Source organism: Zoogloea sp., assembly GCF_041914405.1.
Taxonomy (GTDB): Bacteria; Pseudomonadota; Gammaproteobacteria; order Burkholderiales; family Rhodocyclaceae; genus Zoogloea.
Genome location: NZ_JAYSDK010000006.1, coordinates 115,344 through 173,014, shown reverse-complemented (window position 1 = coordinate 173,014; position 57,671 = coordinate 115,344). Strand labels below are relative to the sequence as shown.

Below are 57,671 nucleotides of genomic sequence, written 5' to 3'. Positions count from 1 at the left end.
AACCGAATACCGGATGGCCGTCGGTGGGGTTGGCGCCGATCACCATCACCACGTCGGCCTTCAGCACTGACGCGAAGTCCTGGGTGCCGGCGGATTCGCCCAAGGTCTGCTTGAGGCCGTAGCCGGTCGGTGAATGGCAGACGCGGGCGCAGGTGTCCACGTTGTTGTTGCCGAAGGCGGTACGCACCAGCTTCTGGACCAAGTAGGTCTCTTCATTGGTACAGCGGCTGGACGTGATGCCGCCCACCGCGCCGCGGCCGTATTTGGCCTGGATGCGCTTGAATTCGCCGGCGGCGTAGGCCAGCGCCTCGTCCCAGCTGACCTTCTGCCACGGCGCGTCGATGCTGGGCCGGATCATCGGCGTGGTGATGCGGTCGGCGTGGGTCGCGTAACCCCAGGCGAAGCGGCCCTTCACGCAGGCGTGGCCTTGGTTGGCGCCGCCGTCCTTGGCCGGCACCATGCGCACCACCTGATTGCCCTTGACCTCGGCCTTGAAGGAGCAGCCGACGCCGCAGTAGGCGCAGGTGGTGGTGACGCTGCGCTCGGCCTGGCCGAGTTCGATCACCGATTTCTCCATCAGCGTGGCGGTCGGGCAAGCATTCACGCAGGCGCCGCAGGACACGCATTCCGAGTCCATGAAGGCCTGGTCCTGGCCCGGCGACACGCGGGAGTCGAAGCCGCGGCCGGAGATGGTCAGCGCGAAGGTCCCCTGGGTTTCCTCGCAGGCCCGCACGCAGCGGTTGCAGACGATGCACTTGGCCGGGTCGTAGCTGAAGTAGGGGTTGGATTCGTCCTTGCAGGGCTCACTGAAATGGTTCTCGCCCTTGAAGCCGTAGCGCACCTCGCGCAGGCCGACAACGCCGGCCATGTCCTGCAGTTCGCAGTTGCCGTTGGCGGAACAGGTCAGGCAGTCGAGCGGATGGTCGGAGATGTAGAGCTCCATCACGTTGCGGCGCAGCTCGGCCAGCTTGGGCGTCTGGGTGCGGACGACCATGCCGGCTTCCACGGGGGTCGTGCACGAGGCCGGGAAGCCTTTGCGGCCTTCGACTTCGACCAGGCACAGGCGGCAGGAGCCGAAGGGTTCCAGACTGTCGGTGGCGCACAGCTTGGGGATGGAGCAGCCGGACTGGCCGGCTGCGCGCATGATGCTGGTGCCGGCGGGCACGCAGACCGGCTGGCCGTCGATGAGCAGGCTAACCGGGGTGTCGGATTCGCGGGCAGGGGTGCCGAAGTCGGTTTCGCGGGGCAGGGACATGGGGGTGTTCCTTACTCGGCAGTGACCGGCGCGATGCCGAAATCCTGCGGGAAATGGGTGAGGGCGGATTTGACGGGGTAGGGGGCCATGCCACCCAGCGCGCACAGGGAGCCGTTCAGCATGGTGTCGCACAGGCTGTCGAGGAGGGCCAGGTTGGCGTCCCTGTTCTCGTCGGCGATGATGCGGTCGATGACCTCCACGCCGCGCGTCGAGCCGATGCGGCACGGCGTGCATTTGCCGCAGGACTCGGTCGCACAGAATTCCATCGCGTAGCGGGCCAGCCGGGCCATGTCGGCCGTATCGTCGAAGGCGACCAGCCCGCCGTGGCCGATCATCGCCCCCATCGCGGCATAGGCTTCATAGTCGAGGGGAACGTCGAACTGCGATTCCGGCACGTAGGCGCCCAGCGGGCCGCCGACCTGCACGGCACGGATCGGACGGCCGCTGGCCGAGCCGCCGCCGTAGTCGAGCAGCAGCTCGCGCAGCGTGATTCCGAAGGCCTTTTCGACGAGGCCCGGGTGGCGCAGGTTGCCGGCCAGCTGGAAGGGCAGCGTGCCGTGGGAGCGGCCCATACCGTAATCCCGGTAGAAGGCGGCGCCACGGGCGAGGATCAGCGGCACCGCGGCGAGGCTCATCACGTTGTTGATCACCGTCGGCTTGCCGAACAGGCCCTGGATGGCCGGCAGTGGCGGCTTGAAGCGCACAATGCCGCGCTTGCCCTCCAGGCTTTCGAGCATCGCGGTTTCCTCGCCGCACACATAGGCGCCGGCGCCGAGGCGCACCTCCAGCTCGAAACTGCGGCCCGAGCCGGCCACGTCGCTGCCCAGCCAGCCGGCGTTGCGGGCTTTGGCGATGGCTTGCTGCAGGGTACGGAAGGCGTGTGGATATTCGGAGCGCAGGTAGATGTAGCCGTGGCGCGCGCCCACCGCCAGGCCGGCGATGGTCATGCCTTCGATCAGGCAGTAGGGGTCGCCTTCCATCAGCATGCGGTCGGAGAAGGTGCCGGAGTCGCCTTCGTCGGCGTTGCATACCACGTATTTGTCCGGCCCCGCGGCGTGCAGCACGGTGTTCCACTTGATGCCGGTCGGGAAGGCCGCACCGCCGCGCCCGCGCAGACCGGAGTCGGTGACTTCCTTGACGATCGCGGCGCCGTCCAGGCCGACCGCCTTCAGCAGGCCTTCGAAGCCGCCGTGGGCTTCGTAGTCGGCGAGGGACAGCGGATCGGTGATGCCGACGCGGCGAAAGGTCTGGCGCTCCTGGCCAGTGAGGAAGGGAATGTGCTCCGTCAGGCCGTGGCCCAGGCGGTGCATGCCGCCTTCGTGAAAGCCGGCGTCAAATAGGGCCGGCACGTCCTCCGGCGTCACTGGCCCGAAGGCCAGGCGGCCAGCGTGGCTGTCCACTTCGACGAGGGGTTCCAGCCAGTACAGGCCACGGGAGCCGTTGCGGACGACTTCGATATCGAGGCCGCGGGCTGTAGCCTCGGCGACGATGGCCTGGGCCACGTCCTCAGCGCCGACCGATAGCGCGCCGGAATCGATGGGAACGAAGATGCGGATGCTCATGCCGGCACCTCTTCGCGCAGCCCCTCGATGACGCGGTCGAAGCGTGCGCAGCTGACCCGGCCGAGGATCTCGTCGCCGACGCGGATGGCTGGCGAACAGGCGCAGTTGCCGAGGCAATAGACTGGCTCAAGGCTCACCGCGCCGTCTGGCGTGGTCTGGTGCCAGTCGATGCCGAGGCTGCGCTTGGCGTGCTCTTCCAGCGCCACGCCACCCTTCGCCTGGCAGGACTCGGCGCGGCATACCTGGACCACGTGGCGTCCGGGCGGGCTGGCCCGGAAGTGGTGATAGAAGCTGACGACCCCGTGGATCTCGGCGCGGCTCTGGTTCAAGGCGGCGGCGATGATGGGGATGGCTTCAGGTGGTACCCATCCGAGATCGTCCTGTATTGCATGGAGGATCGGCAGCAGGGCACCGGCTTGATCACGGTGGCGCTCTACGACGGCTTGAATGGCGGCCTGATAGGGGGGCGATACGGATGTCCCGGGCATGAGTTTCCTTTGAGTGACGCGGCAGGTGCTGCATCCAATTCCAGCGGAATGTTAGCGGCCGCCATGCGTGACGCAAAACGGGAAAAGTCGAAGAGCCGTTCGGAAGCGCCGAAGGTATGGGGACGCGCCAAGCGGGAGAGGTTTCAATGGCGCATTTTACTTGCATAAATATGCAAAAGAGCTAAACTTTGCAGCGCGACACCTCGACGGTCATTTCGTCCTGGTGTCGTTCTGTAGATGACTCCCAGCTTTTATCCGGCCGCCCCCTGGCCGGTTTTTTTTGCCCGCCACCAATCTCCGCACCGTTTTTCCGCATCTTTGGCGGATCGCACTCAATTTTTTTCATTTTTGTTCGCTAACAGTGGGATATCCACTGGTTAGGCATAAGAACAATGACGAACATCTCATCCCGTTTCGAGAACACCCGGCTTCTGCTCGTTGAGCCTTCGGCGCTGCAGGCCAAGATCATCCAGCGGGAATGCGAGGAAATCGGGCTGACTCACGTACGCACGGTTGGCAGTGCCTCGGAGGCGCTGGAGGCGATGCGCGCGGAACGTCCGAACGTGGTGCTTAGCGCCCTTTATCTGCCAGACTTGCCCGGCACCGAGCTGGTGGCGGCGATGCGCACCGACCCGCGCCTGGAAGACGTGGCCTTCATCCTGATTTCCAGCGAAACCCGCCCGCAAGCCCTGGACCCCGTGCGCCAGGCAGGCTTGTGCGGCATCCTGCCAAAGCCCTTCAACGCATCCCAACTGGCCAAGGCGATCAGCCGTACGATCAATCTGCTCGGCACCCGGCGTGACCTGGAGAACGAGATTGACCTTGAAGAGTTGCGCGTGTTGCTGGTGGATGACAGCCCGAACGCGCGTAAATTCATCCGGCGCATCCTGTCCAACCTGGGCCTGCAGCACTTCATCGAGGCGGACAACGGGCGGGAGGCGATGGTGCAGCTGGCCGACACGATGGTCGACCTGATCGTCACCGACTACAACATGCCGGAGATGGACGGACGGGAATTCGTCGAATACGTGCGGACGCGTAGCTGGCAGCAGGCAGTGCCAATCCTGATGGTGACCAGCGAATCGGACGCCGGTCGCCTGGCCGCCGTGGAGGAGGCCGGCGTATCGGGCATCTGCGACAAGCCGCTGGAGCCCGAGATGCTACTTGATCTACTCACCACCATGCTCCAGCGGGAGCCGGACTGATCGGGTAGCCGATCAGGCCTTCACGGCCTCCAGCAGATCACGGGCGGCCTTGACCCGTGCCTTGATGTCCGGCATCGACAGCTTGCGCAGCAGCTTGTCCGGGCCGGACATGCGGACGCTGCGGTCCTTCTGCATCAGCATGATCACCTTGGTCGGGTCGATCGGTGCGTTGGCGTCGAATTGCACCGACAGCTGGGATTCGGACGCGTCGAGCTTGGCTACACCGAAGGGTTTGACCAGCATGCGCAGGCGGTGGGTTTCGAGTAGTGCGCGGGCCTGCGGCGGCATCTCGCCGAAGCGGTCAATGAGCTCTTCCTGCAGGGCCTGCAGGTCGTCTTCCGTCTCGCAGTTGGCAAGGCGCTTGTAGAGGGTCAGGCGCTCCTGCACGTCGCTACAGTAGTCGTTGGGCAGCAGCGCCGGGGCGTGCAGGTTGATTTCCGACACCACTTCCAGCGGCTGGCTGAGGTCCGGCTCCTTGCCCTGCTGCAGGTCGCGCACCGCACGCTTGAGCATCTCGGTGTACAGGCTGACGCCGACCTGCTGCATCTCGCCGGACTGGTTCTCGCCGAGCACTTCGCCGGCGCCGCGAATCTCCAGATCCTGCATCGCCAGGTAGAAGCCGGAGCCCAGCTCTTCCATCATTGTGATCGCCTCCAGCCGCTTCTGGGCCTGAGCGGTCGGCTTGGCGTGGGCGTCGGTGAGCAGGTAGGCGTAGGCCTGGTGATGCGAACGGCCGACCCGGCCGCGCAGCTGGTGCAACTGAGCAAGGCCGAAGCGGTCGGCCCGGTTGATGATGATGGTGTTGGCGGTCGGGATGTTGATGCCGGTCTCGATGATGGTCGTGCACAGCAGAAGGTTGGCCTTCTGCGTCGTGAAGTCGCGCATCACACGCTCCAGCTCGCGCTCCGGCAACTGGCCGTGGCCGATCACGATGCGTGCCTCGGGCAGCAGCTCCTCGAGGGATTCGCGCATGTTCTCGATGGTCTCGACCTCATTGTGCAGGAAGTACACCTGCCCGCCGCGCTTGAACTCGCGGATCACCGCCTCGCGGACGATGCCCTTGCTGTGGCGCTGTACAAAGGTCTTGATGGCGAGGCGTTTCTGCGGCGCGGTGGCGATCACCGAGAACTCCCGCAGACCCTCCAGCGCGAGGCCCAGCGTGCGCGGGATCGGCGTGGCGGTGAGGGTCAGGATGTCCACCTCGCTGCGCAGAGCTTTCAGGGCTTCCTTCTGGCGCACACCGAAACGGTGCTCTTCGTCGATGATGACGAGGCCCAGGCGCTTGAAGGTGACGTCCTTCTGCAGTAGGCGGTGGGTGCCGATGAGGATGTCCACCTTGCCCTCGCCGAGGAGTTGCAGCGCTTCGGCCTGTTCCTTGGCGCTCTTGAAGCGGGACAGCTCGGCCACCTTGATCGGCCAGTCGGCGAAGCGGTCGGCGAAGGTCTGGTAGTGTTGCTCGGCCAGCAGCGTTGTTGGGCACAGCACAACCACCTGCTTGCCGTCGGCCACCGCGATGAAGGCGGCGCGTAACGCGACTTCAGTCTTGCCGAAGCCCACGTCGCCGCACACGAGGCGATCCATTGGCTTGCCGGACTTCATGTCGGCGATGACGGCCTCGATGGCGGCCAACTGGTCCGGCGTCTCCTCGAAGCCGAAGCCTTCGGCAAAAGCCTCCAGGTCGTGCTGCTTGAAGTCAAACTTGTGGCCCTTGCGAGCGGCCCGCTGGGCATACAGCGCGAGCAGCTCGGCAGCGGTGTCGCGGACCTGCTGGGCTGCCTTCTTCTTGGCCTTTTCCCACTGGCCGGAGCCGAGGGTGTGCAGGCTGACCGCTTCCGGGTCAGCGCCGGCGTAGCGGGTAATCACATGGAGCTGAGACACCGGCACATAGAGCTTGTCGCCGTTGGCGTACTCCAGGTGCAGGAACTCGGTCTGGCCTTCACCGAGGTCCATGTGAATCAACCCCATATAACGGCCGATGCCATGGCTGGAATGGACGACCGGGTCGCCTTCCTTCAGCTCGGACAGGTCGCGCAGCCAGCCTTCGACAGTAGCCGCTTTGCGGCTGTCACGGCGGGTACGGGTGCGGGCGGTGGCGGCGTAGAGCTCCGATTCGGTGACGACCGCCAGCTTCGCTTCCGGCAGGATGAAGCCAGCAGCCAGCGGCCCGGTCCCGAGGGCAAGCCCCGCATCGCCGCCGAGAAAAGCCTCGAAATCCGCTGTTGGCGCCGGCTTCAGGCCGTACTCGGCGAAGAACTCGGCGATGGTCTGCTGGCGACCGGCCGATTCGGCGAGGATCAGCACACGGCCGGGGAAGTCGTCGGTGAATGCCTTGAGGCGATGCAGCGGATCGTTGGCCTTGCGTTCCACGGACACGTCGGGCAACGCTTGAGTCGGCCCGTCGCCGCCGGATTCCGGCAGTGCCAGGCGGGTGCGTTCCTTGAGTGCGAGGAAGAAGGCTTCTTCCGACAGGAATAGCTGCTCCGGCGGCAGGATCGGCCGGGTCTTGTCGCCACCGAGCAGCTGATGGCGGCTGCGGGCGTCCTTCCAGAAAGCCTCGATGGCACCTGGCACGTTGCGGTGGAGCAGTACAGGCGCGTTGCTGGGCAGGTAGTCGAAGAGGGTCGCGGTTTCGTCGAAGAACAGCGGCAGGTAGTACTCGATGCCCGCCGGCGCGATGCCGTGGGAGACATCCTTGTAGATCGGGCTGCGGGACGGGTCCCCCTCGAAGGCTTCGCGGAAGCGGCCGCGGAAGCGGGTGCGGCCGGTCTCGTCCATCGGGAACTCGCGGGCCGGCAGCAGGCGGACTTCCTTCACCGGGAACACCGTGCGCTGGGTGTCCGGGTCGAAGGTCTTGATGCTCTCCACTTCTTCGTCGAACAGGTCGATGCGATAGGGCAGGGCGGCCCCCATCGGGTAGAGATCAACGAGACCGCCGCGCACGCTGTATTCGCCAGGCGACATGACCTGGGTGACGTGAGCGTAGCCGGCCACCGTCATCTGCATGCGCAGGCGCTCCACGTCGAGCTTTTCGCCCTGCTTCAGGAAGAAGGTGTAGGCGGCGAGGAAGGCCGGCGGCGCCAGGCGGTAGAGCGCGGTGGACGCCGGCACCAGCGCGATGTCGGCCTCGCCGCGGCTTATCGCGTAGAGCGTAGACAGGCGCTCGGAGATCAGGTCCTGGTGCGGCGAGAAGCTGTCGTAGGGCAGGGTTTCCCAGTCCGGTAGCAGGTGGGTGCGCAGACCAGGGGCGAGCCAGGCGATCTCGTCGGAGAGGCGCTGGGCATCCAGCGGGTTGGCCGTCACCACCACCAGCATCCGTCCGCCGCCCGCCAAACGGGCGATCGCCAGCGCATCAGAGGAGCCGGTACAGGCCGGCAGGTCCAGGCGCTGGCCGGGCTTGGCCTTGGCGTGAGCGTCGAAAGCGGGCAGGAGATCGCGGAAGGAGGGTGAGGCAGTCATGCGGAATGGTGCTGCAGCGGAAACAAGGGGCGAATTATAGGCGCGGGGCTTAGGCCCGTGCGATCGGGAAGGTCTCGGCGAGCCGGCTGGTTTCGGTGCCTACGTCGTTCCAGGTGATCTCGACGACCTGTACGGCATCGTGACGATCCTGGCGGATCAACGTCGAGCAGCGGGTGCCGTAGCCTGGTGCGCGGATGAAGGCGCTTGACAGCATGCGCTCCCAGGCCAGGCTTACGCCTGTGCGGGGCAGGCTGGCATCGGCGGCGGGGCGGTCATCGCGCAGCAGTTCTTCCAGTGGCGCGATATCAGGCAGCGAGCCCAGAGCCTTGTCGAGACGGGACTTGCCAGCCACGACCTTGGGCCATGGCGTATCGAGAAGATGATTGGAAAGTGCGTACAGTCCGGGCTGCAGGATATGTGCAGCGCCACTCTCGCTCTCGTAGATGCCCAGGGATTCGCCATCGGAAACCAGCAGGTTGAAGGCGTTGTACCGCGGCCCCTCGTGGCACAGCCGTTCGAGGGCTGCCTCTGTGCTCTCCTTGCCGGCGAGAAAGTCGGTGACCAGTTGGCCGCGGGACGGCCGACCGTCCCGCTGGCGCTGGGGATCGCGGAAGTTGGTCAGGCCGGCGAAGCGTCCGTCACGGGAAACGCCGAGCCAGGTGCCGCCGGCTTCGAGATCGCGTCCTGCAAATATGGAGGGCGACGCCGTCCACCAGGCTGCCGGCGCCGCCGGGCGTGTAAAGAATTCATCCCGGTTGGCCGCGACAACCAGCGGATGGTCTGGATGAGCCCGCCAGGCCAGCAGTATCAGGCACATGGAACGAAACGCTCGATGTGACGCTGCCCGTCGTCAGCGATGAAGCGGGCCAGCGCATGGCGTTCGACGGCCTGTTCGAGGCTGCGCTCGAACGCTGCTGCCTCACGGACGTTCTCGTAGATCTCCATCCAAGTCCAGGGATCGTCGGCCTTGCGCAGGAAGCGTCCGGCAATGCCGGTTTCCCGGCAGATATCTGACTGGACCAGATGCAGAACCCGGGCGAGATCGGCTTCGAGGCCGATCTGCACCGGGTAGTAGATGTAGTAATGGGACAGAAGCAAGGAGTGGACTCAGGGCAGCGCGTAGGGCAGTGGAAGGAACTGGACGGTCGGCCCGGCAGGCGAGCCCAGGTGCACTTCGGTGGACTCGGCGCTGGAGGTCTGCAGTACCACCAGTACGTCGTAACCGCTTTCCGGTGCCGGCGCCGCGATGACAACTTTGCCAGCCGACTGCTCACCGAACTCGGGCGAATAGACGTCCGTACCTGCAAGCGGCGCCGTCTCGGTCTCCGCATGCACCCGGAACATGCGCTTCTTGAGCTTGCCCAGGTAATGGGTGCGGGCGACGATTTCCTGGCCCGGGTAGCAGCCTTTGTTGAAACTCACGCCGCCGATCAGCTCGTAGTTAAGCATCTGCGCGACAAATTCCTCCTGGACCGGCTGCGTGACGGTAGGCAGGCCCTCGGCAATATCGATCCACTGCCAGGCGGCTGAACCGGCTGGCACCGCACCGGCGGCAACGAATTTTTCCCATAGCCCGGCCGCCTCCGAAAGCGGTGCCGAAACGATGAAGCGGGCGCCATCCAGACGGACGACGGTGGCGACGCCCGAGGCCGTGGCGCGCGGTGCACCGGGAATGTGCAAGCCGGCGGCTTCGAGGGCAGCGCCAGCCTGCGGCCCGGCCAGCCCGATCAGCACGCTGTCGCCACTGTCGTCCATCAGGCGCACCTTGGAGCGCAGGATGTACATGGACAGCTTCTTCAGTATCGCGGCATGGATGTCCGCCGACAGCGCCAGCAGGTAGTCGTTGCCTTCCCGCCACAGCAGGAGGTTGGCCAGCATGCGGCCCTTCGGGCTGTTGAAGCTGGTGAATTGGGCCTCGTTAGAGCCGAGCTTCTTCACGTCGTTCGAGAAGAGGTTGTGGAGCAGCACGCTGGCGTCTTCGCCACTGGCGCGAATCGCGCCCAGGTGCTGCAGCGGTACCACCACGGTACCTTGGGCGGCCAGCGCGACGTCCCGCCGTTCGTCGTCATGGAACTTGACGGAGAAGTCCGAAAAACTCGCGCCTTTCGCGCCCAGATAGTTTTGCCAAGTTGCGTTCATCAGTCTTGTCCTGTCGCAAAAACGAGTCTCAAAGCGGTTTGCGCTATTATAAGACGCTGCCGCACGGGGGTTGCCAGCGCTATCGAAGCAATAATCAAGCCCTCGTAATCTGCCAGGACATCCTCCTTTCTTCACTCCATTCGTTCGTTCCCGACGCGCCAAGTTCCCTGATGAAGCGCCTGTTTTTTCGCTTGATGACCCTGGTCCTGATGTGCGCTGCCGGTGCCCTCGGGATATTGGCATGGTTCGCACATACGCCGGTGCTTTTGCGCCAAAGCCCCCTCGACTTCACCATCGAACCCGGCTCGCCGATGAAACAGGTCGCCCGTCAGTTGGTCGACGCGGGGATTGATGTCGAACCTTTCACCCTTGTTCTCCTTTCCAGAATGACGCGGCAGGCCAACGGGATCAAGGCCGGCAGTTACGAGGTCGAGACGGGTGTCACGCCGCTGGGACTGCTCGACAAGCTCACCCGTGGTGACGTCACGCAGGCTGAACTACCGCTGATTGAAGGCTGGAGCTTCCGCCAGATCAGGGCGGCCCTGGATCGCCATGCGGATCTGCGCCACGACAGCGCCGGCCTTGACGACGCCGAAATCCTGCGTCGAATCGGCGCGGCGGCGAGCCACCCCGAAGGCCTGTTCTTCCCGGATACCTATCTGTTCGCCAAGCGGAGCAGCGACCTCGACATCCTGCGTCGGGCCTATCGGCATCAGCAAAAGGTCTTGCAGCGGGAGTGGGAGCAACGGGCCGACGGTTTGCCGTACAAAACCCCGTATCAGGCGCTGATTATGGCCTCCCTCGTCGAGAAGGAAACCGGGCAAGCGAAGGACCGGCCCCTGGTCGCGTCGGTGTTCGTCAACCGGTTGCGGGCAGGGATGCTGCTGCAGACTGACCCCACGGTGATCTACGGGCTTGGAACGGAGTTCGACGGCAACCTGCGCAAGCAGCACCTGCAGAATGACACGCCCTACAACACCTATACGCGACCGGGCCTGCCGCCGACGCCGATCGCGATGCCCGGGGTCGCCGCACTGCGCGCGGCACTCCACCCGCCACAGACCGACTACCTGTATTTTGTCGCCCGTGGCGACGGATCAAGCGCCTTCTCGAGAACCCTTGACGAACACAACCGGGCGGTGGCCCAGTACATTCGGAAACGTAACCCGTGAAATCCCGTTTCATTACTTTTGAAGGCATCGACGGTGCCGGTAAGAGCAGCCAGATTGCCGCTGCCGTTGCCCTGATCGAATCCCGTGGCATCGAAGTCGTGCAGACTCGCGAGCCGGGCGGTACGCCGCTCGGCGAAAAACTGCGCGAGATCGTGCTGCATGAGCCGATGCATCTGGAAACGGAGGCATTGCTGATGTTCGCGTCCCGCCGGGAACACCTGGCGCAGCGGATCGAGCCGGCACTGGCGGCTGGCAAATGGGTGGTATCAGACCGCTTCACCGATGCGACCTACGCTTACCAGGTAGGCGGGCGCGGGCTGGATGAAGGCCGTTTCACGGCGCTGGAACAGTGGGTGCATCCCCACCTGCAGCCCGATCTCACGCTCATCTTCGATCTTGACCCGAAGGTGGCTGCCCAACGGCTTGCCGGTACCGGCAATGCGCCCGACCGCTTCGAGCGGGAGCAGGCCGATTTCTTTGCCCGCGTGCGGGACGCTTATCTCAAGCGCGCCGCCGCAGCACCGCGGCGCGTGAAGGTGGTGGATGCCGGCCGCGCCCCGGAAGTCATCCAGGCCGAGGTGGCGGATATCGTCCTGCGGAACTGCTTCCAATGATCTTCGAATGGCAGATGCCCTTATGGCGGCGCGCCGTGGACCGGGCAGAGCGCATGCCCCATGCACTACTGTTTGCCGGCCCGGCCGGCGGCGGCAAGCGCGTTTTCGCGGAGGCGCTGGCGGCCCGCGTGCTCTGCGCCAATCCCGGTTCCGATGGACATGCCTGTGGGCTCTGTGATGATTGCCTATGGCGCTTGGCCGGCAATCACCCCGATCTGCTGCGTGTAGTGCCGGAGGCCGATCAGGAAGAACGTGGCGAAGGCGCTGCCGAAAAGCCTGAAGGCGGCAAGGCGGCCAGCCGCCAAATTGTCATCGAGCAGATCCGAGCGCTGCAGCAGGCCCTGACCACCGGCGGGCACCGGGGCAGTCAGCGGGTGGTTATCGTTGATCCGGCCGAGGCGATGAACGTCTTCACCGCCAATGCGCTGCTCAAGCTGCTGGAAGAGCCGACTACCAACGTACAGTTTCTGCTGATCTCCTCGTCGCCGAAGCGCCTATTGCCAACCATCCGCAGCCGTTGCCAGACGTGGACGTTCGCCCGTCCGCCGGCGGATACGGCCGCCCGCTGGCTGGCCGAACGGCAGGTCGCCGATGCAGATGTTCTGCTGGCATTCGCCGGGGGCATGCCACTGGCGGCCTCTGAACTGGCGGAGGGCGGCGGAGCGGCAGCCTTGCGACGCTTCGTAGCAGATGTGAGCGCCGTACCTGCCAAGGCACCCCTGCGCCTTGCCGGTGAGTGGGACAGCTGGCTGAAAAGCAAGGATGCCCAGTCCACTGGGCTCGACATGGCCACGCTCACCAGCTGGCTGCAGCGCTGGATTGCCGATCTCGTAAGCCTACGCCTGGGCGGACCGGTGCGTTTCTTCCCGACCCGCCTGAGCGCCTTGCAGGCCATTGCGGACAGGCTGTCCGTCGATACGGCCCTCGGCTGTTACAATGAAATCACTCAGTCGCGACGAGTGGCGCAACATCCCCTCAACGCACGACTATTTCTAGAAGACATGCTTCTGCGGTACGCCCGGTGCATCCAGGCGACCGCGACGGTGCGCCGATGAATGATCCTGTGAAGCGGCCAACCCAGGCCCGACCCAGCGTCCTGTCCCTTAACATCAGCTCCAAGTCGGCGCTGTACGCCGCCTACATGCCTTTCATAAAGAACGGCGGGATCTTTGTACCCACGGCGCGCGAATACAAGCTGGGTGACGAGATCTTCATGTTGCTGCAGATCATGGACGATCCGACCAAGCATCCGGTGGCGGGCACAGTGGTCTGGCAGACCCCGGCGGGTGCCCAGGGGAACAAGACCCAGGGCATCGGTGTCAAGTTCAGCGAGGACGAGGCAGGGCAGGTGCTACGCAACCGGATCGAGCAGATCCTGGCAGGGCACCTGGGTTCGTCGCGTCCCACCCATACGATCTGATCCGCCAGCTATTACTTCCGGTTGTCTCGCAATGCTTGTTGATTCCCACTGCCATATCGACTTCCCCGACCTCATCGATGACGAAGCCGGGGTGCTGGCCAGAATGGCCGACAATGGCGTCACCCACGCCCTTTGCGTCAGCGTGAAGCTGGAAACCTTGCCCGGCATCCTCGCTCTGGCCGAACGGCACACCAATGTGTTCGCATCCGTCGGCGTGCATCCTGACAACGCCGATTGCGAGGAGCCCGACGAAGAGCGCCTGCTGGCGCTGGCGACCCATCCCAAGGTGGTGGCGATCGGCGAGACCGGGCTCGACTACTACTGGCACAAGGATGCGCCTGAATGGCAACGGGCGCGTTTTCGCACCCACATCCGCGCGGCCCGCCGCAGCAACAAACCGCTGATCATCCACACTCGCGATTCGGCAGCCGATACGATCCGACTGATGCATGAGGAAGACGCCGGTGCGGCCGGTGGCGTGATGCACTGTTTCACGGAAACCCGCGAAGTGGCTGAACAGGCGCTTGATCTGGGTTTCCATATTTCCTTTTCCGGCATCGTCAGCTTCAAGAACGCCGAAGCTCTACGGGACGTAGCCCGTTACGTGCCCGCCGATCGCTTGCTGGTGGAAACCGATTCGCCCTACTTGGCGCCGATGCCGTACCGCGGCAAGACCAACCAGCCGGCCTATGTCCGTCATGTCGCGGAGGCGGTCGCCAAAGCCCGGGGCGAGAGCCTGGAACAGATCGCCAAACTGACGACCCAGAATTTCTTCCGGCTCTTCAAGGACGCCCGCCCGTCATGAAATCCACCTTTAAGCTTCATAGCTTGCGGCTGCTGGGCGCTGGCCTGATCAGCATTCAGCTATGCCTCCCGGCCAACGCGGCCTCACTCGACGATCTCTTCAATGCCGCCAAACTCGGCGATGCCGCCGAAGTGACTCAGCTGCTCAGCCAGGGCATGGACGTGAACTCGAGCGACCCCAACGGCAATACTTTGCTGATTCTCGCGACGCGCGAAGAGCAGCCCAAGGTTGTGGCCGAACTGCTCAAGCAGCGTGGCCTCAAGCTGAATGCCCGCAACAGCGCCGGTGACAGTGCGTTGATGCTGGCCAGTCTGCGGGGTTTCACCGGGATCGCCCAAGAGTTGCTCGATGCTGGCGCCGCCTTCGACCATCCGGGCTGGAATCCCTTGCTGTATGCAGCTTTTGAAGGGCGTCTGGCTATCGTCAGCATGCTCCTCGAAAAGGGTGCCAACCCCAATGTGCTGGCACCGAATCAAACGACGCCACTGATGTTTGCGGCCCGTAACGGGCACCAGGATGTCGTCCGCGCGCTATTGAAGGCTGGTGCGAACATCGACTGGAAAAACGATCAGAACGAGAACGCCGAAAGTTGGGCCAGCAAGAGTAGGAATACGGATATCGTTGAACTGATCCAGGCCGAACGGAAGGCCCGGGCCAGCAAGCTGCACGTCGAGATCAATTAACCCGGTAGCGGTAGCGGCGACTGTGATCGATGCGCCAGGGGAGGGACGGAGCAACCTGGCGTAGCACGCCAACCCCGATCAGCGCGAGCAGCGCGGGGACCGCAGCCTGGATGCCGTAGCCTCCGGCCAGAAGCACGCCAACCAGAACACCCGTGACCATCAGAATGCGGCAAATCAAGGTTTCCATCATCGACTCCTCAACACGATATTGAAGCCCGGCTGGGCAAATGAGCGGATGCACATGAAGCTGACCAGTTGCTCGATCGAGGCCCCGCGTTCGATGACTGTGATTATATACAGTTAACAACTGTACGCAAGTACAGTTGGTTGGCTCTGTCCGTCTCATCGTGCGGATTCAGACTCAACCGGATACCTCACCCTTTCCATGTCCATCACCTACACCACCGTGGTTCCGCTGCGTCCGCTGGACGAGATCACCGTTCCGGCTGAGTTCGATGGGCACGATGGCGCTAACCGTGCCGACCCGATGCGCCTGCAGATCCAGGCGACCACGGATGCGGATGCAATTCGCTGCTTTCTGTCCGAATACGATCGTTCGCCTGGCACCTACCGGATCTATCAAAGGGAGTGCGAACGACTGTTGTTATGGTCTCTTGTGGACTGTGGCAAGCCTTTGTCCAGCCTCAACCGGCAGGACTTCGAGGGATACCTGAACTTCCTCGCCGACCCACAGCCCTCCGCCTTATGGTGTGGCGCCAAGGTCAACCGGACATCGGAGAAATGGCGCCCCTTTGTCGGCCCGCTCAGCGAGAGCGCGGTGCTCACGGCGATGGCCGCCATCAATTCGCTGATGACTTACCTTGTCGATGCGGGCTATTTGCAGGGCAATCCTTTGGGGCTGATTCGCCAGCGTCGCCGCAAGATGTCCGGTGAAGTCACCGGTCCGTTGCGGGCCGTCGCGCAGACCGAGGAGATGGTGAAGGTTGAGCGCTTTCTCGACCAGCAGATGTGGGATGCAGTGACGTCAGCGATCGAGGCCATGCCGCGGGACGCCGAACGGGGGCGCGACGAATACGAGCGGGCCCGCTTCATCGCCGCCGTCCTCTACATGCTGGCACCCCGCGCCGGCGAACTGGAGTCCCACCGCATGAACAGTTTCCGCGAGGAGCGGGGGCTGTGGTGGTGGCACGTTGTGGGGAAGGGGGGCAAGAAGGCTAAGGTGCCTGTAGCGGACGACATGCTGCAGGCGCTGATCCGCTACCGTAAGCATCTGGGACTCACCGCCGTACCGCGGCGGGATGACAATACGCCGCTGCTGGTCTCGGTAAAGGACGGCAGCCCGATCACCGCCCGCCGTCTTAACCAGATCCTTAAGCAGATCTTCAGTGCCGCGGCAGAACTGTTGCCACCCGAGGCAGAGCACAAAAAGGAAAAGCTGCGCGCGGCATCTGCGCACTGGGGGCGCCACACCGGGATTACCGCCAAGCTCGACAGCGGCATCAACGAGCGCTTTGTGCAGAAGGACGCCCGCCATACGGATGCCCGTACCACTCAGCGCTACATCCACGAGGAAGAGGAGCGCTGGCACGACGAAGCACAGAAGCAACGCTTGCCCTGGAACGGGAAAAAATGACCGGATATTTTTCACAGTCTTACCGTTATAGATATAACGGTAAACGGATTTAAACGTATGTTATCTTCCTGACTGTCTAAAATTTGGTCGTATTTGTGCGAAGGGGAACAGTCCATGGCACGCAGTAGCAGCGTCAACTTCGAAGCCGTCGAGCAAATCTGCTTTCAATTGCTCGCGCAAGGCGAGAATCCGTCTTTCAATCTGGTCTATGCGGAGCTGGGCAATAAGGGTTCCAGCGAGGTTGTCCAGCGTTATATCGATCAATGGCGCCGGGAGACCGGTGCGACCTTTTTCCGTAAGCGCAGTGTTCCTGGAATGCCGGACGAGCTCGTATCGTCGGCCGATGCCTTCATGGGCAAGATCTGGTCCTTGTCGCTCAATCACGCGGAACAGCTTTTCGCCGCCCAGCGCCAGGCGCTGGAACAGGAGCAGGATGCTTACCGGGTCCGCCTGCAGGCGGCAGAGCAGCGGATCGAGCAGCAGGATGTGATTGCAGCCCAAGCCGCCACCCAACTCGAAGCACTGAGCGACGCGCTCCGCGTCCGGGATGCGACGATCGCGGAATTGCGACAACAGGCACAGGAATCCCAACGGCAGAAAGATGCGTTGGACGGCCGGATCAAGATGCTCGAGGAAGCGGCGGAAGTGCGCGAACAGAAATTCGCGGCCGAATCTGAACGCCTGAACAAATTGCTGCAAGGCGATCGCGACCGTTACACCGCATCGCTCAAGGAAGAGCAGGATCGCAGCGCGCTTGAGCGGGAACTGTTAGTCAAGCAGATTGACCAGGTTCGTCAAGAAAAGCTCGGCGATATCACGGCCATGCGCCAACAATTGGCCAACCGTGAAGAGCGCGAAAGCAAACTGCGGGAACAGACCGAGGAGGCCAAGGCTGCGTTACGCGAAGCCTTGTCCAAAACACGTCAGATCGAGACGTCCCTCGCTGCAGCCGAGGGCCGAATCGAGCGCCTGCAAGCTCAGCTTAAGGTCGCGACGGAAGCCGCCCATGGCAAGGAGTCGGCGGTGGCTGCCGCCGAAGCACGCGCCCGAGCGGTTGAGGAAGTCCGCTTGGCGGAAACCGTGCGTGCACAACGCGCGGAAACCCTGCTGGCGGAAGCGCTGGCTGAAATCGGGCAACTCAAAAAGCAGAGTGCTTAGTCACTGTCGCAGGAATACCGGGCTGCTGAGCCCGGCACCTGCGGATTTGTCGTTGTTCAGGTGGGTTGGAACAGCAGGGCAGCAAGCCCCCACAGCCATTACTTCTGAAAACAGTAATTTTCAGAAATAATGGCTGTGGGGCGGAGAGCTCAAAATCACCGCCTTTGGACTGCTGGCGCGCCTCGTGTGCTCCCTCGCCCCATGGAACATCATCCGTTCGGCCACTGTTTCAGAAGTTTAGAGACGGCATCGACGGCCTCACCCCGCTCCTCGTCCTTCATGTGAACGTAGTAGCGGCTCGTCGTTCTTGGGTCCTTGTGGCGCAGTTGCTCCGCCGTGCGAGCCAGCGATACGTGACCCAGCGCGAAATGGCTGCCGCGCGTATGCCTCAGCCAGTGGGACGCTGCCTGCTGCAAACTGTGCCCCCAGGCTGGATTGACGCTGGCTGCAAAGACCGCGGCAAATTCGAAGAAACGGCGCAATTCCAGGTTGATGTAGCCGGCGGTGACGCAGTCACCAGTTTTCAATGTGGCACGCCGTCGGCGCTTCGGACTCAATTTCGCAATTACGGGCACCTCGAACTCGCCGCTCTCTGGCCATGAACTCAAGCCGCGTGCCAAGCGGTATTCCTGCAAGGCATTCATCGCATCGTCGTCCAGCGTCACCCGATCAGGACCGTCGGCTGCGCTACGCCCCTTGCCAACCACCTTCCAAACCCACCGCGTGCCGCTCCGCACGATGGCGTTCATCGTGGCCTCGGCGAGTTCGGAGCGCCGACTTGCCGCCGCGTAACTGAACAGCAGGATGCAGCGCAGCCGCGCCCTGCGTTCGAAAGACCACGGTGAACTCGCGCGCCCAGCCAGACCGTCCGTGTCATCAGAGGTGTTGGCACTGATCTGCCATGTATTTTCCGGCGCATCGAGAAAGCTACGGAGCCAGCGCCAGAGTTCAAAGGAGAACGCCTTGTCCTGCCCCAGACTGTCATCGCGAATCGCCTGACGGCGCTGCTGGAGCGCGTACTCCCGGACGGTTAGGCCCCGCCGCACCAACTCCTCCTGCGAAATTTCCTCACCGGTGAGCTTGCCAAGTTGCAGGAAGGGATTGGCTTCCAGATACCCCGCCGCATGCAAAAAACCATACAGGCCTCGAATGCTCGTATCCGCGCGACGCCTGCTACCCAGCGACAGGCCTTGCCACTGCCCGGAGTCATCGGTCCGGAACGGGACGAATCCAATTGGCCAGCCGTGCTCAGGGCGATACGGCGCGGAAAGCCAGCCCCGAAACGCCTCCAGATCGGCAACCGTTGCGCCCGCCAATGACTTGCCGCGCAGGTGGGCCATGAACGCAGCAAAGCGCCGTAGCTCCTGCAGGTAAGCCTTGCGTGTATGAGGGTTCTTGGCATGGGTGTTCAGCCAGATCATGACGGCTTCATGATCACTGTTGGCGCCGAGGGAATTCCCTCTGACGAGTCCGCCAGATTGGGCGTCGGAACTGACTTCCTGGCTCTTCAGCAGGACTGCCAGACTGGCAATGGGCATGGTTTTGTCACTCATTCTGATGCTTTGCCCTTGCGGGCGAAGTTGGGTCTTGAATCTCAAATAATATCGATAATTGCAGAACTCGACATTATCCGCGTGCTGCAGGGTTTTAATTTGCGCAATTGCGCAATATATGAAACGATCTCCATCCAGTGCTGACTGCCCGACAGCGTTACGCAAAAGCAAAAGGAAATGAAAAGATGGCCAGCGCCGTGAGCTACGAAATGGTTGAAGCGATCTGCAATGACCTCGCTGCGACCGGAGAAAATCCGACCTATCTGAAGGTCCATGAGCGACTTGGCAAAGGGGCAACGCGCATCGTCTCGGCCTATATCCGCGAATGGCGGGAGCATCAGGCACAAGCCTCGGCCTTGAGCCGACATCCGTTCTTCGGAAGCTGGCCGGAAAGCCTGCAGCTCAAGGCGAAGAGCTTGTTCGACGCTCTCCTCGCCCTGTCGGCGGAAGGCGCAGCCGAAGCCGAGCGGGCGCTGAAGGCCGAGTTCGACAAACAGGCAGAGGAACTCCGGCAGGCTACGGACCAGGCGCGCAGGGAAAGCGCTGACGCACAGAACAGCCTACGCAACGAACGCGCGGAGACCGCACGCCTGCAAACCGAGCTCGACAGCCTGAAGGAAGCCGAGTTGGCCCGGGAAGCGATGATTGCGGACCTGCTGGCACAGCGCGAGCAACACGTCGCGACGATCGCGGAAAATCAGCGGCAACTGGAAAACCTGCGCGATGAACATCGTGTTCATGTGATGGAGCTGAATGTGCAGGCCGCCGCAGAACGCAGCCGTCTGATCGACGAGTTGCGCATCGAGCGGGAACGCGCCGCCGGCGAACGGGAACACCTGATGCGCCAGACGGACCAGTTGCGTCAGGATCATGCCGCTGCAGTACAAGAATGGAGGCAACGCGCGGCGGCCCTGGAAGGCGGGCTCGTCGCTCAGCGGAAGAAAACGGACGAAGCCGAGGAGCGAGCAGCCGCACAGACCTCCCACGCCAGGGAGCTGACTACAATCGTCAATGCACGAGACGGCGAGATTGCGGCGCTCAAGGCAGACATCGCCACCGTGGGCCGCAGCCTGCAGGAGCAGGCCGCCATGAGCAGTGCGCAGGCGGCCCGCATCGAGATGCTTGAACAGCAAGTTGCGCGAGAAACCACGCGGGCAAAGGACGCCGAGATGCGCACGCAGGAACTCGTGACGCAACTGACCTCGGCGCCCCGCCCTGCCCTCGACAAGCCGGGGCCGGCAGAAACGCAATAACGCGATCGGCGATCAGAACTGCTCGTCGCCCAGCATCAGCACCGACTTTCCGCCTTCGCGCACGGTACGCGACAGTCCGGCCACCTGGGTCATGACGTGCTCAGAGTAGAAACGGGCGGCCGCGATCTTCGCGCGGTAGAAGCTTGCATCGCCACTGCCTTCATCCAGCCGCCGACGCGCCGCCAAAGCCGCGCGGGCCATCTGCCAGCCACCGGCCACGATGCCGACCAGCATCAGATACGGCACCGAGCCCGCCGCCACCTCCGCAGCGTTCGCCGCGAAATTCTCGACGATGTAATCCACGCAGTCGTCCATCTCCGCTGCGCCTTCCACCAGCGCCTGGCGGATCACAGTGAAGTCGGCATCGGCTTGCTCGGCCAACTGGCTGTCGAGGGCGAGTATCTCCGCGACCAATCCCTTGGCTGCTGCGCCGCCGTCCCGCGCTGTTTTGCGGCCGATCAGGTCAAGCGCCTGGATGCCGGTGGTGCCCTCGTAGATGTTGATGATGCGGGCGTCGCGAAAATGCTGGGCCGCGCCGGTCTCCTCGATGAAGCCCATGCCCCCATGCACCTGCACGCCGATCGAGGCCAGCTCGTTGGCCGTTTCCGTGAGCCAGCCCTTGACCACTGGAATCAATAGATCTGCAAAAGCCTGGTGCTTGCTCCGCTCGTCTGCAGCGGACGCCTGGTGGGCGTGATCCAGCGAAGCGGCCACCACATAGGCCAGCGCCCGCATCGCCTCGATCTTGGACTTCATGAGCATCAGCATGCGGCGCACGTCCGGATGCCGGATGATCGCCACCGACTCCGGCGAACGGGACGTCATGTCCTTGCCCTGCACCCGCTCGCGGGCGTAGGCGAGTGCCTGCTGGTAAGCCCGCTCGCCGATGGCCAGCCCTTCCAGCCCGACGCCGAAGCGGGCTTCGTTCATCATCACGAACATGTATTCGAGGCCGCGGTTGGCCTCACCCACCAGGTAGCCGGTCGCACCGCCGTTCTCGCCGAAGATCATTACCGCCGTCGGGCTGCCGTGGATGCCCATCTTGTGTTCGATCGACGCGCACCAGGCGTCGTTGCGCTCACCCAGGCTGCCGTCCGCATTCACCAGAAACTTCGGCACCACGAACAGCGAGATGCCCTTCACCCCCGCCGGGGCGTCCGGCAGGCGGGCCAGCACCAGGTGCACGATGTTGTCGGTCATGTCGTGCTCGCCGTAGGTGATGAAGATCTTCTGGCCGAAGATCCGGTAGCTGCCGTCAGCCTGAGGCTCGGCGCGGGTGCGGACCGCAGCGAGGTCGGACCCGGCGTTCGGCTCGGTCAGGTTCATCGTGCCGGTCCATTCACCGGACACCATCTTTTCCAGGAAACGGGCCTTCAGCTCGGCGCTGCCGTTCAATGCAAGCGCTTCAATCGCGCCCTGGGTCAGCATCGGGCACAGGGAGAAGGCCATGTTCGAAGCCTTCCACATCTCGCGCACCGCGCTCGACAACAGGCGCGGCAGGCCCTGACCGCCGAATTCCAGCTCGCAGGCAACGCCGTTCCAGCCCGATTCGACGAACTGCCGATAAGCCTCCTTGAAGCCAGGCGCGGTCGTCACGTGGCCGGACTCCCAATGGCAGCCCTCCGTATCGCCAACCCGGTTGAGGGGTGCCAGCACTTCGCCGGCGAACTTGCCGGCTTCCTCGAGGATCGCGTCCACCAGATCCCGGTCAGCCTCCTCGTAACCCGGTAGGGCCAGCACCTGGTCGAGGCCAGCCAGCTCCTGCATCACGAACTGCATGTCGCGGATCGGGGCAGTGTATTGATTCATGTTTTGTTCCTGAAAATAGTTGGGGTTGCGCGCCGACTCACAGCGCCGCCGCCATTTCACAAAGGGTGTCGGAGACCAGGAAGCGAGCGCCGGTCTTCTGCTGGACCGCCTCCAGATCGACGTCAGGCGCCAGTTCCCGCAGCACGAATTCCCCATGGGAAATGCCAAAGACCGCCAGCTCGGTCACCACCAGGGACACGCGCCCCTTGGCGGTGAGCGGCAGGTCGCAGCGCTCCAGCAGGCGCGGTTCGCCAGTCTTGGTGCAGTGCTCCATCGCCACGATGACCTTCTTGGCGCCGGCCAGCAGGTCCATCGCGCCGCCCATGCCGGGGATCATCTTGCCCGGCACCATCCAGTTGGCGAGATTGCCGTCCTCGTCCACCTGCAGGCCGCCGAGCACCGTCACGTCCACATGGCCGCCGCGGATCAGCGCAAAGGAGGTCACGCTGTCGAACACCGCCGCGCCCGGCACCAAGCCGCAGGGCTGGCCGCCGGCATTCACCTCGCCCGGCCGCGGCTCGCCGTCCAGGGCGCCCATGCCGAGGAAGCCGTTTTCCGACTGCAGCGTGATGTGCACATCCTTCGGCAGGAAGCGCGGCACCAGGGTCGGCAGGCCGATGCCCAGATTCACCACGTAGCCTTCCTTCAGCTCCTGCGCCACGCGGCGGGCAATACGTTCTTTTGCGTCCACGTCAGGCCTCCTTCCTGCTCACGACGATGCGGTCCACCAGCGCAGCCGGCGTCATGACGTCATCCGGGTCGATGCTGCCGGTTTCCACCAGCTCATCCACTTCGGCGATCACCAGGTCGGCGGCTAAGGCCATCACCGGATTGAAATTGCGCGCGGCGCGTTCGTAGACGAGGTTGCCGGCGCGGTCGGCCTTGCGGGCCTTGAGAATGGCCACGTCGGCGCGCAGCGGCAGTTCAAGGAGATACTCCCGGCCACCGACCGCCAGCTTGGTCTTGCCCTCCTCCACGACGGTGCCGACACCGGTCGGCGTCAGCACGCCGCCGAGGCCGGAGCCACCACAGCGGATGCGCTCGGCCAGCGTGCCCTGGGGCACCAGCTCCACCTCCATCTCGCCGTCCATCATCTTGCGGCCGGTGACAGGGTTGGTTCCGATATGGGAGACGATCACCTTGCTGACCTGCCCGCTGGAGATCAGCGGCCCCACGCCGGTGGTCGGCGAGGCGGTGTCGTTGCCGATCAGGGTCAGCTCACAGGTACCCTGCCTCGCCAGCAGGGAAACGATGCCGCCGGGGGTGCCGACGGCAAAGAAACCGCCGACCATGATGCTCATACCGTCCCGGAATAAAGGGCCGACCTCGTCCCAATCCATCAACTTGTTCAACTTGAATCTCCTCGGGGCGCTCAGGCGGGAAAGCGGTAGTCACGGAACATCTGGCGCAAGGCCATCTTCTGCAGCTTGCCGGTGGCGGTGTGGGGCATCTCCTCGATGAAAACCACGTCGTCCGGCAGCCACCACTTGGCGACCTGGCTTTCCAGGTACTGCAGCACGTCGTCCTTGTTGATCAACGGGCAATCCGGCTTGCGTACGACGATCACCAGCGGCCGCTCCTGCCACTTGGGATGAGGGATGCCGATCACCGCCGCTTCGGCCACGCCGGGCATGCCGACCGCCGCATTCTCCAGGTCGATGGATGAGATCCACTCGCCGCCCGACTTGATCACGTCCTTGGCCCGGTCGGTGATCTGCATGTAACCATCCAGATCGATGGTGGCGATATCGCCGGTGTCGAAGAAGCCTTCCTCATCCAGGATCGAGCCGCCCTCGTCCCGAAAATAGGCATTGGCGATCCACGGACCACGCACCTTGAGATGACCGGCCGCGCGGCCGTCATGGGGCAGACGGTTGCCGTCCTCGTCGGTGAGCTTCAGCTCCACGCCATACACGCCCCGTCCCTGCTTCACCTGCAGGTCCAAACGCTGTTCGAGGCTGGCCCGCTTGTGCTTCGGCAGCAGATTGCAGATGGTCCCGATCGGCGACATCTCGGTCATCCCCCAGGCGTGCACCACGAAGGCGCCCATTAACGTCTCGAAGGCTTCGCACATGGAGCGTGGCGCTGAGGACCCGCCGATGACGACCCGCCGCAGCACCAGCTCGCGCTTCGGATCGGTGGCGTTGCGCTCGGCGTGCTGGAGTAGCATCTGCCAGACCGTCGGCACGCCCAGCGCGAGGGTCACGCCTTCGTCGCGGATCAGTTCGTAGAGGCTTTTGCCGTCCATCGCCGGGCCGGGCAGCACCAGCTTGGCGCCGCACATGGCGCCGGCGTAGGGCATGCCCCAGGCGTTCACATGGAACATCGGCACCACGACCAGCGCACTCTCCGCGGCCCCTAGGCCAAGGCCATCCACACTACAGGCCAGGAAGGCGTGCAGCACCGACGAGCGGTGGCTGTACAGCACGCCCTTTGGGTTGCCCGTCGTTCCGGACGTGTAGCACAGGGAAGACGCCGCCCGCTCGTCGAACTCCGGCCAGCGGTAGTCCGCCGGCTCACGGCCGATCAGGTCTTCGTAGCAGATCAGGCCGGGGATGTCGGCGGTCGGCATGTTGGCCCGTTCGGTCATCGCGACGAAGGCCTTCACGCTCTTCATGCGCGGTGCGAGCTTTTCGATCAGCGCGGTGAAGCTCACATCGAAGAAGAGGTACTGATCCTCGGCATGGTTGGCGATGTACTCGATCTGTTCCGGGAACAGGCGCGGGTTGATGGTGTGCAGCACGGCGCCCATGCCGGACACACCGAAGTACAGCTCCATGTGCCGGTAGCCGTTCCAGGCCAGCGTGCCGACCCGGTCGCCAGGCTGTACGCCCAAGGTTTTCATGGCATTGGCCACCTGCATCGCACGACGGCGGATATCCGCGTAGGTGCAGCGGTGGATCGGCCCCTCGACCGTGCGGGACACGATCTCGGCGTGGGGGTGAAAGGCCGCCGCATGTTCGATCAGCGACGAAATCAGCAATGGGCGGTCCTGCATCAGGCCAAACATGTCGGGTCTCCTCGAGTATTGTGGTTTTTTCGATTGGGGCGCCGGCTCAGCGCAGTACAGTGACGCCGGCGAGGATCAACGCAGCCAGGAACAGGGTTTCGGCCACCAGCATGAACACCGGCCGCCAGCCCAGGCGCGCGAGCTGTTGAAAGGACGTCTTGACGCCGAGCGCGGCGATCGCCACCACCAGGCACCAGCGGGACAGGTCACCGAGGCCGTGGGCCACGGAGGCAGGCAGCCAGCCGAGGCTGTTCAGTGCCATAAGCGCCATGAAGCCGACCAGGAAGCCAGGCAGCACCGGCGGCCGGGCGCCGGCATCGCCACCCTGGGCACGGAACATCACCCCGAAGCAGGCCACGACGGGCATCAGCGTGGCGACCCGCAGCAGCTTGACGAAGGTCGCGCTGTCGCCGACCTGCGGCGAGATCAGATAGCCCGCGGCCACCACCTGGGCCACATCGTGGATGGTGCCACCAAGGAAGACCGCCGCACCGTGCGCATCCAGGCCGCAGATCTTGACCACGGTTGGATAGACGATCATCGCCACCGTGGACAAGGTGGTTACGCCGACGACGGTAAAGAGCGTGAAGCGCTGGTTCTCCTCGGTGCGCGGCAGCACCGCGGCGATGGCCAGGGCGGCGGACGCACCGCAGATCGCCACCGCACCGCCGGTCAGCAGCCCTTCGACGACCGGACGCTTGAGCAGGCGGCTGAGCATGGCGCCGAACAGGATGGTGCCGACCACGCCCGATACCACCAGGATCACCGGCGCGATCCCCAGCGCGGTGATCTGCTCGAGGGTGATCCGTGCGCCCAACAGGGCCACGCCGAAGCGCAGCACGCTGCGCGACGCGAAGTCGATGCCGGCCTTGACCTTGGCGCCTTCCGCCGCGAAATTGAAGGCCATGCCGAAGAACAGCGCGTACAGCAGCTGCGGGCCGCCCTGGTGCTCGGCCACGAAGGTGGCCGCCATGGCGATGGTGGCGGCGGTGAGCAGGCCCGGTCCCCAGACGGGCCAGGTCGTCATCCGCAGGGAAGAAAGTGCTTGCATGTCGGTAATCTCCGAGTACGTTTGTTTGGACCGACTCAGGCCGGCTTGCGCAGCAGGAAGTGGGACAGCGCGGGTATCAGGACCAGCGCCCCGACCATGTTCCAGACGAACATGAAGGTCAGCAGGATGCCCATGTCGCCCTGGAACTTGATCGGCGACCAGGCCCAGGTCACCACCCCGGCAGCCAGCGTGACGCCGACCAGCGCGACAACCTTGCCGGTGAATTGCAGCGCGCGCCGGTAGGCCACCGCCAGGGAAGCGCCGGCCCGCTGCTGGGCAAGCTGGATGCTCAGCAGATAAAGGGCGTAATCGACGCCGATACCCACACCGAGGGCGATGACCGGCAGCGTGGCGACCTTCACCCCGATGCCCAGCATCACCATCAGTGCCTCGCAGAGGATGGAGGTCACCGCCAGCGGCAGGATCGCCACCACCGTCGCACGCCAACTGCGGAAGGTGATCAGGCACAGCACGCTGACCGCGCCATACACGTAGAGCAGCATCGTGCGGTTGGCGTCGCGCACCACGCTGTTGGTGGCCGCCTCGATGCCGGCACTGCCGGCGGCCAGCAGGAACTGGCGTTCAGGCGTGCCGTGCTCGGCGGCGAAGCGGTCGGCCGCGGCGGCGATCCGGTCGAGGGTGTCGGCGCGATGGTCGGTGAGATAGGCGATCACCGGCATCACCGAGCAATCGTTGTTGAACAGGTCCGGGTTGTTGGTCGAGGCCTGCTGGGCGCCGTAATTGAGCACGTCCTGGTTGCGGGCCAGGGTCAGCCACTTGGGGTTGCCTTCGTAGGAGCCGGCGGTGATCTGGCGGATCGCGTCGCCAAGGAAGACCGTGGTCTGCACCCCCGGCAACTGCCGCAGCTCCCAGGCCAGGCGGTCCGCCTCGACCTGGGTCTGGTACTTGAGGCAGCCTTCGGCGGCGGTCTTCACGATCACCGCGAACTGGTCGCTGGACAGCGCGTAATGGGACGTGACGTAGGCGTTGTCCCGGTTGTAACGGGAATCCGCGCGCAGCTCCGGGGCACCGGCCTCCAGGTCGCCAATCTTCAGGTTATGGCTCACCGCGAAGCCCACCGCGGTCAGCACGGCCGAGACGAGGATGGTCGGCAAGGCCCAGCGCCTTTCGGTGAAGTGCCCCAGCCAGCCCCAAACACCGCCCTGCTCCGCCGCGGCATCGACGCTGCTCAGGCTGCGTTCGGCGGCGCGGGTGCTGACGCCGGTGTAAGACAGCAGCACCGGCAGCAGGATCAGGTTGGTGAAGATCAGCACTGCCACGCCGATGCTGGCGGTGATGGCCAGATCCTTGATCATCGGAATGTCAATCACCACCAGTACCGCAAAGCCCACCGCGTCGGCCAGCAGCGCGGTGATGCCGGCCAGGAACAGGCGCCGAAAGGTGAAGCGCGCCGCCACCAGCTTGTGCGTTCCGCGGCCGATGTCCTGCATGATGCCGTTCATCTTCTGGGCGCCATGGGAAACCCCGATCGCGAAGATCAGGAAGGGCACCAGCACCGAGAACGGGTCGAGCTCGAAGCCGAAGGCCGACACCAGGCCCAGCTGCCACACGACCGCCGCCATCGAGCAGGCCACCACCAGCGCCGTGCTGCGGGTGCAACGGGTATAGGCGTAGATCACGGCGATGGCGATCAGCGCGGCGATGGCGAAATAGGTCATCACCTGGGCCAGGCCGTCGATGAGATCGCCGACCAGCTTGGCGAAGCCGATGATGTGGATGCGCACCGGTGCGCCCGGCGCATTCTCAAACTTGGTGCGGATGCCGTCTTCCAGCGTGCGCGACAGAGCCCGGTAGTCGATTGCCTGGCCGGTTGCCGGATCCTTGTCCAGCAAGGGCACGAAGATCATGCTCGACTTGTAGTCGGCACCGACGAAGCGGCCGACGATACCGGCGCGGGCGATGTTCAGACGCAGCTGCTCGGTGGCCTTCGGCGAGCCATCGTAGGATTCGGGCATCACCGGCCCACCCTGGAAGCCCTCCTCGGTCACCTCGTTCCAGCGCACCGACGGCGCCCACAAGGATTTGACCCAGGCGCGGTCGACGCCGGGCGTCAGGAACAGCTCGTCGTTGATCTGCTTGAGCGCCTCCTGATACCTGGCGTCAAAGATGTCGCCATTGGGGTTTTCGACGACCACCCGCAGCGCATTGCCGAGGCCACGCAGCTCCTTGCGGTTCTCGAGATAGTTCTGGATGTAGGGATGGCTCTGCGGAATCATCTTCTCGAAGCTGGCGTTGAAGCTCAGTTTCGAAAACGCGATGACGGCCAGCGCCAGCGTTGCCAGGCCGCACAGCACCACGACGGCCAGACGGTTGTTGAAGATCAGGCGTTCGAGGGCATTGCCCGAGCGCGGGTCGAAGTCCCCGAGGGACTGCACGACCGGGGCCTGATCCAGGGTATGGCTTGAAGCGGCCATGGCGGGGTTCTCCTTCTTTTAACGCAGGGCTTCGGCGCGAACGCCGCGGGCACCCGCGATCACGACCGTGTCGCTGCCTACCGCCAGAACGGCGGAAGCCGGCGCGGCCTGCATGAGCTTGAGGGGCGAGAAATGCTCACCGGCGTCCTTGCTGACCAGCACCTGGCCGGACTGGCTGACCATCAACAGCCCCCGCGGCCCAAAGGCGGTGGCACCGGTGAGGCCGTCCTGCACGCCACTGTCCACCCTGGCCCAGCTCCAGCCGCCGTCCGCGCTGCGGTAGGCGTTGCCGCGCAGCCCGAAGACCAGCACCTTGTCGTCGTTGCCGGTGACACCGAAATACGTTCCCTTGTACGGCGTCTCGACCGCCCGAAAACGGTTGCCCTGGGCATCGAGCTTGAGCACCAGGCCCTGCTCGCCCACCGCGTACACGTCGCTGCCGATGCCGCGCAGCGCATAAAGATGCAGGCGGTTCGGGTTGTCGGTACGGTCGAACCAGGGCTCCCAGCTCTTGCCGCCATCGGCGGTGCGGAAGATCAGGTTGAAGGGGCCGACGATGAAGCCGTTGCGCTCATCGCTGAACCACACATCGAGGAAGGGGTTCTCGGCCCCCTGCCCACCAATACGCTTGACGTCGTCCAGCAGGCGGTCGGCCTGCTCTCCGCTGCCGAGGGCGCCGTTGTCGGCCAGGCGGCTGTAATGGGCGACCATCAGCTGGCCGGCGCGGCGGCCATCCAGCTGCAAGGTCCAGGTCGCGCCAGCGTCTGCGCTGTGGAGCACCACACCGTCGTGGCCGACTGCCCAGCCCTGCTTTGCACTCGGGAAGCTGACTGCGACGAGGTCCGAACTGACCGGCACACTGGCCTGGCGCCAGCTCTTGCCGCCGTCGTCGGAGAGGACGATGTGGCCGCGCTGGCCGACGGCGACGATCCGCTCACCGGCCCGGGCGAGACCGTTCAACAGGGATTTGGCCGCCAGCGGCGAGGCCTTGGCCGGTACAGCGGCAACATCGGAATAGCCGCCGGCGATCGCCGCCAGCGGCAATACCAGGGCCAGGGCGGTGATCACGGGGCGAAGAGCGGACTTGAACATGGCGCGTCCTAACGAAACTTGATCCGGGCGTTGAGGCGGGACGGGGACGCCGGGCGGCGTATCCCGTCCCTTGCAGGGTTTAGCGCACGCCGGCGCCGGCCAGCACGTCGGGCGACCACTCGCGCTCGCTCTGCGGCTTGAGGTAGCGCACACCGCCGTTCTCGGCCGAATAGCCGGTCAGGGAGTAGCTCCCGGCGATCAGGTCGTAGTTGCCATTGAGGTCGGCGAACGGGGCCGGCACTTCGTAGCTCGGGGCGATGTAGGCGAAGCCGGCGCGATACAGCTGGCCGCGGGCGTCGTACTCGTCGGAGGCGACGGCAACCCAGCTGTCCTCGTCGAGGTAGAAGGTCCGCTTGCTATACACGTGGCGCTTGCCATCCCGCAGGCTGGCCTCGACGACCCACACGCGGTGCATTTCCCAGCGCACCAGATCCGGGTTCAGGTGGTTCGGCTTGAGCAGGTCCGCCTGGGTGGAGTGGTAGGCCATCTTGTAGGCGTTGTACGGGACCAGCATCTCCTTTTTGCCGACAAGCTTGAAGTCGTAACGCTCCATCGAGCCGTTGAAGACGAAGGTGTCGTCGAAGGTCGTGGCGCCCGACGTGCCGGGGTTCGGCGTGTCGTGGGCGAGGTCCGGCGCCACTTTCACGCGGCGCTGGCCGGGCAAGTACAGCCAGGCGCGGCGCCCCTTGTCGGTGTAGTCGAGGGGGTCGATGATCAGCATGCCCTCCCCGGCGCGCCGGGCCGGGCCGGTGTAGGAGATGCGCTGCTTGTAATAGACGTCGGAGTTCGCCTTGCTCTCGTCCCAGTACGGGTACTCCTGCAGGATCGAACCTTCGGTGGACAGCGCCGGGCGGCCGGCCGCATCAACGCTCACATTGCGGTACTTGACCTCATAGGCGATGCCGTTGAAGCGCACCAGGTGGTTCCACATCGCCTCGAAGCCGTTCTTCGGAATCGGGAACGGGAAGCCGGCGTGGCAGCCTTCCATCGAGCGGCCACCGGCGCTTGTCTTGGCGCTCAGCGCACAGGCAGCGGTGTTGTCGGTGACGAACTTCGGGAAGGCGGCAGTGCGGTGGGACTTGTACACATCGATGCGATAGCTCGGGTACTTCTTCATCAGCGCCTTGGTGCCTTCGGTCAGGTTGGCCGCGTACTTGGCCATGCTGGAGGCGTCCACCGAGTAGAGGGGCTTTTCATTGGCGAAGGGATCGGGGCGCAGGCCGCTGCCGGCCTTGTAGCCCGCCTGGGCGCCGGCCAGACCGCCGGTGTAGTCCGGGATCGCGCCGCTGCCAGCCTTTTCGGCGCCCACGGCGGTCAGCGTGGTGCCGAGCTTTTTGGCTTCTTCTGCGCTCACGCCGGCATGTGTGATGCCGGCCACCAGGGCACCAAGCACGGCCACGGTCAGGGTGGTGTGGATTTTCATGGTGTGTCTCCTTTTAGAATGTGGTCTTGAACGTCAGGCTGACGAAGTTGCGGTCCTGCAACAGCGTGGTAAAGCCGTTGATGGCCGTGACTGCGGCGCCGTTGTCCTTGTACTGCCCGAAATAAGCGATGTATTTCAGGTCTACGCGGTACTTCTGCTGGATGTCGGCCCCCAGGCCGATGCTGTAGTTGCCGTTGCCCTCGTTGCCGCCGAACATCGTCGCGGCGTTGCCGTGCAGGCCCACCGAATAGGAAACCGGCGCGGACAGGTCGATGCCCGGCAGCACCTGGTACCAGGTCGGGGTAAAGGACACAGCGGCGCCGACGTAGTCCTTGGTGACGCAGCCGTCCCACTTGTCCTTGCCGACGCACGGCGCGAAGCCTTCCGCGTTGAACAGGCTTTCCCCGCTGCGCACCTTGCGCCAGCGGCTCCAGGTCAGCTCGGTTGCCCAGTTGGCCGTGTCGAAAAGGCCGGTCTTGGGCAGTACGCCCATCAGGTTCACCAGGCCATGCCAGGTGTCGCCGCGAGGGCCGCTGGTCTCGCCGCGATCGGGCAAGCCGGTGGGCGACACGCCGAGCAACTGGGCGACCAGCGGGGTGTTGCGGCGATAGGAGACTTCGCTGCCGAGACTCAGGCCGCCGATGTTCTTGGCGAAGCTCACGCCAAACAGGTCTATGCCGCCGGCGTACACCAGGTTGTAGGTGCTGCCATTGAGCAACGGCTTGCCGGCAACCAGGTTGCGCTGGGTGACCAGGGCCTGGGGCAGCTTGTCGGCGTAGCGGCGGTAGTAGAAACCCAGCGTGCCGTCCAGGATCTCCGGTGACCAGCGGGCCGACAGGCCGAATTCCCCATTGTTGCGGGGCACGACTTCATGGCCGCGGGTGTAGCCCAGTAGCGCACCGGCGTAGGGGCCGAAGGCTGCGCTGTTCGGGATCTGCCCGGCGACGACCCGGTCCGGGCCGTTGAAGGCGAAGTCCACCGGGCCGAGGTAGGTGCCGCCTTCCGGATAGCGGTAGGCCTCCCATTGCAGGAAATACTGCCCCGCCACCGAGAGGGTGTCGGTCAGCTGCGCTTGGCCGGAAATCTGGTTGAGCGGGCGGAACAGCTCCTTGGCCTCAACGCCGGGCGTCGCAAAACCCTTCTGCAGGTCCAGCGGCATCTGGGCGTAGGACACGCTGTGCAGCGCGCCGTTGAGGAACATCGACTCGCCCCAGAACACCGTATGGCGGCCGGCCTTCAGCTTGACCGGCACATTGCCGGCATCGAAGGCGCCGAACACGAAGGCATCCAGCAGCTCGCCGGACGGGCCCCGGTAGTAGCGCTTCACATAGCTGCTGTAGCGGTTGTTGATGTAGCTGGGCGTGGCAGCGAGCGCTGGGTTGCCGGGATTGGAATGGTCCATCGTCCCGTAAGCCGGGTCGTACCAGGCTGCGGCGCTGATGCGGAAGCCGGTGTCGCGCTTCCAGACCATGTCCAGTTCGGACAGCAGGTCGAGCCGCTTGGTGACCAGGTCACCTTTGTCGAAGCTGTAAGTGCCTTCGTCGGCGGCGTAATAGTTGCCGATCTTGCTGTCCCGGCCGGCGACGCGCTGGGCCAGGTTGTAGCGGACGGTGTTGTCCCAGCGCAGCTGCACGTCCGGGTTGCCGGTGTCGATTTCCACCGCCTCGGCACCGCCGGCCAGCAGCGCCAGCGCGGCCCCAACGGCCGCCGGGCAGGCGCGCCGGGTTTTCTCTCTCTTGGCTGTTGTGTATTGCATGTCTCGCCCCTCCTCCTGTGGATGCTGCTGATCCAGCAGCGCCTCTTATCTCGCAGCGGGTCGATCCGCTGCAGCGAGGCTCATTTTCCAGAGCTGGAGAAAGCGCACCCCCCCCACAAAGTTGGGGGTCGGGGGGGCACGGAGGGGGCGAGAGGGTCTTGCGGGAGAGGCTTACTCCACGCCTTCGAGGAGGCCCAGCACCTGGGCTCGGCGCACGACGTGGCGGCGGGTGCCGGCACCGAGCTTGCCGAAGAGGTTCTTGAGGTGCCACTTGACGGTGGCTTCGCCGACCGCCAGGGATTGGGCGATCTCCTTGTTGGAGAGATTGCGCGCCAGCAGTTCGAGGATTTCCCTCTCCTTCGGCGTCAGCACCATGCTCGGTACCGCCCGCGGGCCGCCTGCCTTGAGATCGGGTGCCGGCCTCACAGTGCGGGCAATCGGGACGGGGCGGTCGACGGCTACGCCGTCATCGTCCTCCTCGGCAACACGCCGGGCCCAGTCCGCCATGGCCGGGTGGGCATCGGCAAAGGTCCGCATCAGGCCGTAGGTCTGCGCCAGGCTGAGGGCTTCATGCAGCACCGGGCGACCTTCGCCGCCGTTGCGGTCGAGGGCGAAGGCCCGCAAGGCCATGATCTCGATCCGTACCCGGCCCTGCTTGAGGGCCTCGGCCAACGGCATCGCGCGGGTCAGCGCGTCCAGGGCTGCCGGCCAGTTCTGCTCGGCAATCGCCGCATGGGCGTGGGTCAGGAGCTGCGGCAGGCGGACCGCGCGCCACCACAGCTCGCCGGTGGGCAGCCCCTCCCCTTCCAGGATGTGATCGACCCGCTCGACCAGCGCACGGCAGGTTTCCGAGCGGAAGCGACCGGCGTGCATGCGGGTCTGCTCCGCCAGCGCCGCCACGCACAGGCGCGGCAGATGACGGGCCATGCCCACCGAGTACAAGGCCTCGAGGAGATCCAGCGCACGATGTTCGACGCCTTGTGCGGCAGCCAGCCGGGCCGCGGTGCGATAGCCGAACAATGCCGTCTCCGGCGTGCCACCCCGTTCGAGCACGTCGAGCCGGTTGGCGAGCAAAGCCGACGCTTCGTCGAGGCGATCACGTTCATAGACTGCCGACGCCAGCAGCGAAGCGACCATGCAGGCCAGTGGATGGCGGCGGCCGAGATCGGCATCCAGGCGCGCCAGCGTCGGTCGCAAGGCTTCTTCGGCGAGCAGCATCTGCCCTTCCCAGAAATAACTCAGGCCGGTGGCAAATTCGCCCCAGCGCACCGCGTAGCCATGCGCCTTGCCGTGATCGCCCCGCGGGGCTGCCTGCTGGTAGCGGCGCGCGGCGACCGGGTCGCCCTGCACGATGGCCAGCACCGACTGGCGGTTGGCATGCATCTGCAACAGACGCGGCTCACGAACCGGCGGCGTGTCCCGCCAGGGGGAGAACAAGGCCGCGCACTGGTCCGGGTCATCGGCGTAATAGGCGGCACCGCTCAGGATCAGCGCGCATTCGTAGCGCAGGGCCGCATCCACATCGGGCTGGGACAGGATGCGCTCGACCAGCACCTCCGCCTCCGCGTGGCGTTCGCTGACCGCCAGCACCCAGGCCGCGGCGAGGCGCAGGCGCGGCCGCTTGTCACGCTCCGCGTCCGGCACCAGTTCCAGCCACTCGAGCACCGTCCCGAGGTGCCCCTGCACGACCGCGTCGTAGAGGCATTGCTCGGCCAGGTCGTAGGCTTTCTCCCGCTGCCCGGCTGACAGCGCGTGACGGGCGGCCTCTTCGATCATCCCGTGGTCGGCCAGCCAGCCCATGGCCCGTTCGTGGAGAGCAGCCTGCTGGTCGGCCGGCAATTCACCGAGCCTTGCCCGCAAGCCGTCGCGCGCCAGCGTATGCAGACGCGACCAGGCGCTGTTGTCGCCCACCACGAAAATCGGCGTGTCCCGGCTGAGGCGCTGCAGGCGCTCCTCCGCGTCATCCCCAACCAAGGCCCGGCACAGGTCGGGATGCAACAGGTCGGCTACCGCGATGCGGGTCAGGAAATCCAGGTCGTCGACGGCCAGGTGGGCCATCAGCGCATCCACCAGGCGGTGACGCTGGTCGCCGCTGCCGGAAGCCAACGCCTCGATCGCCGAGCGTGGGTCCGTACTCCGCTCCATCGCCGCCAGAGCCAGCTGCAGCCCGAGGGGCCAGCCTTCGGTCACCTCGTGCAGGCGCGCGCAGGTGTCGGCATCCACCTTGGCACCGAAGCGGTTGCCGACCAGCGACAGGGTTTCCTCCAGGCGGAAGCGCAGCATCTCGACGCCAACCAGTTCGCAATGCCCGTAGCTGCTCAGATCCTCCACCTCGGTGTCGAAGCCGCCCCGCGCCGCAATCACCACCCGCAGATTGGCTGGCGCGTTGTGCAGCAGGTAGCTCAAGCCGTTGCGCCGCGCCGCCGACAGGCGCTCCGCCTCGTCGATGATCAGCACCAGATCGAGGGACGACTGGGCGACTTCGGCCAGCCAGGCGGTGATGCCGTCGAGTTCGCCGAGGGAGGCCTGTCCTCCTTCCATCAGCACGCGGCCGAACTGTGGCCGCGCACATCCCACCCGAACGGCGAGCACCAGGCTGTGCAGGAAGCGCAGCGGATCGTCCCGCCCATCCACCGAAATCCATGCCACCGCCGCGCCGCGAGCCAGGCACTCATGCCGCCATTGGGCCAGCAGGGATGTCTTGCCGAAGCCCGGCGGAGCCTGCACGACAATCACCGGGCGCTCGCGGAAACGCTCGTCGTCCAGGCTCAGGCGCGAGCGGACCAGCAGGTTGCGCGGTGTGCGCGGCGGTGTCGTGCGCAGCACGAGTTCGGAATAGGCGGTGCCGGATTCGGCAATGGCAGCGGTCATGGAGCAAGCCCAGTCAATGGCGGACGATGTGCGTCCGCCGTGGCAGCAAGGGTCTTGTGCCGCTGAAGCGGCATCTTCTTGTGGGGCCCCCTCCGCGGGAGGAGGGACATGCCCCGGAATGTGGCATCGAATACGTGGCGTCAAATATATCCGCAAAGTCCGCTGCCACCCCCCTCCCCCCTCCTTTGCGAGGGGGGTGACGACACAGGCAAGCGCCTAGGATGAGTCCCATGAAATCGCCGAATAACTCCCAACCCATGTTGGAGTCCTCCGGCACCCTGACCTAGGAGTCGTTGCCATGTACCGTCACCTGCTCGTTCCCATCGATGACACGGATCTCTCCATCGAAACCGTCAGCCGGGCGGTGGAGTTCGCACGCACATTGGGGGCCCGGATCACCTTTTTTCATGCGCAGGCCGACTACAGTGCCGCCATCAGCGGCGACGCCGACGTGGTGCGCCTCACGTCGCCGGCCGACTACAGCTACGCCTACGAAGGCCGGGCCCGCGAACTGCTGACCAAGGCCGAATCGGCAGCCCGCGCCTGCGGCGTGCCCTGCGCGTCCCTCAGCACCATTGACGATACGCCCTACCGGGCAATCCTCGCCGCGGCGCGCAGCACTCATTGCGACCTGGTCTTCATGGCTTCCCACGGCCGGCGCAGCCAGCTCGGCATGATGCTCGGCTCCCAGACCTTGAAGGTCGTCACCCACTCGGAGATCCCCGTGCTTGTGTCGGCCAGCGCCGAGCCTTCCCGCGCCGTCCAGGCCATCGGCATCATCCGCGACGAGCATCGCTCGATGGCCGCCGTGCTGCACGCCTGGCTGCATCTGCTGAAGCGCGCACGTGTGGATGGGACGCAGCCCGACCTTGGCGTCATGCAGGCCATCGTCCGCTACATCCGCGACTTTCCGCAGGGCCTGCACCATCCGAAGGAACAGGACTACCTGTTCCGCAAGCTGCGGGAACGCACCGTCTCGGCCAACGCCGAACTGGACGAACTCGAACGGCAGCACCTGCGCGACCACCAGCTATTCAACGCGCTGGCCCATCTGGTGGAGGAATACGCCCACGGCGCATCCTCCCTCGATGAGGTCGAACAGGCCGTCGCCAACTACGCCCGCTTCATGTGGGAGCACATGGGGCGGGAGGAAGGCGTGATCCTGCCCGCCGCGCAACGCTTCCTGAAGGACGAGGACTGGGTCGAGATCAACGCGGCCTTCTCAGGCAACAACGATCCACGCTTCGGCGGCGACACCGATGCGGAATACAAGCGGCTTTTCTCGCGCATCGTGAATCTGGCGCATTCCCCGGCCGAAGAAACCCCGGAACACTGAACAAGACAGACAAAGGAGAACACCTTGGAACATGCAATCCGCTTCCACGAAACCGGCGGCCCGGAAGTGCTGCGCTGGGAAGAAGTCCACGTCGGCGAGCCCGGACCGGGCGAAGTCCGCCTGCGCCACGAGGCCGTCGGCCTGAACTTTGCCGACACCTACTTCCGCAACGGCACCTATCCGATTCCGCTGCCGGCCGGCATGGGCGTCGAGGCGGCCGGTGTGGTGGAGGCCATCGGCGACGGCGTAAGCAATGTGGCCGTCGGTGACCGCGTCACCTACACCGGCTTCCTGAACACCCTCGGCGCCTACAGCACCCGCCGCCTGATCGCCGCCGCGCCGTTGATCAAGCTGCCGGACGGGATTTCCTGCCAGACCGCCGCCGCGATGACCATGCGCGGCCTGACTTCGGCCTACCTGATGCGGCGTATCCACGCCTTCAAGGAAGGCGACAGCATCCTGCTCCACGCGGCTGCCGGCGGCGTGGGCCTGATCGTCTCCCAGTGGGCCCGCCTGCTCGGCCTGCGCGTCATCGGCACCGTATCCACCGAAGAGAAGGCCGAGGTCGCCCGCGCCCATGGCTGCACCGACGTCATCAACTACAGCCACGAGGACGTGGCAAAACGGGTGCGCGAGCTGACCAACGGCGTCGGCGTCAACGTGGTGTTCGACAGCGTGGGCAAGAACACTTTCATGGCCTCGCTGGACTCCCTCAAGCGGCGCGGCCTGATGGTCTGCGTCGGCACCGCCTCCGGCACGATTCCGCCCTTCGACCCGCAACTGCTGGCCATGAAGGGCTCGCTGTACCTCACCCGTCCGGCCCTCGCCGATTACATCGCCGATCCGCAGGAGAAGGCCGAACTGGCCGGCGAGATCTTCGGCCACGTAGCCGCCGGCCGCATCCGCATCGAGATCAACCAGCGCTACGCCCTCGAGGATGCCGTCCAGGCCCACCGAGATCTGGAAGCGCGCAAGACCACCGGCTCGTCGATCTTCGTCGTCTGACGCCACCAACGCATTCACAGCGACAACCCATAAGAAAAGGAGACAGCACCATGAACCAGGCCGTACAGGACAACACCGGCGCCCCCGCCATCGTGCGGGCCGGTGTCCTGAATACCTCGGTGAAGTTCGAACCGCTCACCGCCAGCATCGGCGCCGAACTGCTCAACGTGAACCTGGGCGACGCCGCGCGGGACAAGGCGCTGGCGGACGAAATCCACGCCCTGCTGCTCGAGTACAAGGTCCTGTTCCTGCGCGACCAGGACATCACGCGCCAGGAGCACGTCGCCTTCGCGTCGCGCTTCGGCCAGCTGGAGGATCATCCGATGGCGCCGAGCCATCCGGACGCGCCGGGCCTGGTGCAGATCTACAAGACCCCGGATCACCCGATGGACCGCTACGAAAACGCCTGGCACTGCGACGGCACCTGGCGCGAGACACCGGCCATGGGCTGCGTGCTGCGCTGCGTCGAGTGCCCGCCCTTCGGTGGCGACACCATGTGGGCCAACATGGTCCTCGCCTACGAGAAGCTGCCGGACGACATCAAGGCGCAGATCGCCGAGCTGCGCGCCAGCCACAGCTTCAACGCGTCCTTCGCGGCGGCGATGCCGCTGGAAAAGCGCCTGGCCATGAAAGCTGCCTACCCCGATGCCGAGCACCCGGTGGTGCGCACGCACCCGGAAACCGGCGAGAAGGTGTTGTTCGTCAATGCCTTCACCACCCACTTCGTCAATTTCCACAACAAGAGCCGCGTGCGCTACGGTCAGGACTACAACCAGGCCGGCGGCGACCTGCTGCAGTACCTGATCAGCCAGGCCTACATCCCGGAATACCAGGTGCGCTGGCGCTGGAAGCCCAACAGCGTGGCGATCTGGGACAACCGTTCGACCCAGCACTACGCGGTCATGGATTACGCGCCCTGCCATCGCAAGATGGAACGCGCCGCCATCATCGGCGACCGGCCCTTCTGAAGGCTGGCGCCCCGCTCTCCCTCCCTCCCCGACCTTCATCCAATAACGCTTACTGGAGACATCAAATGAACTTCCTCGACGGCGCCCTGTTCCCCGAGAACATGCAGAAACTCGTCATCACCTGCGCCCCCTACGGGCCCGAGTGGATGCCCCAAGACTTCCCGGAAGACATCCCGGTGACGATGGACCAGCAGATCCAGAAAGCCGTGGACTGCTATAACGCCGGCGCCACCGTGCTGCACCTGCACGTGCGCGAACTGGACGGCAAGGGCTCCAAGCGCCTGTCCAAGTTCAACGAGCTGATCGCCGGCATCCGCGCCCGCGTGCCTGACATGATCATCCAGGTCGGCGGCTCCATCTCCTTCGCGCCGGAAGGCGAAGGCGAAGCCGCCAAGTGGCTGTCCGACGACACCCGCCACATGCTCGCCGAGCTGACTCCAACGCCGGACCAGGTGACCATCGCAATCAACACCAACCAGATGAACGTGGTCGAGCAGATGTGCGAGGCCGATATCCGCGGAACCACGCTGGCGGATCCGGCGATGTACCACGCGTACCGCGAGATGACGATTCCCGCCGGCCCCCAGTGGGTCGAGGAGCACATCCGCCGCCTGTCCTCCAAGGGCATCCAGACCCACTTCCAGTTGGCCAACATCTCCCAGTTGGAGACCGTCGAGCGCATGATGCGGCGTGGCGTCTGCAACGTACCGCTGATCCTGACCTGGGTGGCCATCGGTGGCGGCTTCGACCAACCGAACATCTACAACCTGGCCAACTTCGTTCGCGCCTGCCCGGACGGCTCGGTGCTGACCCTCGAGAGCTCCATGCTCAACGTGCTGCCGCTCAACATGATGGCCATCGCCATGGGCCTGCACGTGCGCTGCGGCATCGAGGACAACATCTGGACCCAGCGCCGCGACCGCAAGATGGGGACCGTCGAGCAGATCGAGCAACTGGTCCGCCTCTCCAACGAGTTTGGGCGCGACGTGGCCAACGCGAAGGAGGCCCGCGAGATCTACCGCATCGGTACCTTCTACGAAGGCGCGGACGCGACCCTTGCCGCCAATGGCTTCGCGCCGAACCGCAAGCCCGGCCAGGTCGGCTTCACCCAGCACGCCTGACCAGCGCGTACGACCGTCGCGGGGGCGCTCCAGCGTCCCCGCCGGCAAGCCAATACCAGAACGATCGCCACACGCCCGGCGTAGTGGCGACGATTGCGAGAGGAGACAATCTTGGCCATCCATACCATCGACAGCGCCAGCTTCGACGATGCCGTCGAACCGGGCGTCTCGCGGCGATACGCCTGGGTCGTGTTCGCGCTGACCTTTGGCCTCCTGCTTTCCGATTACATGTCGCGGCAGGTCCTCAATGCCGTCTTCCCCCTCCTCAAGGCGGAATGGGGCCTGTCCGACACCCAGCTGGGCTCCCTCAGCAGCATCGTCGCGCTGCTGGTCGGCCTGCTCACCTTTCCCCTCTCAGTGGTTGCCGACCGCTGGGGTCGCGTGCGCAGCGTGACCTTGATGGCCGCGCTGTGGAGCGTCGCCACGCTGGCCTGCGCCCTCGCCGAGAACTATGGCGAGATGTTCATCGCCCGCTTCTGCGTCGGCGTCGGAGAAGCAGCATATGGCAGCGTGGGCATCGCGCTGATCCTGAGCATCTTCCCGCCGCATCTGCGCTCCACGCTGACCGGCGCCTTCATGGCCGGCGGGGCCTTCGGGTCAGTACTCGGCATGGCCACCGGCGGCTTCATCGCTTCGCGTCTTGGCTGGCGCTGGGCCTTCGGCGCGATGGCCCTGTTCGGCGCGGCGCTGGTGGTGCTGTACTTCCTGAGCGTCACCGACAAGCGGGTCGGCAGTGTCCGTCCCACCAGCGGCGAAGCGGGTGGCGCGCCCCGGGGCCTGCGGCCGCTGCTGGCCGGCCTGTTCTCGTCCCGCTCGGTGATCTGCGCCTACGTGGGCAGCGGGCTGCAGCTGATCGTCATGTCGTCGGTCATGGCGTGGATGCCGAGTTACCTCAACCGTTATTACGGCATGGCGCCCGACCGGGCCGGCCTTACCTCCGCGCTCTTCGTGCTGATCGGCGCCGTCGGCATGGTGGCCTGCGGGATGATGACGGACGCCGTCAGCCGCCGGATTGCCCCCCGCAAGTGGTGGATGGCGATCATCTACAGCATGGGCACCTGCGTGCTATTGGGTACGGCCTTTCAGTTGCCGACGGGTAACGCCCAACTGATCGCCATCGGCCTGGGCATGTTCGTCGCTGCCGGCACGTCCGGTCCCGCCGGTGCGATGGTGGCCAACCTGACGCCAACCGCCATTCACGCCACTGCCTTCGCGACGCTGACGTTAGCCAACAACCTGCTCGGCCTGGCGCCCGGCCCCTTCGTCACCGGTTTTCTCGCCGACCGCGTCAGCCTGCAGTTCGCGCTGCAGGTAATCCCTTTCGTCCCGCTGCTCGCCGCCCTTGCCTTCATCGTTGGACGACGCAATTACACAGCCGACCTCGGCCGCCTCGGCAAACGCCCTAACGGCGCTGCCTGAGCCCCGAACCTTTTGACCGATTAAAACAGCCCCTCACGCAGTCATGAACGACCAAAACCCCACTGTTGTCATCGTCCCCGGCCTTCGCGACCACGTGGCCGAACACTGGCAGACCCTGCTGGCCGCCCGCCTGCCCAAGGTCCGCACGGTGCCGCCACTGGAAAAAGATAAGCTGAGCCTCGCGGCCCGGGTGGAAGCCCTGGAAGAAACCCTGGCCGGTGTCGACGGCCCGGTGATCCTGGTGGCCCACAGCGGCGGCGTGCTGATCGTCGCCCACTGGGCGAAATCCCCTCGCCGCCCCATCCAGGGCGCGCTGCTGGCCACGCCACCGGATTTCGATACGCCGTTGCCTGACGGCTATCCGAGCCAGGAAGCACTACGCGACAACGGCTGGTTCCCGGTCCCGCGTGTGCCGCTCCCCTTCCCCAGCATCGTTGCCGCGAGCACCAACGATCCGCTCGGCAGCATCGACCGGGTCGAAGCCCTCGCCAGAGACTGGGGCAGCCGCTTCGTCAATATCGGCGCCGTCGGGCACCTGAATCCCGCGTCCGGCTTCGGCGATTGGCCGCAGGCGGATGACTTCATTGCCGCGCTCTGCCGCTGACGCGGGGACCACACCATGTTCGGAATGTTGCTCATCGAACGACCAACCGCCGCCCCCCAGCGGAGGACTGTCCTACCAACTCTCCTACCCGCCATCGGCAGCGCCTACATCGTGTTCCACAGGGTGCAGTAGCCATTCGGCGAGATCTCGTCATCGCCAGGGATAAGCTTGCAGCGCCCTGGCGCGGTGGCCGAGCTACCTTCGATGAATTCCAAACACGAGGTACAGCTCTTACCATCAACGGGACTGTCCTGATATTTGTACTGAGCCCTGAGGGCCTGATTGGTGGCCGCCCTGGCTTCACCAGTCAGGCTGACCAGTGGAATGCAGGTTGCGCCGGCGGCGCTCAGCTGGAGAAAGCGGCGGCGCGTGAGGTTCGTGCTCATGGTGGTCGGTATCCCTGCTGCGATGGAGTTGGGGGCAACATTATTGCGCGAGCTGACGCGCAATAGACGGCCTCACTGGAGACGCGTACGCGTTGCAGCCGGGGGCTGGCTCTGCAAGAGTTCTTCGAAATCCGCCGCGGGCAAGGGCCTGGAGAACAGGTAGCCCTGCATTTCGTCGCAGTCGCAGGTCTTCAGATAGTCCCGCTGCGCGACGGTTTCTATTCCTTCGGCCACGACCTTCAGTTTCATGCGGTGGGCCAACTCCACGATGGAGACGGCGATCAGTCCCGATTCAGGGTCTCCATTGATGCCCTGGACGAATGACCGGTCGATCTTCAAGGCATCGATGGGGAAACGGCTCAGGTAGCCAAAACTCGAGTAGCCAGTGCCGAAATCGTCCAGCGACAGATCGACGCCCAGCCTCTTGAGGGCATGCAGGACCTCGATGGTCTGCAGCGGATCGTCCATCAGCATGCTTTCCGTCAGCTCGAGTTCGATACTGCCGGCAGGAAGGGCATGGCGAGTCAGCGCAGCGCCAACGATCTCCAGCAGTTTTCCTGAGCGGAACTGCAGTGCCGAGACATTGATGGCCACCCGTCCCCACGCGCCAAAGCGTGTTTGCCAGATGTGCAACTGGCGGCAGGCCTCATCGATCACCCAGGTTCCGATGGGGACGATGAGGCCATTTGCTTCAGCCAGCGGGATGAAGCTGCCCGGCGTGTCCACCCGGTCGCCCCGGGGCCAGCGAATCAATGCCTCGGCACCGGTGATTTGGCCGCTCAGCAGGTTCACCTTGGGTTGGTAGTAGAGTGCGAACTCCCTGCGTCCTATCGCCCGGCGCAAGGCGGCGTTCAACTCCAGCCTGGCAATTGCATCGGCGTTCATCGAGGTGGTGTAGAAGCAAAAGCGGTTTCTGCCCTGCGCCTTCGCTTGATGCAAGGCGACATCGGCGTTTTTGAGCAGCTCGTTGGCCGTCTGACCGTTATCCGGGAACAGGCTGATCCCGATGCTGGCCGCAATGTACAGCTCCGTCTCCTCCCCGAAGCGGAAGGGGGATTCAAGCGCAGAAAGGATGAACTGAGCCGCTTCCGCGGCAGTGTCGGGGCTGGTTACCGATTCGAGGATCAGCAGAAACTCGTCACCACCGAGGCGACCGAGAGTGTCCTCGCTGCGCACCCGCGACTGCAGGCGCCGCGATGTTTCCAGCAGCAACAGATCGCCCATTCCGTGGCCGAGGCTGTCATTGATGGTCTGAAAATGGTCGAGATTGATAGACAGCAGCGCGACCTGCTTGCTGCCGCGTCGGGCGTGGTCCAGGGCATGTTCCAGGCGGGATTGCAGCAGCAAGCGATTGGGCAGCTCGGTCAGCGGATCGTAATGGGCGAGGTGTGCAAGCTGCTCCTCGCTGCGGCGGACCTGGCTGATGTCGGTCAGCAGGGCCACGTAGTTGATGGTGCGCAGGTGCTCGTCGGTAACCCGCGACATGGTCATCCAGCAGGGGTAAAGCTCGCCGTTCTTGCGCCGGTTCCAGAGTTCGCCCTGCCACTGCCCCGTTTGGTCGAGACTGGTCCACATTGACTGAAAGAACTCCGGACCGTGGCGACCGGAACGGAGCAGGCTGGGATTGCGGCCAAGCACTTCCGCCTCGCCGTAGCCGGTGATGTCCACGAAGGCGTGATTCACCGCGAGCAGCATGCCGTCAGTGTCGGTGATCATCACGCCTTCCCGGGCGCATTCAAATACGCTTGCCGCCTGGCGCAGCCGGGCTTCCCGTTCGACCAGGGCCGCTTCGGCAGCCTTGCGGGCGGCAATGTCTTCCACGACCGAAATGAAGTAGTCGGGCACATGCGCGGCATCCCGCACGAGCGCGACCGTCAGATGGACCCAGACTTCACGGCCATCCCTGCGGATATAGCGCTTGTCCAGGCCATAGCTGTCGATCTCTCCGGCCAGCACGCGCCGTACCAGGGCTTCGTCCTCGGCCAGGTCGTCGGGGTGGGTTATGCGTTGAAAGTTCAACTGCAACAGTTCGTCCCGCGGGTAGGCAACGATGTCGCAGAGCTTCTGGTTGACCCGCAACCACTGGCCGTCGGGCGCCACATGAGCGATACCGACCGCTGCCTGCTCGAAGGTCGCACGGAATCGCTCTTCAAGAATTTGAAGTCGCAAACCAACACGCTGCCGCTCCCGCAGCAATCCGGACACGCGAGCCTGCAAATCGCTGGTTGAAAAGGGCTTGTGAATGTAGTCCTGCACCCCGTGCTGCAGCAGCTTGCTGCGCAACGCGTCGTCGGCCTTCGCGGTCAACATGACGATCGGCGTGTCGTCGAGTTGCGGATAACGCCGCAGGGCCTCCACCAACTGATCGCCGTCCATGCGGGGCATCATCACGTCGGACAGGATCAGCGTCGGGAGCAGGTCCAGGGCCATCTCCAGGCCGGCCTGGCCGTCGAACGCGCTGGCGACGCGATAGCGGGCCTTGAGTGCACCAGCGATGAAGTCCTGCATGTCCGGATTGTCTTCGACGACGAGGATCAGCGGTGTGCCGGCGGCAACATCGCTCGAACCCGGGAATGGCGACGCCTGAGTGGCGCCCTCCACGTAGGCGCTTGCCAAGCCTGATGGATGATCGGGCACTTGTGGCGTCACGACCACCCCGGACGGCGCTTGCACGGGAAGCCGGACGGAAAACAGGGCGCCCCCTTGGGGGGCCGAAGCGAGCTCGATGCTCCCCTGGTGCAGCAGCACAAACTCCTTCGAGATCGCCAGACCGAGGCCGGAGCCTCCATGGGGCCTTCCCTCCCTGCCCTCGACCTGGCGGAAACGCTCGAAAACGTTTGAACGCATGGACTCGGGCACGCCCGGGCCGCTGTCGGCAACCTGAACCAGGGCATGATCCTCGTGTAGGACCAGGCTGACCCGGATGATTCCCCTGTCAGGGGTGAATTTGAATGCGTTGGACAACAGGTTCAACACCACCCGCTCGCACTTTTCTACATCGGCCTCGACCTGGAGTGCTGGGGGCGCCTCGACTCGATACTCGATGTGGCGGTCGGCGGCCACCGTATCGAAATTGGAAGCAGCCACGCGAAGCAGGCGTGCCAGGTCGAGTCGTGCATAGCGAAGCACCATCCGCCCAGCGTCGAGCCGGGCAATGTCGAGCAGGTTGTCCACCTGCCGATGCAACAAACGGGCGTTGCGCAGGACCACGTTGATCCGGTGCCGAGCATCGGCATCCAGACTGGAGGCGCCAAGCAGGGCCTCCAAGGGACCGAGGATGAGTGTCAGCGGCGTGCGCAGTTCGTGACTGACGTTGGAGAAGAACTGTGTCTTCAGTTCGTCGAGTTCCAGCGTCCTTTGGTACAGGCGGTCGAGTTCCTCATTGGCCGTCTTGAGCTTCGCGCTGGACTCGGCCACCTCACGGGATCGGGCGAAGACCTCCGTCTCCATGCGCAAGGCCTGCTGCCGCAGGCTGTCGTTGAGGCGGCTCTCCTCGATGCCCTGCTGCTTGAGACGGACGAACTCGGTGACGTCCTCGACCCGGTGAATGATGTAGGCGAGCGCTCCCGCCTCGTCCATGACCGGCGTATTGAGCGGGCTCCAATACCGGGACTCAAACCCCCCTCCCTCCTCGGCTGGACGGCGGATGTCGTATTTCTGCACCGGCATGGGATCTGGCTGGCCGGTCTGCAATACCCGCTGAAGGGATGCCCGGAGATTGCGCACACCTTCGGCACCCGGGTCGTCGGGATTGTCAGGAAAGACATCGAAGATATGCCGGCCGAGGATGTCGTCCCTGTGTGTCTTCGTCGCCCGGGCATAGGCTTCGTTGACTGCGACTATCCTCAAGTCCTGGTCGAGAACCAGATAGAGGCCCGGCGCAGCATTGAAAAGGCGCCGGAAATCTGGCTCGTTCTTCGCGCCGTGTTCGCTCGCATCCATGGCATACCCCTGCTAGCGTCGCATCCAGCCAGGCTGCCCTGGGAACAGTCAGCGGCCAGCAAGACCCGAGCAGGCTACACGTCGGTCGTCCTTGAACCGAGTGAAATACTGAGCGCGTTTTGCTTGGGGTATTTCACACTTGCGGCGTGAAATACCCGTTCCGGGTTGTTATTAGGCTTTTTCGGACGGCTTGCGGGCAATCAGGCCTATCAAGGCTGAACGTCCACGATGCCCACTGCCCTCGCTGATGTCCTCCTCGTATTCCACGAGTTCTTCGATTTCCCAGCCGCTGAAGGCTTCCCGCAAGACGTCCCCGGTGTAGAGGTTTTCGACTGCGGAGGGGCCGCCCGTACCGTATTCGAGTTGTTTCGGTGTGTAGCCCTGGAGCAGGATCCGCCCTCCCGGCCGGGTCATCTGCTTCATCACATCGAATTGCCGCTCGCGCCATTCCGGCCCGACGAACTGGATGAAGATGCCGACCACCCAGTCGAAGTGCGCCTGAAGCTCGGTTGGCGGCCAGCCCGGCGCCAGCATATCGGCCTGCAGGAAGCGCACATCCACCTTCTTGCCTGCGGCCAGGCGGCGGGCTTTTTCTACCGCCACCGCGGAGATCTCGATGGCCGTAACGTCCAGCCCCTGCTCCGCTAGCCACACCGAGTTCCGACCCTCTCCGTCCGCCACCGACAGCGCCTGGCTGCCGTCCTGCAGGCGGGCAGCCCGCTTGGCCAGAAAGCGGTTGGGTTCGGTGCCGAACAGATAGTCGTCACCGGCGTCCTGGTAACGCTTGCTCCAGATGCTTTCCTGATTCATCGGACTGTCCTCCATGGAAGTGAGTGGCTCCATTTTCAACGGGCGGCGATATGCCCATCCGAAGTGATTGCGTGGCGTCGTAGAAGTTCACGCGACATGGATTTTCGCCAAAATTGGCCTAACTTTACGAACATCTCGCAATTTCTGCTGTCGACGGAGCTTCCGGAAGCATGTAGCTTTGTGCCCTTCCGCAACACCCGCATCCCTGGAGTAATACAGTGAAGAACAGCTTGATCCGGTCCCTGCTGGCCCTTGTCTTTGCCACGCCAGTCGTGCTTTCGGCGCCGGCGACAGCCCTGGAGGCTCCGGCTGCACAGCGTCTCGCCCCAACCACCGAGCAAGCGCAGACCGCCTACCTGAGCGCCCAGCTGCTCGGGCGTTATCACTACAAGGCGCAACCCCTCGATGACGCGCTGTCCGAAAAAATCTTCAACCGCTACTTGAAGGCGCTGGACCCCGAACGCCTGTATTTCACCCAGGCTGACATCGACTCCTTCGCTGATGCGCGGACCTTGCTCGACGATGCGATCCAACGCGGCAACCTGTCCATCCCCTTCGCGATCTTTCAGCGCTACGAGCAGCGCTCCGCCGAGCGCCTGAAGAAGGCGCGGGAACTGCTCAACCAGAATTTCGATTTCAGTGTCAGCGAAAGCTACCTGTACATGCGCGACAAGGCGCCGTGGCCGAAGGACGAAGCCGAAGTGCAGGATCTGTGGCGCAAGCGGGTCAAGAACGACTGGCTGCGCCTCAAGCTGGCCGGCAAGGACGACAAGTCCATCCGCGAAACCCTCATCAAGCGTTACGACAACTATCTGGCCCGCGCGTCCAAGAATAAGAGCGACGACGTGTTCCAGATCTTCATGAACGCCTTCGCGATGTCCATTGAGCCCCATACCAACTATCTGGGACGTAGCGCCTCGGACGATTTCGACATTTCCATGCGGCTGTCGCTGGTGGGCATCGGCGCAGTGCTGCAGGAGCGGGATGACTACATCACGATCCGCGAGCTGGTTCCCGGCGGTCCCGCCGCCCGCTCCGGCAAGCTCGCCGTCGGTGACCGCATCGTCGGTGTCGCACAAGCGGAAGGGCCGACGGCGGACGTGGTCGGGTCGCGGGTGGATGAGGTGGTCAAGCTGATCCGCGGCGCAAAGGACACCAAGGTCACGCTGGACATCCTGCCTGCCGAGGCGGGGCCGGACGGCAAGCACAAGCTGGTTTCGCTGGTTCGCGACAAGATCAAGCTGGAGGAGCAGGCGGCCAAGAAATCCGTGATCAAGTCAGGCGATGGGGCCAGCGCACGCCGCATCGGCGTCATCACCCTACCCACCTTCTACGAAGACTTTGAGGGCCGTCGCAAGGGCGACAAGGACTACCGCAGCGCCAGCCGCGATGTCGCCCGCCTGATCGACGAACTCAAGAAGGACAAGGTGGATGGACTGTTGATCGACCTGCGCAACAACGGCGGCGGCTCCCTGCGCGAGGCGGTGGAGCTTACCGGGCTGTTCATCGACAAGGGTCCGGTCGTGCAGCAGCGCCGCACGGACGGCAAAATCGGCGTCGAAAGCGACGAGAATGCCGGCACAGCCTGGGATGGCCCGATGGCCGTGTTGATCAACCGTTCTTCGGCATCGGCTTCCGAGATCTTCGCTGCTGCCCTGCAGGATTATGGCCGTGCGCCGATTATCGGCGAGCCTAGCTTCGGCAAGGGCACGGTGCAGACACTGATCAACCTCGATGAGATCGCCAAGAACAGCAAACCGAAATTCGGCGAACTGAAGATGACCGTGGCCCAGTTTTTCCGCGTCAATGGTGGAACGACCCAGCTCAAGGGCGTGACGCCGGACATCCGTTTCCCGTCTGCTTCCGATACAGACAACTATGGTGAGTCGAGCTACGACAACGCCTTGCCGTGGGTGCAGATTGATGCCGCCAGCTTCAAACCTGCCGGCAATTTGAAGGACGTCATCCCTGCCCTGCAGAACCGTTACCAGTCGCGTATCGCCTCAGACAAGGAGTTCCAGAGCCTGCTGGACGATATCGCCGACGTCCGCCGGCAGCGGGAAAGCAAGTCCATCTCCCTCAACGAGGCGGATCGTCGCAAGGAAAAGGAGGTCCGGGAGAACCGTCTCAAGCAGCGTGAGAAAGGTGATCTGAAGGGCAAGCTGGCCGCGCTACGGGACGACGGCCTGCAATCCGGCGAACGCAGCCTGGCGGCTGATCTGGCAGCAGAGAAGGCGCGAAAGGACGTGAAGGATGTGCTGCTCGACGAAGCGGCACGCATCGTCGCCGATGAGGTGGACCTGCTCTCCGGTAACGCCCAGGTAGCCATGCGTAATCGGAGCGGGAACCCGCCCATCGTGACCCGCTGATAGCGATACATATCATGCTGCACCACCCATCAGGGTGGTGCTTTTTTTGCACGTCGTAAACGCAAAGTGGCGGCTCCAACGGAGTCGCCACTTGGGTACTACCTTGCGTGCCTGGGCACGCGCTGGACGGCTTACTTGTTGACCGCGTCCTTCAGCTTGGAGCCGGCGGAGAACTTCGGCTGCTTGGAAGCAGCGATCTGGATCTCGGCACCGGTCTGGGGGTTGCGACCGACACGGGCGGCGCGCTCGCCAACGGCGAAGGTGCCGAAACCGACGAGGGTCACGCTCTCACCCTTGGCCAGGGTTTCGGTGATGATTTCGGTGAGGCTGTCCACCGCGCGGCCAGCGTCAGCCTTGGTGAGACCACTCTTGCCAGCCAGTGCATCGATCAGTTCAGTCTTGTTCATAGCTCGTCTTTTGTAGTGAAAGAAATGGGTGGATACAGGAGCTGCAACAGGTGACGCTTTGCGCCTGCAGCGCTCTACACACCCGCGGGCGGTAGCTTACCCTGCTCTTTTCCGCCTGTGGCACGAATCTCAAGGTTTTACGCGCTTTTCAGCAGATTTTGAGTCCTGCGACCGCCCTGTCAGGCGTCCGCGAGCTCCTTCAGGCGTTCGAGGGCCTCATCGATGCGGTCCACGGCAATCACCTGCATGCCCGGAATGTCCTGCTTCGGCGCATTGGCCTTCGGCACCAGGGCCATCGTAAAGCCAAGTTTGGCGGACTCCTTCAGGCGCTCCTGGCCCCGGGGCGCCGGGCGGATTTCGCCGGCCAGGCCCACCTCGCCGAACACCACCAGTTGCCCCGGCAGCGGCCGGTTGGTCAGCGAGGAGACGATCGCCAGCAGCACCGCGAGGTCGGCCGCCGGCTCGGTGATCTTGACGCCACCGACCGCGTTCACGAACACGTCCTGGTCGAAGCACACTACACCGGCGTGACGATGGAGCACGGCCAGCAGCATCGCCAACCGATTCTGCTCCAGGCCGACCGACAGGCGCCGCGGGCTGGGGCTATGGGCGCTATCCACCAGCGCCTGGATCTCCACCAGCAGCGGGCGCGTACCTTCTTGGGTGACCAGCACGCAAGAGCCCGGCACCTGCTGCCCATGCTGGGACAGGAAGATTGCGGAAGGATTGGAAACGCCCCGGAGTCCTTTCTCGGTCATTGCAAAGACGCCGAGCTCATTGACTGCGCCAAAGCGGTTCTTGAAGGCCCGCACCAGCCGGAAGCTGGAATGGGTGTCGCCTTCGAAATACAGCACGGTATCAACGATGTGCTCGAGCACCCGCGGCCCGGCCAGCGCACCGTCCTTGGTCACGTGGCCGACCATGATCAGGGTGCTGCCGCCTTGCTTCGCGAAGCGGGTCAGCTGGGCGGCGCATTCGCGTACCTGGGCGACGGAGCCTGGCGCCGAACTCAGGGTTTCCGAATAGATGGTCTGGATCGAGTCGATCACCGCAACATCAGGTTTGACGTCCCGCAGGCTGCCCAGGATGCGCTCGAGATTGATTTCCGGCAGCAGCTGCAGACTACGGGCGTCGAGTTGCAAGCGTGAGGCCCGCAGCGCTACTTGTTCGGCAGACTCTTCACCGCTCACATACAGGGCACGCTGCTGGCCCGACAACAAGGCCAAAGCCTGCAGCAACAAGGTGGACTTGCCGATGCCGGGGTCACCACCGATCAGCACCACGCCGCCGGGCACCAGGCCGCCGCCCAGCACGCGGTCGAACTCCTCGATGCCAGTCGGGACGCGCGCCGACTCTTTCGGCTGGATGTCGGCCAGGGTCTGCAGCCGGCCCGAATCACCAGCCAGCGCAGCAAAGCGCTTGGCGACCGGCGCCTCCGGCTCGACGACCGATTCGACCAGCGTGTTCCACGCGTTGCAGTGCGGGCACTGCCCCTGCCAGCGCGGCGACTTGCCACCGCACTCGGTGCACACATGCACCGTCTTGACCTTGGCCATCAGCGGTCCAGGCCCTTTACCTGCACCGGCACACGCGGCGCCAATGCGCAGAACAACTCGTAGCTGATGGTGCCGGCGGCCGTGGCCACCTCGTCAGCCGCCAGGCCTTCACCCCACAGGGTGACCGGCGTGCCGACGCCAGCCTCTTCAAGATGGGTCAGGTCACAGGCGAGCATGTCCATCGACACACGGCCGAGCACGCGGGTCCGCCTCCCGCCGACCAGGATTGGCGTTCCGGTCGGCGCATGGCGCGGATAACCGTCCGCGTACCCGCAGGCGACGGTGCCGATGCGCATTGGCCCATTGGCCGTGAAGGTGCCGCCGTAGCCAACCTTGTCCCCTGACTGGATACTCTGCGTACCGATGATCTCGCTGCTCAGCGTCATCGCCGGACGCAGGCCGATGGCCTCGGCGCTCTGCAGGTCCGGCATTGGCGAGCTGCCATACAGGATGATGCCCGGGCGGGTGATCTGCCCAATAGCCTCGGGAAACCTCAGCAGCGCGGCCGAATTGGCCAGGCTGACCGGCAGGTCGAGGCCTGCGGTGAGGGACCGGAACACGCCGAGCTGGCCGGCGATGCCCATCTCGTCATCGGCGCGTGCAAAGTGGGTCATCGGCGTGATGGAGCGAATGCCCGGCAAGGCCCGCAGCCGGGCCAGCGCCGCGGTGAAGTTGTCGGCGGTGAAGCCGAGGCGGTTCATGCCGGAATTGACCTTCAGCAGCACGTCGATCGGCGCATCCAGACTGGCCCGCTCCAGCATCTTGAGCTGGGCCTCGCCGTGGATCGCGGGCGTCAGCCCCAGCGCCATCACGTCGGCCAGATCGGCTGGCTCGAAAAACCCCTCCAACAATGCGATCGGCTGCTGGAGTCCCGCCTCCCTCAGCTTGCGCGCCTCTTCGATATCCAACAAGGCGAAGCCATCCGCGATGTCGCCGAAGGCAGTAATCGCGTTAGCCAGCCCATGCCCGTAGGCGTTGGCCTTGATGACGGCGAACGCCTTGGCGTTACCGGAGCGGATCTTTGCGAGCTGGTAGTTATGGCGCAAGGCCTCGAGATTGATCGAGGCGCGTATGGGACGGGGCATGATTTTCTGTCAGTTTCTGGCTGCTGCGAGGCGGCCGATCTCCTCGGTGACGAAATCGGCAAAAGTATTGACGAGGCGGGAACGGAATTTGTCCTTCAGCAGGATCACTTCCAGCGGCGTATGCAGGCGCGGCTCAAGCGGAATGCCGACCAGTCGCCCGGCCTTCACCGCACTCTGGATCGCCGCCTTCGACGCGATGGCAACGCCGAAACCCTGGGCGACCAGGTGCTTGACCGACGAGAGACTGCCGAGTTCGGCGGTGACATTGAGATCCTCATAGGGGATCCCGGCAGAAGCGAAGAACTGGTCCACCAGATCCCTTATGGCGTTGCCCGGCTCGCGGTGGATCAGCGGATGGGGCGCAATCTGCTCGGCCCGGACACTGAGCTCCCGCGCCAGCATGTGGTCGGGCGCGACGATCAGCTGCAGTTCGTCCTGCCCTGCGCCACGCCGATCGAGGCTCTGCTGCTCGGTTACGATCTCGATGAGGCCCACATCCAGGTTGCGATCCATCACGCGGGACTCGATGAGCTGGGAATTACCCACCGACACCCGCGGGATCACACGTGGGTAGCGCCGCTTGAAGCCTTCTAGGAGATAAGGCAACCAATAGCCGGCAATAGTGGTGCTGGTCCCCAGGTGGAGCACGCCAGAAAGTTCGTCGGTCAGTTCTGAGACACGCGATTCCAGTTCTTCGGAGAGGCCGAGGATACGCTCGGCGTAGGCCATCACCAACTCGCCCGCTGCGGTCAGGACCACCCGACCATGCCCACGGTCGAACAGGCGTGTGTTGAACTGCTCTTCCAGCTGTTTGATCTGGAAGGTGACAGCCGGTTGTGTCATGAACAGCGCTTCGGCAGCGCGGGTGAAGGATCCGTGGCGGGCAACCGCGTGGAAAACCTGAAGTCGACGATCAGCCATGGCTCATAAATCCGGTTTATGTATACCCTATTGGATCACAACATTGACTCAGTCGCCAGAAGACGTCACAGCCTTCGTGGTATAAAGCGCGGTCCTCAAGCAAATACACAGCGCTTTCGTATCCCAGCGATGCCTTTCGGTTTCTACATGATCATGGCGGCGCAGTTCTTCTCTGCGCTGGCCGACAATGCCTTGTTGATCGCCTCGATCTACATACTCCGGGAAATGAGTGCCCCGCAGGAATACGAGCCGCTCCTCAAGCTGTTCTTTACGCTGTCCTACGTGCTGCTGGCCGCCTTCGTAGGCGCCTTCGCAGACTCGATGCCCAAGTGGAGGGTGATGCTGATCAGCAACACCATCAAGATACTTGGCTGTGCCTCGATGTTCTTCGGCATACACCCGCTTGCCGCCTACGCGCTGGTCGGCCTCGGCGCGGCAGCCTATTCGCCGGCCAAGTATGGGATACTCACCGAGTACCTGCCCCACCGGCTGCTGGTCGTGGCCAATGGCTGGATCGAGGGCCTCACCGTCGGTGCGATCATCCTCGGAACACTGGTCGGTGGAATGCTGATCAAACCCACCATTTCCCAGGCGCTTCTGGGCTTCGACCTGCCCTACATCGATACCGGCATCGATACCGTACCTGAGATGGCCTTGTGCATCGTCGGCCTGCTCTACCTCATCGCCGCGCTGTTCAACCTCAAGGTGCCGGACACTGGCGTGGACCACAAGGCGCTGCGCAAGAATCCCATCTACCTGCTGCATGACTTCAACCACTGCCTGAAGCTGCTGTGGCGCGACAAGCTGGGGCAGATCTCCCTCGCCACGACAACCCTGTTCTGGGGCGCTGGCGCGACGCTGCAGTTCATCGTGATCAAGTGGGCCGAGCAGGCCCTGCATCTCGATCTGTCCCGCGCCTCGATGCTGCAGGGCGTGGTGGCCGTCGGCGTGGCAATCGGGGCCGTGATGGCAGCCAAGATGATCACAATGAAGGCCTCGGTAAAGGTGATTCCGTTGGGCATCGTGATGGGGATCATCGTGAATGTGATGATCTTCGTCACCGACATGAACCTGGCCATGGCGCTGATGGTCCTGATCGGCGCCCTGTCCGGCTTCTTCGTAGTGCCGATGAACGCCCTGCTGCAACACCGTGGCCACATCCTGATGGGGGCCGGCCACTCTATCGCGGTGCAGAACTTCAACGAGAACCTGTCCATCCTCGTGATGACCGGGCTTTACGCCTTCCTGATCCGCTCCGGCTTCTCGATCAATACGGTGGTAGTGGCCTTCGGCCTGTTCGTAGCGGGCACCATGTACCTTGTGAAGCTCCGCCATGAGGCCAATCAGCGCGAATTCGACTCGGTCGCTGGCTTGGAAGACGTTCACCACTGAAACAGCGGCGCCTTCGGGGGCGCCACTTCCTTTATTCGCCTTTGTCGAGCAAGCGATGGGCTTCCGCGTGCCGATACATGTCGAGGGCAGTGCTCAGGCCAGTCTTCTGGCGGATCATCGTCTGGTAGTTGGCAACCGTCTTGACGCTCAGGAAGAGCTTGGCCGCGATCTCGTCCACGGAGCGGCCAGCGGCCAGCAACCTGAAAATCTCGAATTCCCGCGGCGATAAGGCCAGATGAGAGGCCTGGCTCTCGTCGTCTGCCAGTGCCGCGGCAATCTCCGGCGACAAGGCCTGCTCACCACGGGAGACTTTCCGCACCGCCTCGATCAGCGTGTCCGGCTCGCTGCTCTTGGTGAGATAGCCGTCAGCACCGGCACGCAGGGCCTGCCCGACCATGGATGCGCTGTCGTGCATGGAAAAGATCAGCACTCTGAGCGATGGTTGGCGGGTCTTCACCCGCACCAGCGCCTCAAGGCCGCCGCGGCCGGGCATCGACAGATCGAGCACCAGCACATCGGCCGAATGGGCGGCGAACCACTGGCACGCGGAGTCCGCGTCGCCGAAATCGGCCACGACCTCCATGTCAGGCTCCAACTCCAGCAGACGGCGGTAGCCGGTGCGGACGACCGAATGGTCGTCGGCGAGTACGACGCGCAGGCGCGCGCTCATGGTGTGTCTTGCCCGCAGGGTCGGGCAATGTGGGCAAGTGCAGCTTGGATCATTCGATGAGAAGTCAGCCGAGTTCGAGACGCAGTCCTCGTTTGCACGGGCAGCCGACCGCGCTGCCGATAACTGCATGAGTCGGGCGAATCCTGCCAGCTTTTGGCATCAAAATGGAAGAGCAGTCTGGCTGCGACACCCTCCGCTATCCGAGGCTTGCGCCACACCGCCCACCATGGCAAAGCGGCAGACGGGCCGTCAAACGACCACGTCTGCCGCAAGTTGGAAAGAACGATTACAGGCTGTAGCGAATGCCAACCCACAGGGTGCGGGGGGTTCCCGGCGCCAGGAAGGTGGAGTTAACCAGCGGGTACTCGCCGCCCACCGCCGGGAAGGGGCGTGCAAGAATGCCGCCGGTGCTCGAGAAGGCCGTGGAGCCAAGCTGCGCCGCCGTCGTGTATTCCCGATCGAACAGGTTGTTGATCTGCCCGAACAACTGGACCTTGCGACTCAGCTTGTAGTTGGCGGTAAGGTTGGTCACGGTGTAACCACCAGACTTGCCGCTACCCAGGTAATAGGTCCCATCCGGCTGGTGTTGATTGTTTTCGTTGCCCCGTGCGTAGGAGCCCGAAACACCAATCAGATCCAGGCCCAATGACAGGGCATCGCCGAACTGGTAATCGGCCGAAGCCTTCACCATGTGCTTTGGGATCAGCGGGATGCGGTCACCCGGCTTGATGTCCACCGTGCCTTCGAGGCCCGGGCCAGCGCTGTTGGTGCTGTTGCCAGCGGCACCCACAGTCTCGGCGGTGCGATAGGTGGCATCCAGATAAGTGTAGTTGAGTGCCAAGCTGAGCGGCCCGATACGGGTGCTGCCACCGGCCTCCACGCCCTGCCGGCGGGTCTGGCCGAAGTTCTTGAAGTAGCCGTAGCCCGCTTGCTGATCGGCGACGAACAGGATGTCGTCGTGGTTGTCGGAGCGGAACAGGCCCACATTCCAGCGGCTCGTAGAGCCGATCTGGCCGCGCATGCCCACATCCCAGGTCTTGGTCACGACTTGCTTGAGCGGCGGGTCGCCGGCCATCGCATTCGGCAGCTTGCAGGGGTTGTCCGGATTGGCACAGCCTAGCTCGATTGCAGTGGGCGTGCGGCTACCCTCGCTGTAGCCGGCATAGGCGTTCCACGCACGGGACGGCGTGAAGCTCAGCCCCACCGCCGGGTTGAAGCGGTCGAAGACATGGTTGCCATCCAAGGAATCCAAGCCGCCCCCCGGGTTGAGGTTGTCCCGGTTCTTCACCGCAGTCCGGTTGTAGCGGCCAGAAAGCGTGGCATGCCAGTGGTCGGTGATGGACAGGGTATCGGTGGCGAACAGGCTCCAAGTGCGGGTGTGGCCGTTCAGGCTGACGCGGGAGTCAAAGGCATCCTCGGAGTTCTGGGTGCCATCGGCAAAGGCATTGACCGGCGTAATGCTGCGGTCTGCGTTCACATAGCCGAACTGGGCGCCTTGCTGAAAACTCACGTTGCTCTGGTCGTAACCGGCGCCTGCGATGAACAGGTTGCGGCGCCCGAGGAGATCGGACGAAAAGGACGCCTGACCGGAAAAGCCCAGATTCTCCTGGTCGCTGCGGGTCCGGTTGATCAGCCCGGTGCATTTCTCGTTGGGCTCTTCATTGCCCAGGGCATTGGCGATGCAGCGCCAGTAAGGGAAAGGCGTATTGGCTGCGTTCGCGCCACTGGAGGGAAAGCCGGAGTAGCCGGCCGCCGCCAGCGCGGCGCGTTCGGAGGCGCTGGGCTGATAGACCGACTGATCGAGCGCGCCTTCGTTGATATCCCCGTTGTAGGTGGAGGTGTTGATCTTGCGGTAATAGACATTGCCGGACAGCAA

General features: G+C 64.3%; 46 protein-coding genes (2 of these 46 cut by a window edge). 18 read left to right on the top strand and 28 right to left on the bottom strand.

What is annotated here, in order from left to right:
- The 3 genes in view from fdhF to ACE3RX_RS05775 are tightly spaced (at most 11 nt apart) and all read right to left on the bottom strand, a layout consistent with a single transcriptional unit that may run on beyond the window.
- Positions 1-1,255: the start of a formate dehydrogenase subunit alpha gene (gene fdhF / locus ACE3RX_RS05785; protein WP_374481253.1), read on the bottom strand. 1,598 nt of this gene lie to the left of the window's left edge; only the first 1,255 of its 2,853 coding nucleotides appear in the window; its start codon is at positions 1,253-1,255; the stop codon falls past the left edge of the window.
- A gap of 11 nt (positions 1,256-1,266) precedes the next feature.
- Positions 1,267-2,817, bottom strand: coding sequence for a formate dehydrogenase beta subunit (locus tag ACE3RX_RS05780; protein ID WP_374481251.1), 1,551 nt, complete (start codon positions 2,815-2,817; stop codon positions 1,267-1,269).
- Positions 2,814-3,305, bottom strand: coding sequence for a formate dehydrogenase subunit gamma (locus ACE3RX_RS05775; RefSeq protein ID WP_374481249.1), 492 nt, complete (start codon positions 3,303-3,305; stop codon positions 2,814-2,816). Before ACE3RX_RS05775 ends, ACE3RX_RS05780 begins: the two co-directional genes overlap by 4 nt.
- Positions 3,306-3,697: 392 nt before the next feature.
- On the opposite strand from ACE3RX_RS05775, the gene ACE3RX_RS05770 reads away from it, so the two are divergent.
- Positions 3,698-4,510, top strand: a complete 813-nt coding sequence (locus tag ACE3RX_RS05770) for a response regulator (protein ID WP_374481246.1) — start codon at positions 3,698-3,700, stop codon at positions 4,508-4,510.
- Between the two features lie 12 nt (positions 4,511-4,522).
- On the opposite strand, the gene mfd is transcribed toward ACE3RX_RS05770, so the two are convergent.
- The 4 genes from mfd to ACE3RX_RS05750 are packed head-to-tail and all read right to left on the bottom strand — an operon-like array spanning position 4,523 to position 10,105.
- Positions 4,523-7,966, bottom strand: coding sequence for a transcription-repair coupling factor (gene mfd, locus ACE3RX_RS05765; protein ID WP_374481244.1), 3,444 nt, complete (start codon positions 7,964-7,966; stop codon positions 4,523-4,525).
- Between the two features lie 49 nt (positions 7,967-8,015).
- Positions 8,016-8,783, bottom strand: a complete 768-nt coding sequence (locus ACE3RX_RS05760; protein WP_374481242.1) for an NRDE family protein — start codon at positions 8,781-8,783, stop codon at positions 8,016-8,018.
- Positions 8,774-9,064 carry a DUF4936 family protein gene (locus tag ACE3RX_RS05755; RefSeq protein WP_374481240.1) on the bottom strand — a complete coding sequence of 97 codons (291 nt, stop codon included), beginning with the start codon at positions 9,062-9,064 and terminating at the stop codon, positions 8,774-8,776. The genes ACE3RX_RS05760 and ACE3RX_RS05755 overlap by 10 nt, the downstream gene beginning before the upstream one ends.
- A gap of 9 nt (positions 9,065-9,073) precedes the next feature.
- Positions 9,074-10,105 carry a folate-binding protein YgfZ gene (locus ACE3RX_RS05750; RefSeq protein WP_374481238.1) on the bottom strand — a complete coding sequence of 344 codons (1,032 nt, stop codon included), beginning with the start codon at positions 10,103-10,105 and terminating at the stop codon, positions 9,074-9,076.
- 170 nt (positions 10,106-10,275) lie between these two features.
- Here ACE3RX_RS05750 and mltG point away from each other — a divergent pair, with 170 nt between their 5' ends.
- Genes mltG through ACE3RX_RS05720 form a run of 6 tightly spaced genes read left to right on the top strand, consistent with a single transcriptional unit; the run spans position 10,276 to position 14,799 of the window.
- Complete coding sequence (gene mltG, locus ACE3RX_RS05745) at positions 10,276-11,277, top strand: endolytic transglycosylase MltG (RefSeq protein ID WP_374481236.1); 1,002 nt, start codon at positions 10,276-10,278, stop codon at positions 11,275-11,277.
- A complete protein-coding gene (gene tmk, locus ACE3RX_RS05740) occupies positions 11,274-11,891 on the top strand; it encodes a dTMP kinase (RefSeq protein WP_374481234.1) in 618 nt (205 codons plus the stop codon). Before mltG ends, tmk begins: the two co-directional genes overlap by 4 nt.
- Positions 11,888-12,946 carry a DNA polymerase III subunit delta' gene (gene holB / locus ACE3RX_RS05735; RefSeq protein ID WP_374481232.1) on the top strand — a complete coding sequence of 353 codons (1,059 nt, stop codon included), beginning with the start codon at positions 11,888-11,890 and terminating at the stop codon, positions 12,944-12,946. The genes tmk and holB overlap by 4 nt, the downstream gene beginning before the upstream one ends.
- Positions 12,943-13,311 carry a PilZ domain-containing protein gene (locus tag ACE3RX_RS05730; protein WP_374481230.1) on the top strand — a complete coding sequence of 123 codons (369 nt, stop codon included), beginning with the start codon at positions 12,943-12,945 and terminating at the stop codon, positions 13,309-13,311. Before holB ends, ACE3RX_RS05730 begins: the two co-directional genes overlap by 4 nt.
- Positions 13,312-13,342: 31 nt before the next feature.
- Positions 13,343-14,116: a TatD family hydrolase gene (locus ACE3RX_RS05725; protein WP_374481228.1), complete on the top strand. Its 774-nt coding sequence runs from the start codon at positions 13,343-13,345 to the stop codon at positions 14,114-14,116.
- Positions 14,117-14,139: 23 nt separating this feature from the next.
- Entirely contained in the window at positions 14,140-14,799 is a 660-nt protein-coding gene (locus ACE3RX_RS05720) for an ankyrin repeat domain-containing protein (protein ID WP_374481226.1), read from the top strand.
- On the opposite strand, the gene ACE3RX_RS05715 is transcribed toward ACE3RX_RS05720, so the two are convergent.
- Positions 14,792-14,986: a hypothetical protein gene (locus tag ACE3RX_RS05715; RefSeq protein ID WP_374481224.1), complete on the bottom strand. Its 195-nt coding sequence runs from the start codon at positions 14,984-14,986 to the stop codon at positions 14,792-14,794. The genes ACE3RX_RS05720 and ACE3RX_RS05715 overlap by 8 nt on opposite strands.
- A 198-nt stretch (positions 14,987-15,184) precedes the next feature.
- Between ACE3RX_RS05715 and ACE3RX_RS05710 the strand changes: the two genes are divergently transcribed.
- The gene (locus ACE3RX_RS05710) at positions 15,185-16,393 is read left to right on the top strand and encodes a tyrosine-type recombinase/integrase (protein ID WP_374481222.1); all 1,209 of its coding nucleotides are present in this window, start codon (positions 15,185-15,187) and stop codon (positions 16,391-16,393) included.
- 114 nt (positions 16,394-16,507) lie between these two features.
- Positions 16,508-17,551: a DNA-binding protein gene (locus tag ACE3RX_RS05705; protein WP_374481220.1), complete on the top strand. Its 1,044-nt coding sequence runs from the start codon at positions 16,508-16,510 to the stop codon at positions 17,549-17,551.
- A 209-nt stretch (positions 17,552-17,760) separates the two neighbouring features.
- On the opposite strand, the gene ACE3RX_RS05700 is transcribed toward ACE3RX_RS05705, so the two are convergent.
- Positions 17,761-19,104, bottom strand: a complete 1,344-nt coding sequence (locus tag ACE3RX_RS05700; protein WP_374481218.1) for a tyrosine-type recombinase/integrase — start codon at positions 19,102-19,104, stop codon at positions 17,761-17,763.
- A 185-nt stretch (positions 19,105-19,289) separates the two neighbouring features.
- On the opposite strand from ACE3RX_RS05700, the gene ACE3RX_RS05695 reads away from it, so the two are divergent.
- A complete protein-coding gene (locus ACE3RX_RS05695) occupies positions 19,290-20,357 on the top strand; it encodes a hypothetical protein (RefSeq protein WP_374481216.1) in 1,068 nt (355 codons plus the stop codon).
- A gap of 12 nt (positions 20,358-20,369) precedes the next feature.
- On the opposite strand, the gene ACE3RX_RS05690 is transcribed toward ACE3RX_RS05695, so the two are convergent.
- From ACE3RX_RS05690 to ACE3RX_RS05645, 10 genes are all read right to left on the bottom strand, one after another.
- Positions 20,370-22,166 carry an acyl-CoA dehydrogenase gene (locus ACE3RX_RS05690; protein WP_374481214.1) on the bottom strand — a complete coding sequence of 599 codons (1,797 nt, stop codon included), beginning with the start codon at positions 22,164-22,166 and terminating at the stop codon, positions 20,370-20,372.
- 37 nt (positions 22,167-22,203) lie between these two features.
- Positions 22,204-22,857, bottom strand: coding sequence for a 3-oxoacid CoA-transferase subunit B (locus ACE3RX_RS05685; protein ID WP_374481212.1), 654 nt, complete (start codon positions 22,855-22,857; stop codon positions 22,204-22,206).
- Position 22,858: 1 nt separating this feature from the next.
- Positions 22,859-23,518 (bottom strand): acetate CoA-transferase subunit alpha, encoded by a 660-nt coding sequence (gene atoD, locus ACE3RX_RS05680; RefSeq protein WP_374481210.1) that lies wholly within the window; start codon positions 23,516-23,518, stop codon positions 22,859-22,861.
- Between the two features lie 20 nt (positions 23,519-23,538).
- Positions 23,539-25,176, bottom strand: coding sequence for a 3-(methylthio)propionyl-CoA ligase (locus ACE3RX_RS05675; RefSeq protein ID WP_374481208.1), 1,638 nt, complete (start codon positions 25,174-25,176; stop codon positions 23,539-23,541).
- Positions 25,177-25,222: 46 nt separating this feature from the next.
- The gene (locus ACE3RX_RS05670) at positions 25,223-26,227 is read right to left on the bottom strand and encodes a YeiH family protein (RefSeq protein ID WP_374481206.1); all 1,005 of its coding nucleotides are present in this window, start codon (positions 26,225-26,227) and stop codon (positions 25,223-25,225) included.
- A gap of 35 nt (positions 26,228-26,262) precedes the next feature.
- Complete coding sequence (locus ACE3RX_RS05665) at positions 26,263-28,662, bottom strand: RND family transporter (RefSeq protein ID WP_374481203.1); 2,400 nt, start codon at positions 28,660-28,662, stop codon at positions 26,263-26,265.
- Between the two features lie 18 nt (positions 28,663-28,680).
- Entirely contained in the window at positions 28,681-29,754 is a 1,074-nt protein-coding gene (locus tag ACE3RX_RS05660; RefSeq protein ID WP_374481201.1) for a WD40/YVTN/BNR-like repeat-containing protein, read from the bottom strand.
- A gap of 79 nt (positions 29,755-29,833) precedes the next feature.
- Positions 29,834-31,177, bottom strand: a complete 1,344-nt coding sequence (locus tag ACE3RX_RS05655) for a DUF1329 domain-containing protein (protein WP_374481199.1) — start codon at positions 31,175-31,177, stop codon at positions 29,834-29,836.
- A gap of 13 nt (positions 31,178-31,190) precedes the next feature.
- Positions 31,191-32,933: a DUF1302 domain-containing protein gene (locus tag ACE3RX_RS05650; protein WP_374481197.1), complete on the bottom strand. Its 1,743-nt coding sequence runs from the start codon at positions 32,931-32,933 to the stop codon at positions 31,191-31,193.
- A 171-nt stretch (positions 32,934-33,104) separates the two neighbouring features.
- Entirely contained in the window at positions 33,105-35,804 is a 2,700-nt protein-coding gene (locus tag ACE3RX_RS05645) for a LuxR C-terminal-related transcriptional regulator (protein ID WP_374481195.1), read from the bottom strand.
- Between the two features lie 298 nt (positions 35,805-36,102).
- On the opposite strand from ACE3RX_RS05645, the gene ACE3RX_RS05640 reads away from it, so the two are divergent.
- The 6 genes from ACE3RX_RS05640 to ACE3RX_RS05615 all read left to right on the top strand — a co-directional run bounded on the left by ACE3RX_RS05640 (position 36,103) and on the right by ACE3RX_RS05615 (position 42,257).
- Positions 36,103-37,140, top strand: coding sequence for a universal stress protein (locus tag ACE3RX_RS05640; protein WP_374481193.1), 1,038 nt, complete (start codon positions 36,103-36,105; stop codon positions 37,138-37,140).
- Between the two features lie 24 nt (positions 37,141-37,164).
- Positions 37,165-38,145 carry a quinone oxidoreductase gene (locus tag ACE3RX_RS05635; RefSeq protein WP_374481191.1) on the top strand — a complete coding sequence of 327 codons (981 nt, stop codon included), beginning with the start codon at positions 37,165-37,167 and terminating at the stop codon, positions 38,143-38,145.
- Positions 38,146-38,195: 50 nt separating this feature from the next.
- The gene (locus tag ACE3RX_RS05630; protein ID WP_374481189.1) at positions 38,196-39,113 is read left to right on the top strand and encodes a TauD/TfdA dioxygenase family protein; all 918 of its coding nucleotides are present in this window, start codon (positions 38,196-38,198) and stop codon (positions 39,111-39,113) included.
- Positions 39,114-39,178: 65 nt separating this feature from the next.
- Positions 39,179-40,234, top strand: coding sequence for a 3-keto-5-aminohexanoate cleavage protein (locus ACE3RX_RS05625; RefSeq protein ID WP_374481187.1), 1,056 nt, complete (start codon positions 39,179-39,181; stop codon positions 40,232-40,234).
- 111 nt (positions 40,235-40,345) lie between these two features.
- On the top strand, positions 40,346-41,653 hold the full coding sequence (locus tag ACE3RX_RS05620; protein WP_374481185.1) for an MFS transporter: 1,308 nt from the start codon (positions 40,346-40,348) through the stop codon (positions 41,651-41,653).
- A gap of 43 nt (positions 41,654-41,696) precedes the next feature.
- Positions 41,697-42,257, top strand: coding sequence for an RBBP9/YdeN family alpha/beta hydrolase (locus tag ACE3RX_RS05615; RefSeq protein WP_374481183.1), 561 nt, complete (start codon positions 41,697-41,699; stop codon positions 42,255-42,257).
- 104 nt (positions 42,258-42,361) lie between these two features.
- On the opposite strand, the gene ACE3RX_RS05610 is transcribed toward ACE3RX_RS05615, so the two are convergent.
- From ACE3RX_RS05610 to ACE3RX_RS05600, 3 genes are all read right to left on the bottom strand, one after another.
- Positions 42,362-42,643, bottom strand: coding sequence for a high-potential iron-sulfur protein (locus ACE3RX_RS05610; protein WP_374481181.1), 282 nt, complete (start codon positions 42,641-42,643; stop codon positions 42,362-42,364).
- Positions 42,644-42,715: 72 nt separating this feature from the next.
- The gene (locus tag ACE3RX_RS05605; protein ID WP_374481179.1) at positions 42,716-46,585 is read right to left on the bottom strand and encodes an EAL domain-containing protein; all 3,870 of its coding nucleotides are present in this window, start codon (positions 46,583-46,585) and stop codon (positions 42,716-42,718) included.
- Positions 46,586-46,756: 171 nt separating this feature from the next.
- Positions 46,757-47,395, bottom strand: a complete 639-nt coding sequence (locus tag ACE3RX_RS05600; protein ID WP_374481177.1) for a cyclopropane-fatty-acyl-phospholipid synthase family protein — start codon at positions 47,393-47,395, stop codon at positions 46,757-46,759.
- A 218-nt stretch (positions 47,396-47,613) separates the two neighbouring features.
- Between ACE3RX_RS05600 and ACE3RX_RS05595 the strand changes: the two genes are divergently transcribed.
- Positions 47,614-49,764 (top strand): carboxy terminal-processing peptidase, encoded by a 2,151-nt coding sequence (locus tag ACE3RX_RS05595; protein WP_374481175.1) that lies wholly within the window; start codon positions 47,614-47,616, stop codon positions 49,762-49,764.
- A gap of 131 nt (positions 49,765-49,895) precedes the next feature.
- On the opposite strand, the gene ACE3RX_RS05590 is transcribed toward ACE3RX_RS05595, so the two are convergent.
- The 4 genes from ACE3RX_RS05590 to ACE3RX_RS05575 form a co-directional block, all read right to left on the bottom strand.
- On the bottom strand, positions 49,896-50,171 hold the full coding sequence (locus tag ACE3RX_RS05590) for an HU family DNA-binding protein (protein WP_079433745.1): 276 nt from the start codon (positions 50,169-50,171) through the stop codon (positions 49,896-49,898).
- 179 nt (positions 50,172-50,350) lie between these two features.
- Positions 50,351-51,727: a DNA repair protein RadA gene (radA, locus tag ACE3RX_RS05585; protein ID WP_374481173.1), complete on the bottom strand. Its 1,377-nt coding sequence runs from the start codon at positions 51,725-51,727 to the stop codon at positions 50,351-50,353.
- Entirely contained in the window at positions 51,727-52,812 is a 1,086-nt protein-coding gene (alr, locus tag ACE3RX_RS05580) for an alanine racemase (RefSeq protein WP_374481171.1), read from the bottom strand. The genes radA and alr overlap by 1 nt, the downstream gene beginning before the upstream one ends.
- A gap of 9 nt (positions 52,813-52,821) precedes the next feature.
- Positions 52,822-53,733 (bottom strand): LysR family transcriptional regulator, encoded by a 912-nt coding sequence (locus tag ACE3RX_RS05575; protein WP_374481169.1) that lies wholly within the window; start codon positions 53,731-53,733, stop codon positions 52,822-52,824.
- A 129-nt stretch (positions 53,734-53,862) separates the two neighbouring features.
- On the opposite strand from ACE3RX_RS05575, the gene lplT reads away from it, so the two are divergent.
- The gene (gene lplT / locus ACE3RX_RS05570; RefSeq protein WP_374481167.1) at positions 53,863-55,125 is read left to right on the top strand and encodes a lysophospholipid transporter LplT; all 1,263 of its coding nucleotides are present in this window, start codon (positions 53,863-53,865) and stop codon (positions 55,123-55,125) included.
- Positions 55,126-55,156: 31 nt separating this feature from the next.
- On the opposite strand, the gene ACE3RX_RS05565 is transcribed toward lplT, so the two are convergent.
- Positions 55,157-55,795 (bottom strand): response regulator, encoded by a 639-nt coding sequence (locus ACE3RX_RS05565; RefSeq protein ID WP_374481165.1) that lies wholly within the window; start codon positions 55,793-55,795, stop codon positions 55,157-55,159.
- Positions 55,796-56,081: 286 nt separating this feature from the next.
- Positions 56,082-57,671, bottom strand: partial view of a TonB-dependent receptor gene (locus ACE3RX_RS05560; RefSeq protein WP_374481163.1) — the 3' portion only. 846 nt of this gene lie beyond the right edge of the window; only the last 1,590 of its 2,436 coding nucleotides appear in the window; its start codon lies off the right edge, out of view; the stop codon is at positions 56,082-56,084.

What these genes read in the sequence shown, in the direction of transcription:
- ACE3RX_RS05780 (WP_374481251.1), bottom strand. Translation starts at nt 2,817, where the DNA reads ATGAGCATCCGCATCTTCGTTCCCATCGATTCCGGCGCGCTATCGGTC.
- ACE3RX_RS05775 (WP_374481249.1), bottom strand. Translation starts at nt 3,305, where the DNA reads ATGCCCGGGACATCCGTATCGCCCCCCTATCAGGCCGCCATTCAAGCC.
- ACE3RX_RS05770 (WP_374481246.1), top strand. Translation starts at nt 3,698, where the DNA reads ATGACGAACATCTCATCCCGTTTCGAGAACACCCGGCTTCTGCTCGTT.
- mfd (WP_374481244.1), bottom strand. Translation starts at nt 7,966, where the DNA reads ATGACTGCCTCACCCTCCTTCCGCGATCTCCTGCCCGCTTTCGACGCT.
- ACE3RX_RS05760 (WP_374481242.1), bottom strand. Translation starts at nt 8,783, where the DNA reads ATGTGCCTGATACTGCTGGCCTGGCGGGCTCATCCAGACCATCCGCTG.
- ACE3RX_RS05750 (WP_374481238.1), bottom strand. Translation starts at nt 10,105, where the DNA reads ATGAACGCAACTTGGCAAAACTATCTGGGCGCGAAAGGCGCGAGTTTT.
- mltG (WP_374481236.1), top strand. Translation starts at nt 10,276, where the DNA reads ATGAAGCGCCTGTTTTTTCGCTTGATGACCCTGGTCCTGATGTGCGCT.
- holB (WP_374481232.1), top strand. Translation starts at nt 11,888, where the DNA reads ATGATCTTCGAATGGCAGATGCCCTTATGGCGGCGCGCCGTGGACCGG.
- ACE3RX_RS05730 (WP_374481230.1), top strand. Translation starts at nt 12,943, where the DNA reads ATGAATGATCCTGTGAAGCGGCCAACCCAGGCCCGACCCAGCGTCCTG.
- ACE3RX_RS05725 (WP_374481228.1), top strand. Translation starts at nt 13,343, where the DNA reads ATGCTTGTTGATTCCCACTGCCATATCGACTTCCCCGACCTCATCGAT.
- ACE3RX_RS05715 (WP_374481224.1), bottom strand. Translation starts at nt 14,986, where the DNA reads ATGGAAACCTTGATTTGCCGCATTCTGATGGTCACGGGTGTTCTGGTT.
- ACE3RX_RS05710 (WP_374481222.1), top strand. Translation starts at nt 15,185, where the DNA reads ATGTCCATCACCTACACCACCGTGGTTCCGCTGCGTCCGCTGGACGAG.
- ACE3RX_RS05705 (WP_374481220.1), top strand. Translation starts at nt 16,508, where the DNA reads ATGGCACGCAGTAGCAGCGTCAACTTCGAAGCCGTCGAGCAAATCTGC.
- ACE3RX_RS05700 (WP_374481218.1), bottom strand. Translation starts at nt 19,104, where the DNA reads ATGAGTGACAAAACCATGCCCATTGCCAGTCTGGCAGTCCTGCTGAAG.
- ACE3RX_RS05695 (WP_374481216.1), top strand. Translation starts at nt 19,290, where the DNA reads ATGGCCAGCGCCGTGAGCTACGAAATGGTTGAAGCGATCTGCAATGAC.
- ACE3RX_RS05690 (WP_374481214.1), bottom strand. Translation starts at nt 22,166, where the DNA reads ATGAATCAATACACTGCCCCGATCCGCGACATGCAGTTCGTGATGCAG.
- ACE3RX_RS05675 (WP_374481208.1), bottom strand. Translation starts at nt 25,176, where the DNA reads ATGTTTGGCCTGATGCAGGACCGCCCATTGCTGATTTCGTCGCTGATC.
- ACE3RX_RS05670 (WP_374481206.1), bottom strand. Translation starts at nt 26,227, where the DNA reads ATGCAAGCACTTTCTTCCCTGCGGATGACGACCTGGCCCGTCTGGGGA.
- ACE3RX_RS05665 (WP_374481203.1), bottom strand. Translation starts at nt 28,662, where the DNA reads ATGGCCGCTTCAAGCCATACCCTGGATCAGGCCCCGGTCGTGCAGTCC.
- ACE3RX_RS05660 (WP_374481201.1), bottom strand. Translation starts at nt 29,754, where the DNA reads ATGTTCAAGTCCGCTCTTCGCCCCGTGATCACCGCCCTGGCCCTGGTA.
- ACE3RX_RS05655 (WP_374481199.1), bottom strand. Translation starts at nt 31,177, where the DNA reads ATGAAAATCCACACCACCCTGACCGTGGCCGTGCTTGGTGCCCTGGTG.
- ACE3RX_RS05650 (WP_374481197.1), bottom strand. Translation starts at nt 32,933, where the DNA reads ATGCAATACACAACAGCCAAGAGAGAGAAAACCCGGCGCGCCTGCCCG.
- ACE3RX_RS05645 (WP_374481195.1), bottom strand. Translation starts at nt 35,804, where the DNA reads ATGACCGCTGCCATTGCCGAATCCGGCACCGCCTATTCCGAACTCGTG.
- ACE3RX_RS05640 (WP_374481193.1), top strand. Translation starts at nt 36,103, where the DNA reads ATGTACCGTCACCTGCTCGTTCCCATCGATGACACGGATCTCTCCATC.
- ACE3RX_RS05630 (WP_374481189.1), top strand. Translation starts at nt 38,196, where the DNA reads ATGAACCAGGCCGTACAGGACAACACCGGCGCCCCCGCCATCGTGCGG.
- ACE3RX_RS05625 (WP_374481187.1), top strand. Translation starts at nt 39,179, where the DNA reads ATGAACTTCCTCGACGGCGCCCTGTTCCCCGAGAACATGCAGAAACTC.
- ACE3RX_RS05615 (WP_374481183.1), top strand. Translation starts at nt 41,697, where the DNA reads ATGAACGACCAAAACCCCACTGTTGTCATCGTCCCCGGCCTTCGCGAC.
- ACE3RX_RS05610 (WP_374481181.1), bottom strand. Translation starts at nt 42,643, where the DNA reads ATGAGCACGAACCTCACGCGCCGCCGCTTTCTCCAGCTGAGCGCCGCC.
- ACE3RX_RS05605 (WP_374481179.1), bottom strand. Translation starts at nt 46,585, where the DNA reads ATGGATGCGAGCGAACACGGCGCGAAGAACGAGCCAGATTTCCGGCGC.
- ACE3RX_RS05600 (WP_374481177.1), bottom strand. Translation starts at nt 47,395, where the DNA reads ATGAATCAGGAAAGCATCTGGAGCAAGCGTTACCAGGACGCCGGTGAC.
- ACE3RX_RS05590 (WP_079433745.1), bottom strand. Translation starts at nt 50,171, where the DNA reads ATGAACAAGACTGAACTGATCGATGCACTGGCTGGCAAGAGTGGTCTC.
- radA (WP_374481173.1), bottom strand. Translation starts at nt 51,727, where the DNA reads ATGGCCAAGGTCAAGACGGTGCATGTGTGCACCGAGTGCGGTGGCAAG.
- alr (WP_374481171.1), bottom strand. Translation starts at nt 52,812, where the DNA reads ATGCCCCGTCCCATACGCGCCTCGATCAATCTCGAGGCCTTGCGCCAT.
- ACE3RX_RS05575 (WP_374481169.1), bottom strand. Translation starts at nt 53,733, where the DNA reads ATGGCTGATCGTCGACTTCAGGTTTTCCACGCGGTTGCCCGCCACGGA.
- lplT (WP_374481167.1), top strand. Translation starts at nt 53,863, where the DNA reads ATGCCTTTCGGTTTCTACATGATCATGGCGGCGCAGTTCTTCTCTGCG.
- ACE3RX_RS05565 (WP_374481165.1), bottom strand. Translation starts at nt 55,795, where the DNA reads ATGAGCGCGCGCCTGCGCGTCGTACTCGCCGACGACCATTCGGTCGTC.